Raw genomic sequence first — 57,671 nt, 5'->3', positions numbered from 1 at the left:
CACCAAGGAAAAGATTAACGCGACGATCAAGCTCATGCCGATCGACTTCGGTACCTACGAGCAGAAGATGAACACGACGACGGCGGCCAGCGAGAAGATCGATATCATCTGGACCTCCAACTGGCTGTTCAAGTTCGATACGAACCAGCAAAAGGGCGTATTCCTGCCGCTCGACGATCTGCTGAAGACGCACGGACAGAAGCTGCGCGATTCGATGCAAGATAAGTTCTGGGACGACGCCAAGCGGGACGGCAAGATCTATGCCGTGCCGAACTTCCAAGTGTCGGCCAGCCGTCCGTCGCTCGTGCTTCAGAAGCGGTTCGTGGACAAATACAACCTCGACCTCAGCACGATCAAGAAGATCGACGACATCGAGCCGTTCCTGAAGCAGATCAAGGACGGCGAGCCGGGCATCACGCCGTTCGGCACGACCAAGGGCTTCTACACGGGCCTCATGTACAACATCGACAACAAGGTCGAGGTTTACAGAGACGATACGACGCACACCGTTTTGCCGGACGTGACGGACGAACTGAAGCATAGCTACGAGCTCGCGCACTCCTGGTACACGAAGGGCTACATCATGGAGGATGCCGCGACGCTGAAGTCCGCAGCCGACGCCTACAACAAGGGAACGACGGCCGTATGGTTCGACGTGACGGGCAAGCCGGGCTCCGAGGTCGAGTTCAAGGTCTCCGACGGCGGGTACGACGTCGTGCTCGCGCCGCTGGCGCAGTCCACGTTCACGGGCGCAGCCAGCACGATGAACGCCATCAGCCGCACGTCCAAAAATCCGGAGCGCGCGATGATGTTCCTCGAACTCGTCAACACCGACAAGGAGCTGTACAACACGCTCGTTTACGGCATCGAAGGCAAGCACTACACGAAGACGACGGGCGACTACATCAAGATCAATCAGGATGCCGGCTACTTCACGAACACGGACTGGATCTTCGGCAACATCACGAACGAGTATCTGCCCGAAGGCTCTCCGGCCGATAAGATCGCGCAGACGATCAAGGTGAACGATGAAGCGTACGTATCGCCGTACACGGGCTTTGTATTCGACACAGAGCCGGTCAAGACCGAGATCGCCAACGTGAACGCGGTCAAGGAAGAGTACGGCGCTTCTCTCGGCACCGGCACGCTCGATCCGGCGAAGTACCTGCCGATCTACGAAGAGAAGCTGAAGAAGGCCGGCGTCGAAACGATCCGCGCCGAAAAGCAAAAGCAGCTGAACGAGTGGCTCGCCGCAAACGGCAAGAAGTAAGCGCCGCCTGGCGGATTGATGAACGCGCGGAAAATAGAACGGGGCTCGTCCCCGTCTATTTCTCGGCGCCTGAGAGAAACGAACGATGGGAGCGGCTCGCAGGAAGCCCGCGACAGGCATGGGCAAGTCGGGGCGAACGGCGAGGCATACTGCAAAGCATTCGATGGAACCATAATTCAATCCTTGGGAGGGTTTAGTTTGCTTAAAACGAACATCGGCAAATTCGGTTTCCGAACCACGCTCCTCGCTTCCATCTCGCTAGGCATGGCGCTCACGGCGGCCGGCTGCGGCAACGGCAACAACAATAACGACCACGCCTCTGCAAGCGCTTCCCCGTCGGGCAGCGCCAGCGCGTCTCCTTCGGCTTCCGCCAGCGCGTCTCCTTCGGCTTCCAGCGCGTCTCCGTCGGCGAGCAGCGAGCTCCCGCCCGTCGAACTGACCTGGTACTATCCGCAAAACGCGGCGAACGCCGACCTTCAGCTCGTGAACGACGCCGTCAACAAGATCACCAAGGAAAAGATAAACGCCACGGTCAAGCTGAATCCGTTCGACTTCGGCACGTACGAGCAGAAGATGAACACGATGACCGCCGCAGGCGAGAAGATGGACATCGTCTGGACGTCCAGCTGGTGGTTCAAGTTCGATCAGAATCAGCTGAAGGGCGCATTCCTGCCGCTCGACGATCTGCTGAAGACGAGCGGACAGAAGCTGTACGATTCGCTGGATAAGAAGTTCTGGGACGACGCCACGCTGCAAGGCAAGATCTATGCGGTTCCGAACTTCCAATTCTCCGCCCAGCGCGCGAGCGTCGTCATTCAGAAGCGGTTCATCGACAAGTACAAACTCGATACCAGCACGATCAAGAAGATGGAGGACCTTGAGCCGTTCCTGAAGCAGATCAAGGAAGGCGAGCCGGGCATCACGCCGTTCGGCACGTGGAAGGGCTTCTACACGGCGCTGCTGTACGGCATCGACACGAAGGTGCCGGTCTACTACGACGATCCGACGAACACCGTCCTTCCCGACGTGACGGATGAGATGAGGGCCAATTATGCCCTCGCGCATTCTTGGTATACGAAGGGCTATATCAACCAGGATGCCGCGACGCTCAAGTCCGCAGCCGACGTTTACAACAAAGGAACGACGGCCGTCTGGTTCGACTGGACGGGCAAGCCGGGCTCCGAGGTCGAGTACAAGGCCGCCGACGGCGGCAACGACGTCGTGCTCGTGCCGCTCGGCGAGCCGGTATTCACGGGCGCGGCCAGCACGCTGAACGCGATCAGCCGCACGTCCGAAAATCCGGAGCGCGCGATGATGTTCCTCGAACTCGTCAACACCGACAAGGAGCTGTATAACACGCTCGTCTACGGCATTGAAGGCAAGCACTACACGAAGACGACGGGCAACTTTATCAAGATCGACCAAAACGCGGGCTACTTCACGAATACGGACTGGATCTTCGGCAACATCACCAACGAATATCTGCCTGAAGGCTCTCCGGCCGACAAGATCGAGCAGACGATCAAGATGAACAACGAGGCGCGCGTATCCAAGTATAACGGCTTCGTCTTCAACGGCGAGGCGGTCAAGACGGAGATTGCCAACGTCAACGCGGTGAACGGCGAATATGCCGCCTCGCTGGGCAGCGGTACGCTCGATCCGGCGAAGTACCTGCCGATCTACGAGGAGAAGCTGAAGAAAGCGGGAGCCGAAAAGATCCGCGCCGAGAAGCAAAAGCAGCTGAATGAATGGCTGGCGGCGAACGGCAAGAAGTAAGCTGAACCGATAAGAAGCAATTGAAATACCGACGCGAAAATAGACTGGGGCTCGTCCCCGTCTATTTTCTGCGCGGTACGGGAGGCAACAAGGATGAAAATCGCGCTGCTGCAGGGCAAGGAACAGCGGGAAAAGGTATTCAAGCAGGAGCATCTCGACCGGCTCCGCAAACTCGGCGACGTCGTCGTCAACGAGACGGCCGGCGACCCTTCGGAGGCGCAGCTAGAGGCGCTGATCCGGGACGCCGACATCGCGGTCACGTCATGGGGCTGCGGTCCGTTAACCGCGCGCGTGCTGGACGCGGCGCCGAAGCTGCGGCTGGTGCTGCACGCCGCGGGCTCGGTGAAGCCGATCGTCACGCCCGAGCTGTGGGAGCGAGGCATCCGGGTATCCAATGCGACGGCCGCGTTGGGCCAGGGCGTGGCGGAGACGGCGCTCGGCTTCACGATCGTATCGCTGAAGGACATGTGGCGGCTCGTCCGCGAGACCCGGGACGGCGGCTGGGGCGACGGCTCGAACGTGCGCGAGGTGTACAACGTCAAGATCGGCGTCGTCGGCGCAGGCAAAGCCGGCTCTCACTATATCAAGCTGCTGCGGCAGTTCGACGTGGACATCGTGCTGTACGATCCGTTCGTCGGAGATGAGCAGGCGAAGGCGATGGGGGCGCGCAAACTCGATCTTGAAGCGCTGCTCGCGCAGAGCGACGTCATCTCGATCCATCTGCCTTCCTTGCCAGAGACGCACCATATGTTCAACCGTGAACGGCTGGCGCTTATGAAGGACGATTGCGTGATTATCAATACGGCCCGCGGTTCGGTCATCGACGAAGAGGCGCTGGCCGAGGAGCTTCGCAAGGGCCGGTTTTTCGCTTGCCTGGACGTGACCGAGCCCGAGCCGCCACGGGCGGACCATCCCTTCCGCGGACTGCCGAACGTCGCGCTCACGCCGCATATCGCCGGCGCCGTCAACAACGGGCTGCAGCGGATCGCGCAGTCCGTCGTGCTCGACGCGGAGGCGTTCATGGACGGCGAAGCGCTCGCCGGCGAAGTGCGCGCAGACCAGATGCACTTATTGGCTTGAACGAGAAGGAGGCGTAAGCGCGATGTCGAACTACGTGACCATCAGCTGTCTGGGTCCCCGGCCGCTCGCCGTGCCGGCGGACGTCTCCGACGAAGAGGCGATCTCGCGGATGATCGCCCATTGGCAGGCGCAGCTCGACCGGGTGCTCCCCGACCGGCCGGACCTGATCGTCCTGCCGGAAGCCTGCGACCGGCCGGATCCGCTCGGCTTCCCGCTTGAACGGCGCCTCTCGTATTACCGCGCGCGCCAGGATCGGATTCGCGACTTTTTCGCGGACGTCGCGAAGCGGCACGGCTGCTATATCGCCTATCCGGCGCATGTCGAAGCCGAGGACGGCATGTGGCTGAACGCGATGCAGCTGATCGACCGCGCGGGCGGCGTGACTGGCGCTTACGTCAAGAACCATCTGACGCCCGACGAGCACGTCAAGACGAACATCCTGTACGGCGGGGAAGCGCCGATCTTCGAATGCGACTTCGGGCGGGTGGCGTCCGCGATCTGCTTCGACCTTAATTTCGAGGAGCTGCTGCGTCGCTACGCTGCCGCGAAGCCGGATCTGATTATTTTCCCTTCCATGTACCACGGCGGGCTGATGCAGGGGTACTGGGCGTACGCCTGCCGGTCTTACTTCGCCGGAGCGGTCGCGGGCGCGCCCTGCACGATCGTGACGCCGCTCGGCGAGGTCGCGGCCGGCAGCACGAACTACTATTCGTTTATCACGACCCGCGTCAATCTCGACTACGTCGTGCTTCATATCGACGAGAACGACGCCAAGTTCCCCGCGATCAAGCGTAAATACGGTCCTTCGGTCGTCATCCACGATCCCGGCTACCTGGGGTGCGTGCTGTTGACGAGCGAATCGAAGGACGTTACGGCGGACGATATCGTGGCGGAGTTCGGGCTGGAGCTGATGGACGACTACTTCGCCCGGGCAGACCGGTCGAGGCGCGCGCCGGGTCGGATGGCACCTTGATAGGGAGGCATGCGATTTGAAAATCGGAATCGTCGATCTGGATACGTCCCACCCGAACGCCTGGGTGCCGATTCTGCAGCAGATGGGACACGAGGTGACGGCCGTATACGACGGCGGCACGGTGCAGGACGCGGGCGCGGCCGGCGCGTTCGCGAAGACGCACGGCATCCCGGTCGTCTGCGACCGCCTGTCGGAGATGCCTGCGCTGGTGGACGCGGCCATCGTCCACAGCGTGAATTGGGACCTGCATGTCGAGCGGGCGCGTCCGTTCGCCGAAGCGGGCAAGGCGATCCTGATCGACAAGCCGATGGCGGGCAGCGCGCGCGACATCCGGCAGCTGCTCGCGTGGGCGAGGAGCGGCGTCCGGATCGCCGGCGGCTCGTCGCTGCGCATCTGCGAGGAGGCCGAGGCTTGGCGCCGGACGCGCGATCCGGCGGATCGCGTCGTGACCGCGCTGGCCGGCTGCTCCGTGGACGACTTCAACTACGGGATCCACGCGTACGGCCTGCTGCTCGCGATCATGGGACCGGGCATTGCGAGCGTCAGGTCGGCCGGCATGCACATTCAGCATCAGGTTGAGCTCGTCTGGCGGGACGGCCGCAGGGCATTCCTCAGCGTCGGCGAGACCGCCGGTTACTTGCCCTTCTACGCAACGATCGTCTCGGAGCGGGAAGTCCGGCATATCCAGGTCGATGCGGACAGACTGTACCGATCCTTCCTTGCGGCCGCGATGCCCTATCTGGCGGGCGCAAGCACGAACGTTCCACCCTTTCCGTCTTTAGGCGAACTGCTCGAGGCGGAGCTCGCGGCGCTGGCCGCAAGACGCTCCTTGCTGGAGGGCGGGCGGACGGTCGTCCTCGACGAAGCGGCGGTCTCGTCCGAGCCTGGATACGATGGAGCGGCGTTCGCCGCTCAATACCGCATGAAAGCGAGAGGGCAGACGCGATGATCACGATCAAGAAGACGAGTCTGAATACGGCGCGCGAGCCGCTGGCGGCGCCGTTCGGCTTCAAGGGCGGGTACGTCGACGAGCTGTGGCAGTCCGTCGTCTGCCTGGAGGACGACCTAAGTAACCGGGCGACGGGACTGGGCGTCCAGAGCGTACTGTGGTCCGGCCCCGAAGTGCATGCGCGATGGGGCCACGAGCGGGGCAATGCGTTCATGCAGACGATCACCGCGCACGCGCTGGAGACGGCTGCCGGCATGTCCTTCGGGACGCCGCTCGATCTGCTGGACGGCCTGACCGGTCCGACGCTCGCCTACGCGGACAGGGCGTGGGGACGCGGCAGGCTCCGCGCCACCTTCGGGCTGAACGCGCTCGTGCCGGTGGACCATGCCGCCTGGGCGCTGCTCGCCAGGCGCCACACGGACGCCTCCTTCTACGAGATGATACCTGAAGCCTACCGCTCCGCGCTGACGGCCCGACACGACCGGCTGGCCTGCACGCCGGTCGTGTCGTATGGCATGACGGCGGCGGACGTCGAAGCGCTGCTGGACGAAGGCTACTTCGTCCTCAAAATCAAGCTCGGGTCCGATCCGGACGGCGACGGCGATCCGGACAAGATGCTCGCATGGGACATCCGGCGGCTCGAGGAGATTCACCGGATCGCGGAGCGCCGCGACTGTCCGCATACCGCGAATGGGAAAGTCGCGTATTATCTGGATATCAACGGACGCTACGCCGGCACGGAGCCCTTGCACCGGCTGATCGAGGCGGCGGAACGGACCGGCGCGCTGGACCGCGTCCTGGTCGTGGAGGAGCCGTTTCCCGAGCATGTGCATGCGAGCGTGGCGGACCTGCCCGTGCGGGTGGCCGGCGACGAGAGCGTGCACGACGAAGGGGATGCGATAGCGCGCATCCAAATGGGCTACGGCGCGCTTGCGCTCAAGCCCGTCGCCAAGACGATGAGCATGAGCCTGCGGATCGCCCGGACGGCGGCCGCCTACGGGATCCCTTGCTTTTGCGCGGACCTGACGGCGAACCCGGTCATGGTCGATTGGAACAAAAAACCTGGCCGCGCGACTCGCGCCGCTGCCCGGATTGGACATGGGGCTGATCGAATCGAACGGCGGGCAGAACTACCGGCATTGGGCGGAGATGGCGCGCCGCCATCCGCTTCCGAATGCGAGCTGGATCGGCGCGTCGTCCGGCATGTTCCGGCTCGACGAGGCGTTTTACGCGCGCAGCGGGGGCGCCCTCGATCGAAGCGATTATTACGATTTGCTGTGCAATCTGGATTAGCAATCATTTCAACCGCTGTCATAATGAAGCTTTTCATACGGTCTGTAATGGAGAAAAGTGCGGATTTTGCACTTTTCTCTTCGTTTGTATTCCTGTTAAGGTAGAGATGGAGGGATCAGCCATGACACACTACCTGCGAAAATACAGAGAACGCAAATACTTGATGCGCATCATGATCTCGATCAATCTATTGATCGTGGCGTCCATGCTGGCTTCTTTGCTTTCTGCGTACATGTATTCGAGGAAGATCAGTCTCGATTCTCAGCGCGAAGCCAACGAGAAGGTTCTCTCCCAGATCAACTACAACATTTCCTACATGAACGAGACGGTCAAAAACTTCGCGATCTCCCTCTATTACGATAACGATATGGCGCATCTGCTGTTCAGCCGTGAGCTGGACCGCTTCGAGGATACGCTGCGGATCAACAAGCTCAACAAGACGATCGCCTACAACTCGTTCGTTCATTCCATCGTTTTTTTATAACAGCAAGCGGGATACTTACTTCACGAGCGGCGACGATTCCATCTCGAATCCGAAGAGCAATCTCATGGACATTACGAAAAGCTATCTGGCCGGCACCAAGTCCATTTATAAAATGCAGCTGATGCCGATCGCCTACGCGCCGAACACGGAGCGCCCTGAAAATTCCCAGGAGATCTTTTCGTTATTTATGTACGATTCGCTCGAAGCCTACAACAAAACCGACAGCGCTCTCATCATCAATATCAAGCCGGAGTGGCTCTTCCAGAAGCTCGAGCTGATGAACGCGAGGTCCGACGATCCGTCCAACCGCATCTTCATCCTCGACCAGAACAAGGAGATCTACAGTCCCGTCGCGCCGGCGGACGAAGGACTCTCCGAGCTCAAGGACGAGATTTATAGAAGGATCGACGCCTCGAACCAAGCGGTGTCCCAATTCACCTACAAGCTGGACGGCCAGAAGCAGATCGTAAACTATATGGCGAACGCGTCGACGGACTGGGTCATCGTGGACATCGAGCCCTATACGGGCGTGCTGGCGCAGATCGAGCAGCTGAAAAAGGTGTTCATTACCGTAGCCGCGATCTCCTTTTCCTGGCGCTCCTCGCTTCCCTCTTCGTGTCCAACAAGCTGTACAATCCGGTCAACGTGCTGCTGAAGCAGACCGAGCGCGTGCCTGGCGTGGCGAAGGATCGGCCGCAGGGCAAGGACGAATTCAGCTACGTTACGGATATTTACGACCGACTGGTCGACAAACTCGCCTCGGAGCAATCCAGGCAAGCCGGCAACGAAAATATTATCTGCTCTTATCACCTTCGCAAACTCGTGACGGACAGCACCGCGATTACGGCGGAAGAGCTGCGGTCGTTCCGCGAACGGGGGTACCTCAAGACGGACCTGGAGTGGCCCTTCGTGCTCGGCGTCATTAAGGTAGACGACTACAAGAAGCTGAAAAACACCCGGGGATTGGATCTGAAGCTGCTGCAGTTCGCCGTCTCCAACATCGTGCAGGAGGTCGTCTCCGAGGTCCTCCCTGTGGACGCGGTGGATCTTCGTGAGGAGCATTTCGTGCTGCTGTTCGACATCGGCAAGCCGGACGAGGATACGTACGAGCGAATCTCGGCGTCCATGCGCAAAGCGCAAACGATCGTAAACGATCTCTATCACATTACGTTCACGGTGGCGCTTAGCGATCTCGTTCCGTCGTACGGCGAGCTGACCTATTCCTACGAACGGACGCTCGACTATTTGCAGTATCGGATGAACGTCGGCGCGAACGCGGTGATCACGCCCGATATCGTTCGGGAAAAGCAGGACAATCACGACGCGCAGATCCCGCCCGAGCTCGAACGCAAGCTGATCGAGGGGATCAAGTCGGGCCGGCAAGAGCAAGTCCATCAAGAGCTGGACCGGATTCGGGGCGTCATCTCCGGCATGAGCTCGGACGCGGTCATCCAGTCGGTCGTTCACGTCGGCATCATCATCAAGCAGACGATCCGCGAGATCAACCAGAACAAGGTATCTCCGCTGACGCTCGACCTGCGCTCCGTCGACGGGCTCGTGTTCGAAAAGGAGACGCTCGACGAGATTTTCGAAGCGTTCGTTCAGATTCTGGGCGCGATCTTCGTCGATCACAAGGCCGTCGTCGAAAACAAGGTCCAGGTCATCGTCGATACGATCAAGGACGTCATTCAGTCGAACTACGCCAATACGAATCTCAGCCTCCAGGAGATCTCGGATCTGCTCAAGATGTCGCCGGCTTACGTGGGCCGGATCTTCAAAAAAGTTCGAGACCATATCGGTGGCCGACTATATCAACGAGGTCCGTCTGCAAAACGCGGTAATCCTGCTCGAAAAAAAACAACTGGCAGGTCAACGAGATTTCGGAGAAGGTCGGGTTCAGCTCGCAAAGCTACTTCTTCAAGCTGTTCAAAAAGCGTTTCGGCACGACGCCGAAGGATTACCGGATCAAAAAAATCGATGGGAATGTAAGTGCAATATACTAAAATCCATATCGTTGAGCGCGACAAGGGGGAAAAGTGCAGATTTTGCACTTTTTTCTTTCCCGTCCTGCTACTGTATGAGGTGCGGATTGAACCGATCCGCCATCTGACAAGAGGAGGTATGGTTCTTGTACAAGAAGCAGAGATCGAAGCTTGTTTCCAGCATGGCGGCATTTATGATTGCATTATTGGCTATCGGGGTCGTGCCTGCGCCGGGCGCGCAGGCGGCAACGAATACGTACCACGTCTCGAAGACGGGCAGCGACGCGGCGGACGGCTCGTCCGCGACGCCTTTCCTGACGATCGGCCAGTGCGCGACCGTCATGCATCCGGGAGATAAGTGCCTGATCGACTCGGGGACCTATCGCGAGACGGTCAGACCGGCCGAAAGCGGGACGACCGGCCAGCCGATTACTTACGCGGCGGAGCCTGGCGCGACCGTCGTCGTCAGCGGCACCGAGGAGATCGGCGGCTGGACGCTGGATTCGGGGCATATCTATGTCGCCGACCTGCCCACGGGCATGAACAGCCTGGGCGACCAGAACCAGCTCTTCATTCGGGACGGCAGCGACGTCACGACGCTGTGGGAGGCCAGATGGCCCAATATCGACGACTACACGCTGCCCGAGCTGAAGAAACACGTAGGGATCGCGTCGGGCGGCTCGGAAACGACGCTGTCCAGCGATCAACTGACGCAAGCCGACGGGTACTGGGTCGGCGCGACGATGTGGATGCGGGGCGGCGACGCTTATGACCCGGTATCGACCAAGATCTCCGGCTTTGACGCGGCGACGCATACGCTGAGCTACCCGAAGATCATCCAAAACTTTGACTATATGTGGCCCAAGCAGGGGTCCACCTTCTATCTGTCGGGCCTCCGCAGCGAGCTGGACGCGCCGCACGAATGGTACGTCGACTCGGCTGCGCGCAAGGTGTACCTGTGGGCGCCGGACGGCGGCAAGCCGCAGAACGTCGAGATCAAGCAGCGCCTCAAGACGTTCGATCTGAGCGGGCGCTCCTATATCCATCTGGAAGGGCTGCAGACCTTCGCGGGCAGCATCCCGATGGATGGCGGCGCGAGCTACAACGTGCTCGACGGCATCACGGCCGAATATTTGTACTTCTCCACCGAGTCGCACGGCACGTCCGTCGCCCACCAGCTCACGGGCGGCATCAATATCGGCGGCAGCAACAACGAGGTTAAGAACAGCCATATCGCCTACTCGACTGGCACGCTGATCAACATCGACGGCAGCAACAACCGCATCGTGAACAATTCCATTCACGACGGCAGTTACTTCGCGGCCTACGATCCGGTGGTCAAACTGTCGACGGGCTCCCAGAACCTCATCAGTCACAACGACATGTATAATTCCGGTCGCTACATCCTCTACTGGAACAGAGGAAGCGCGGAGATTCAATACAACGACATCCACGACGGCATGTGGCTGTCCCGCGACGGCGCGCTGATCTACAGCTGGGGCGCGGACATGGGCAACAGCGAGATTCACCACAACCTGATTCACGACAGCAAGGGCACGGACATGAGCGTCGGCTTGTACTTCGACAACTACGCCTCCAATGTCGTCGCCCACCACAACGTTATCTACAACAACAACGTCGGCATTCAGCTGAATACGCCGGGCAATTATCGGCTGATCTACAACAATACGGTCGCGAACAACGACGTGAGCAGCGTCGGGTACTGGGGCTCCGCGCCTTACGACCAGGAGCTGTACGGTTCGAGGGTGTACAACAACATCTTCACGAACGCGGTATCGCTCACGGCGGATACGGCCAGCGGGTACAACACGGTATCGGCCAGCGGCGTGAACTTCGTCGATCCTGCGAATCGCAACTACCGTCTCGGCGCCGGTTCTACGGCCATCAATACGGGGGCCTTCATCGAGGGCATCACGAACGGGTACGCCGGCGCGGCGCCCGACGCGGGCGCTTACGAGTACGGCGGCGCGGACTGGACGGTGGGGCCGGACTTCAACCATCCGCCGAATCCGTCGTATACGCAGATCGTGACGCCTTATATGAACCTGGTCAAGAACAGCGGCTTCGACGGAACGCTGGACAACTGGCTCGTATGGACGCCGGCGACGACGACGCTCGAGCAAGTGTCGAGCATCGCCGGCACGACGGCCTGGAAGAAGAGAGGTTATCAAAACGTTCTGAAGCTGGGCAAGGGCGGCGGTCTCGAGCAGAAGATCACGGGCCTGAAGTCCGACACGGACTATAAGTTCGTCGCCTGGGTCTACAACGAACCGGGAGAGACGATCATCGTCGGCGTGACGCAATACGGCGGAGCCGACAAAGATGTCTCGACCAAAGAAGAGAAGTATACGCGCATTGAAGTGCCGTTCCATACGGGACCGGATATTACGAGCGCGCGCGTGCGCATCTACAAGAGCAACGCGGCGACTGGCTTCTCCTACGCGGACGATCTCGGCTTGTTCGAGACCACGCCGTTCGACTCGGGCGTGAGCGATTCGCTGCTGAAGGAAGTCAGCGTCAACCTGCCGAATCCGGTCTTCACGGCGGGCGACACGGGCACGATCCCGCTCGTCGGCACGCAGCAGAACGGCCAGGCCGCGGATCTGTCCGGCGCCGACGTTCAATTCACGTCGAGCGACAGCAGCGTCCTTCGCATCGACGGCGTGACCGGGGGCCATGCGTCCTTCACTGCGCTGGCGCCGGGACAGGTCACGGTCGAAGCGATCGCCGTCAAGGACGGCATCACGAAGGCAGCCACGAAGGTGATCACGGTGTTCCCGAACGGCCCGCTGGCGCCGATCGGCGACTGGTCGGTGCGGACCTATGGGACCAACAGCCGAGGCTTCGCCACGGTGTCCGGCACGGCCTATAACTTGATCGGCCAAGGCGACAATGTTTGGAACGCGAGCGACGACTTCATTTACTTCAGCAAGCCCGTGCATGTCAACGATCCGAATGCGACGGTCACGCTGACCGCGACGATCGATTCGCTCGGCGCCGGCGACCCGGCATCGGTCGGCCTGATGTTCCGCGCTAAGGACACCGCCGACGCCAAGCACGTGCACTTCCGCACGGACGGCACCGGCAAGGTGCTGCGCTACGTATTCCGCAACGAGGAGAGCATCCTGGACGCGCAGAAGCCCGTAGCCGAGCAGAAGTATTGGGGATCGCAAACCGGCCTGCTGCTCGACTTCCAGGGCAAGAGCATCGCTGCGCCGTTCCAGATGAAGCTGGTGAAGACGGGCAACAACGTTGAAGGGTTCTACCTGAAAGACGGCGCCTGGGTATCCATCGGCAGCACGACCGTCGAATTCGATGGCGGCGACTTCCTCGCGGGCATCGGCATGTACAGCGGCGCGGGCAAGCTGCCTGTCAAGGCGGTCATCTCGAGCCTGGACGTTCAGATCGAAGGCGACGCCCCGCCGGCGGACACGACGAAGCCGACGCTGTCGGTCCAGCTCGACAAGGCGTCCGTCTGGCCGCCGAACCACAAGATGGTCACGGTCGACGCCGCGGTGACGGCGAGCGATGAAGGATCGGGCCTGGACTCGGTCGTATTGACGTCTATCGCGAGCAATGCGCCGGCGAGCGCCGCCAATGACATTATCGCGGCTGTCGGTACGGACGCGCGATCGTTCCAGGTGCGGGCGGAAAAAGGCCGCGTATACACCGTCACCTACACGGCGACCGACAAGGCGGGCAACCAAACCGTCGCGACCGCCACGATCACCGTGCCTCACGATCAATCCGGCAAATAAACAATCGGCCGCAGAGAAGGAGTAATCCCATGACCCACCCCGACGCGCCATTCGAAACAAGGTGCCTGCATTCCCTGGAGAAGGTATTCGCGGATGAACCGCTTCGCGCCGTCCCATACATGCGCGGCTCGGCGCTCAAAGGGGAGACCTACGCCTTCCAGGTCGCTTACCGCGCGCCGAGGCTGACCAAGCGGATCGCCGTAAGCGCGGAATCCCCGCTCGGAGACCGCGTCTCCCTGAGAGCCGTCGGATTGTCGCCGGCTGAGCTGCCCAGCCAGTATGACCACGACGACTACATCCTTCGGGCGACGCCGGGTTTATATCCCGATCCGCTGTACCCGATTCAAGAGGAACGGGGCGTGACCGGTTTTCGCCATCAATGGCGGTCGGTGTGGGTCGCGGTAACGACCGATGCCGATACCCCTGCGGGCAATCATCCCGTCGTCGTCCGGTTCGCGGGCGAGGAGGGCGAGCCGCTGGGGGAGGAGCGCTTCGAGCTGGAGATCGTGGACGCGGAGCTGCCGCCGCAGACGCTCATCCACACCGAATGGTTCCATGGCGATTGCCTGGCGAATTATTACGGCGTGGAAGTGTTCGGCGAAGCGCACTGGTCGCTGATCGAGCGCTACCTGGATACGGCCGTACGTCATGGCATGAACATGGTGCTGACGCCGCTGTTCACGCCGCCGCTCGATACCGCGGTCGGCGGGGAGCGGCCGACGGTCCAGCTGGTGGACGTGACGAAGGACGGGGACTGCTACGTATTCGGGTTCGAACGTCTGGAACGTTGGATCGCCATGTGCGACCGGGTCGGCATCCGTTACTTTGAGTTTTCGCATCTGTTCACCCAGTGGGGCGCGAAGCATGCGCCAAAGATTATGGCCGACGACAACGGGACGTACCGGCGGATTTTCGGGTGGGATACGGATTCCGCAGGCGAGGCATACAGGGCTTTCCTCGGCGCATTTCTGCCGTGCCTCGTTGCTTTTCTCCGCCGTCGCGGTTTGCTGGATCGCAGCTACTTCCACATTTCCGACGAACCGCTTGCCGAGCACATGCCCTGGTATCGCAGCGCAAGCGAGCTGATGCAGTCGCATCTCGGCGAGCTGCCGATCATCGACGCGCTCACCGACTACGCTTATTACGAGCAAGGTCTCGTGCGGCGGCCGATCCCGTCCAACGATCATATCGGCCCCTTCCTGGAGCGGGGGGTTCCGGAGCTGTGGACCTACTACTGCTGCGCGCAATACAAGCAGGTGTCCAACCGGTTCTTCAATATGCCTTCGGCCCGCAACCGCGTGATCGGCATCCAGCTGTACAAGTTCCAGATCGCCGGGTTCCTGCATTGGGGCTATAACTTCTGGAATGCGCAATATTCGATCGAGGCGATCGATCCGTACCGCGTGACCGATGCCGGCTGCACGTTTCCTTCCGGCGACGCGTTCCTCGTCTATCCGGGGGCGGACGGCACGCCGGTCGAATCGATCCGCATGGAGGTGTTCTACGAAGCCCTGCAGGACTTGCGCGCGCTCCAACTGCTCGAAGGCTTCGTGGGACGCGAGCGGGTGCTCGCGATGATCGAAGACGGGTTGGAGGAGCCGCTGACGTTCATCGCATATCCTCATGACGCCGCTTGGCTGCTGGGATTAAGAGAGGCTGTCAATTCGGCGATCAAAGCCCATATCGGTTAATCGAACGCGGCGCAGGACAATCGTCCTGCGCCTTAATTTAAGAAGAGGTGGATAAAAGTGAACGTAACTACCGACAAGGCGGGCAAGTCCGGCGATCCGGTGACCGTCGTCATCGTCGGCGCGGGCAGCCGGGCCATGAACTATGCCTCGTACGCGCTTAAGCATCCGGAGGCGATGCGGGTCGTCGGCGTCGTCGAGCCCAATCCCGTCCGGCGGGCGCATACGGCCAGTCTCTACGATCTGCCGGCGGACCGGTGCTTCGCGGACGTCGACGCGTTCGTGTCCCGCCCGAAGCTGGCCGACGCCGTCATTAACGGGACCCTGGACGCGCTCCACGTGCGGACGACGCTGCCGCTTCTCCGCAAGGGCTACGACGTGCTGCTCGAAAAGCCGGTCGGCGTCTCGGAGGAAGAAGTGCTTGAGCTCTATCGCGTCGCCGAGACGCATGGCCGCAAGGTCATGATCTGCCACGTGCTGCGCTACGCCCCCCTTTTACCAGGCGCTGAACCAGATCATCCAGGCCGGCGAGATCGGCGACGTCATTCATGTCCAGACGGAGGAGAACGTCGATTATCACCATATGGCGACCGCTTTCGTGCGGGGAAAATTCGCGAGCCTGGAGCGGGACGGGTCTTCGTTTCTCATGGCCAAATGTTGCCACGATCTCGATTTGATCTCCTGGTTCAAGACCGGCGTCAAGCCCGTCCGCGTCAGCAGCTTCGGCCGGCTCTCGCAGTTCCGCGAGGACCGCGCGCCGGAAGGCGCCGGTACGCGATGCGTGGCGGATTGCCCGATCGAGGAGCGTTGCCCCTACTCCGCCAAAACGCTCTACGTGGATCGGGGCCTATGGCCGGTATACGTATGGCCCGGTTACCTGGACGGCGTGCGGCTGAGCGACGAGGAGAAGCTGGCGAGCCTGGCGGGGGACAACCGGTTCGGCCGCTGCGTATGGCGCTGCGACAACGACATCGTCGACCACCAGGTCGTCCAGTTCGAATTCGAGGACGGGAGCACGGCGGCGCACAGCCTTGTCGGGGCGACCTCCAAAGCCTGCAGGACCGTGCATATTACGGGGACTAAAGGAGAGATCTGCGGCGAGCTGGAGGAAGGCGCGTTCGTCGTCCGGCATCCCGATCCGTGGCGGGAGGACCGCGTATACGCGGAGCGCAAGGTCGAGATCGAGGTGTCCGGCGAGATGCACGGGGGCGGCGATCACCGGCTCGTCGAGGATTTCCTGCGGGTCGTCCGGGGCGATCCGGACGCCGGCTATTCGACCTCGCTGGCGCATTCGATCGTCGGGCACGTGGCGGGCTTCCGGGCGGACCTCTCCATGGCTGCCGGCCGGACGATCGAGATCGATTGGGACTGCATTCTCGTTTAAAGGAAGGCGGGGAAGGTTATATAGAAAGGAGTTTGAGCCTATCAGTTAAAAATTCGCGAAACGCTTAATGGAGGGATTGCCCGATGGCCGACCAATACGCGATGCAGGATCCGACGAAGCAATATCCGAAGGCGGGACCGGAGTATCAACAGACGCAGGAGCCGCCCGGTCTCCAAGTCGAAATGAACCCGATTCCCGACTGCGGCGAACGGACGTACCGCGGCACGGGAAGGCTCGCCGGACGCAAGGCGATCGTCACGGGGGCGGACAGCGGCATCGGCCGCGCCGTGGCGATCGCCTTCGCGCGTGAAGGCGCCGACGTCGTGCTGTCGTATTTGCCGGAGGAGGAAGCGGACGCGCAGCAGGTGCTCAAGCTGGTGGAAGAGGCCGGGCATACGGCCATTGCGCTGCCTGGCGACCAGAAAGACGAGGCTTACTGCGAGCAGTTGGTGCAGACTGCGGTCGACAAGCTCGGCGGACTTGACATCCTGGCGAACGTGGCGGGCATGCAGCAGTTCGTGCCGGACATCGCCGAGCTGACGACGGAGCAGTTCGACGCGACGTTCAAGACGAACGTGTACGGCTTGTTCTGGTTGTGCAAGGCGGCGATCAAGCATATGCAGCCTGGCAGCACGATCATCAATACGTCGTCCATTCAGGCTTACAAGCCCGCGCCGATCCTGCTCGACTACGCGACGACGAAGGGCGCGATCAACGTGTTCAGCAAGGCGCTGGCGCAGCAGGTCGCGAGCAAGGGCATCCGCGTCAACGTCGTGGCGCCCGGCCCGGTCTGGACGCCGCTCCAGGTCGCCGGCGGCCAGCCGACGGAGAAGCTGGCGAAGTTCGGCGAGACGACGCCGCTCGGCCGTCCGGGCCAGCCTGCGGAGATGGCGCCGGCGTACGTATTCCTGGCGAGCCAGGAATCCAGCTACGTGAGCGGCGAGACGCTGAACGCGAACGGCGGCACGCCGACGCCATAAGCGCAGCCGCGACAGGATCGGCTATCGCAAGCGGGACGAAGCGATGTTTGCTTCGTCCCGTTTTTGCTGTGGACGAGAGACGCTCGCCGCGCCTTTCATTTACCATCTCTCTTCCATTTCGAATATACTCAGTGGGGATGTAACCCATTTGATCTGAAATGATGCGCCATGGCATGGATGAGAGCCGTAAATCGATTGCATCGACGGAAGCCTACATCGAGACCTTCTCGCCGGACATCCAGCTGTTGCTGCAGGACGTCCGGGAGACGATCCGGTCCGCCGCGCCGGAGGCAAAGGAGAAGATCGGCTACCAGATGCCGACGTTCGATCTGCGCGGCAACCTGGTGGGGGGGCTATCGTTTACTTTTACACGATACCGAGAACATCGCCGTCATCGCGCTCATCGCCGCCAAATCCACCTTGTCGATCCCAAAGGAGGGACACCGCGTGAATTTCAACATAGAAGAAGCCGTCGCCATCCTGAGCCGCACGCCGCAGACGCTCGCCTCGCTCCTGTCCGGCCTGCCAGAAGGCTGGCTGGGCTGCAACGAAGGAGAGGGCACCTGGGACGCGGACGAAGTCGTCGGCCATCTGATCGAAGGGGAGAAGACGAACTGGATTCCGCGCCTTGCGTTTATTTTGCGCGAGGGCGAGAGCAAGCCTTTTCCCGCGTTCGACCGATATGCGCACCTGAGCGCGGGAAGCCGGACGACGGAGCGGAAGCTCGAGGAATTCGCCGAGCTCAGAGCCCGCAGTCTTGAGCGGCTTCGGGCGCTCGTCGACAACGAAGAATGGCTGGAAAAGACGGGCGCGCATCCGGCGTTCGGCAAGGTCAAAGCCAGAGAACTCGTCTCGGCATGGGTCGTGCACGACCTGACGCATCTCTCGCAGATCGTCAGGACGATGGCGCTGCGCTACAAGACGGACGTCGGCCCCTGGGTTCAATATCTCGGCATTCTCAACCGGTGAGCGAATCCCTTCGGCAAGCGACAGGCGGCCGGATTTTTCGTTGACGCTCCTCCGCCGCCATAATAGACTGGAAATAAATGATTTGTTTTTAGGGGGAAGTCGGGTTGAGTTCGAAAAAGAGAGCGCTGACGATGGCCGGCGTATTCGTGGCGGGCGTCGTTGGCGGAGCCGCGCTGATGTACAGCGATTCCGTATACGATGCGGTGAACGACGCGCTGGGCAAAGGCGCGACGCAGAACGCCATCGGCAGCGTCGGCGATACGACGTCGATTAATATTAACGGCATGGATCTGGAGACGGCGATGATGGCGGTGCAGTCGAATCGCGCGAGCGCGCTGGAGCAGCAGCTAAAGGATCAGATCGCGGCCGTTCAAGCGAAAAACGATCAAATCGCGAAGCTGAACCAGGCGTTGGCCTCGGCGAACCGGCTACTCGGCGTGTTCGGCGGCGATGCAAAAGCGGATACGCCCGTGCCGTCCAACGCCACCTCGGGCGCGATTGCCGCCGAGCTGCAAACCGCGCTCAAAAACGCGTCCTTATCGGACCCGCTTCCTTCCGCGAAGGGACAGCTTGAGGGACTCATCCAGAAGATCAAGAGCCAGATCGACGCGCTTGCCAATTCCCAGCAGATGGACATGCTCCGGCTCCAGAGCTTGTCGAACAAGCGCAACGAAGCTTTTGACACCATGTCGAATTTCATTCAAAAGATGCAGGATTCCCGCAGTTCGATCATCGGCAATATGAGATAAGCGGGCGGGCACCGCGCGGAAACGGAAGAGCGGCCATGACAAGAGAAGACATCATCGCGTTCCTGGGCGACCACGCCCTGCTGCGCGGCATACCCGCCCCAGAGCTCCGCATCGCGGCCGCTTCGATCGAGCCCGTCTCGTTCGAGGACGGCCGTTCGCTGCTCGTGGAGGGAGATACGGGGACGGATTGTTACTTTATCAAGCGGGGCTCCGTGCAGGTCTCCTCGCGCAATCTGGTGGGCAAGACGCTGCTGCTCGCCGAGCTTGGCCCCGGGGCGCTCGTCGGAGAGATCGGGCTGCTGCGCAGCGAGCGGCGGACCGCGACCGTGACCGCGATCGGCGACGTCGAGGCGCTGCGGCTGGACCGCCGGTCGTTCGAGCTGCTCGCCGAGCGCAGTCCGCTGTTCCACGAGAGCCTGCTGCTCACGGTCCGGATCCGGCTGATCCACCGCTTGCTGCGCAAAGCCTCGATCTGGGCGGACATCCCCCGACGCCGAACTCCGCGGCTTGGCGGAGATCACGGCGGTGCTTCCGATGAAGAAAGGCGACGTTCTCGTTCGGGAAGGCGAAGAAGCCGACCGCTTTTATATGGTCGTCGGGGGGCGCGTCGAAGTACGGGCGGCAGGACGGCGAAAGGCGCAGCTTAGAGCGGGCGACTTTTTCGGGGAAATCGGCTTGCTGTCCGGTACGGTCTCCGAGGCGACCGCGACGGCGGCCGAAGACGGCGAGCTGCTCGCGATGGGCAAAAACGAGTTTCAGTACATTTTGGACTACTATGCGCCCGTGCGCCGGCAGTTCATGGAAATGCTGCGCATTCGGGCGCCGCACCTGAGGCCCCAAGCGGAGAGCGCGGAAGCGCCAATCGTCGTGACCGAGTCCGCGCTGCCCAAGGCCAAGGAGCGATGGGTCGACGCGCTGCTGTGGCTCGGCGGCGGCTTCGTCCTGCTAACCGCGCTCGCCTTGGTCCTGCGCAGCGACTGGCTGAACTTCGCGACGCTGATCGTCGGCGGCTTCGTGGGTCCAGTGACGTTCGTCGCGTATATCCGGGGACATCAGCTGCTCGGCTTCAGCACGCTTCGCCTCGGCTTGATCTTCCTGTCCTCCGCGGTCGTCGCCGTCCCGCTGGCGTGGTATCTGGAGCATGTGTCGCTCTTCGGCGCAGGCCAGAGCGATTTCTCGCGGTTTAAGGTCCCGTTGACGGTATCCGTCATCGAAGAGGGAGCCAAGCTGCTCGTCTGCCTGGCGCTGATCCGGACGAAGCAGATGCGTTTCCTGATGGACGCGGTCGTCTTCGGCGCGGCGGCCGGCATGGGGTTCGCGGCGATCGAGAGCGTGATCTACGGCTGGTCCCATCTCGGCGAAGCCTCGTCGATGGGCATGCTGTCCGTGCTCTGGATCCGGGCGCTGCTGTCGCCCTTCGGACACGGCACCTGGACGGCGATCGCCGCGGCCGGCATCTGGATCGCGGCCGCGGCGCGGGCTACCGCTGCCGGGGCGGATGCGAGGCGGCGAATCCAGCCTTGGAATGCGGCGTTTCTGCTCGCCGCCGTCGTCGCCCTGCACGCGCTGTGGGATCTTCGGTTCGAAGGCGGCCTGGCGAAGGTCGGGATGATGGCCGCGGTCGGGGGCGCCGGAATAGGACTGCTATACTTGCTGGTCCGTACGGGCCGCAGAGAAGAATACCGCGCCTTCTCCGCGCTGAATCCGTACGTCCAGGAGGCTGTGCGGCACGTCGACACTGCCCGGGAAGCGTCGGGCGAGCTTCGCTGCGACGGCTGCGGCACCGTCTCCCCCGCGGGAGACGCGCTACTGCGCCCGTTGCGGACGCGCGCTGAGGGCCAAGTCCTGAATGAAACGCGCCGGCCGCGGAGCAAATCGTCCGATTTCGCCACGCACCCGCGCATCAAACGTGTAACCCTGTAACCCCCCAAGTACAAGCCTTAAAAAAATAGAGTAACGTCTTAGGCCGCTCTTACGTATTCCCGATATAAGGAACGACGCGGCATTGCCGCCGCGCTGTCGGCAGCAGCCGTTTATATGGATATTTTGTTTACAACCCTCGAATCCTAGCATTATATGGTACTATTTAATTATATGAACTGAGCGTCCGATCGATCGCATATTCATAGCATAGCGGCAGAGCGGGCGGACCGGATATCCATACATCGAGGGGAAGGGGCAACTAGCGTTGGCCGGAAAGAATTATTTGAAAATGCTTGGGGTCGTGGTCGGCGCGGCTATCGTGAATATCCTCGCGCTATCGCCCGCCTTCGCCGGCGTGACGATCGGCGGCAGCGCGTTCGAGACGGCGCTGGGGGTGACGCTGCTCATCGCAAGCGTCATCGCGATCGTTTACGGCAGCTACAACTGGCTTTACAAGACGCCGATCGTGCTGACGACCAAGCCGATCAAGACCCGCGAGGACTATGCGAGCGCGCTCGCGCCATACGGCAAAGTCCGGGTGCTCGCGGAGGATATCGCGCTGGCGCTCGAGCAGATGGACCGCATGGACAAGAAAAAAGCGACGCTGTTCAAGGTGCTCCATCAGCGGTTCGATCCCGCCGAGATGAGCTTCTCCAAGTTTTCCGGCGTGGCCGAAGAAGTAGAGAATCTATTCTACTTGAATATAAAGAGCGTGCTTAACCGGCTCGGCGTGTTCGACGAAGCCGAATACGAGCGGGTGATGACGCGCAGGTCGGCGCGCTACTCGCCGAAGCTGCTCCAGGAGAAAACCGATTTTTACAACGAATATATGTCCTACATCAAGCACGCGATCGGCACCAACGAGGAGATGCTCCTGCAGCTCGACAAGCTGCTGCTGGAGATCTCGCGCCTGGACAGCATCGAGCCGGGCGACATCGAGCGGATGCCGGCCATGGTGGAGATCGACTCGCTGATCAAGCAAACCAAGTACTATAAACAGTAAGGGGTGCAAGCGCATTGAGGAGCGGCAAAAAGTTTTTATGGGTAACCGGCATTATTCTGATCGTCGTATTCGCAATCGTGTATATCGGAGTCAACGTGTCCACGAATTGGGGCAAATCCGACAAGCAAGTGGCGACGGAGGATGCGGGCAAGCGGCTGACCAAGCTCTACAACAACATCGACGTCACCACGGAGACGCCGGCTAAGGGACAGATCGACCTGGATCCGGTCGACGTCGCCGCCTCGCTGCCGGATATCGCCAAGTTCCCGATCGCCGTGGACAGCACGACCGCGGACTTTGCTGAGATTTTCTCCTCCACGGAGAAGTCCGGCACGGGCAACGACGGATGGCTGACGGACGTAGCGAACGATTTTAACAAGGCGAAGATCAGCGTGAACGGCAAGACGGTCTCGGTCAAGCTGCGCAATATCGCTTCGGGTACGGCGGCGGACTATATCCGCTCCGGCAAGTACGTGCCGGATGCTTACACGCCGTCGAACGAGCTGTGGGGCGAGATGGTCAAGGCATCGGGCGTCAAGACGCAGCTCGTGACCAAGCGCCTCGTCGGCAACGTGCCGGGCATCGTCATTTCCAAGGCGAAAAACGACGCGCTCGTCCAAAAATACGGCTCGGTAACCGTCAAGACGGTCACCGACGCGATCGCGGCCGGCGAGTTCGCCATGGGTTACACGGATCCTTTCGCCAGCTCGACGGGCCTCAACTTCCTCGTCGCCGCGCTGAAGACGTTCGACGGCTCGAACCTGCTCAGCGACAAGGCGGTCAAGGGCTTCGAAAGCTTCCAGGCGAACGTGCCGTTCATCGCGTCCACGACGCTGCAGATGCGCGATGCCGCCAAGTCGGGCGCGCTAGACGGTTTCGTGCTGGAGTATCAGACGTACGTCAATGCGGCGGACCTGAAGGGCGGCTACGTGTTCACGCCGTTCGGCGCCCGGCATGACAGCCCGCTGTACGCGCTCGGCAACATCTCCGCGACGAAGCTTGAGATCGTCAAGAAATTCGCCGAGTTCGCGGCGCAGGCCAAGTACCAGGATGCCGCCAAGAGCAAGGGCTTTAACGAGCTGGAGGATTACAAGCCGACGGTCGGCGCCGTCGACGGCAGTACGCTGATCGCCGCGCAGAAGGTGTGGAAGGAAAAGAAAAATGGCGCCAAGCCGATCGCCGCGGTATTCGTCGCCGACGTCTCCGGCAGCATGGACGGCGAACCGCTGAACCGGCTCAAAGAGTCGCTGCTTAAGGGGCAGAAGTACCTCGGCCGCGACAACAGCATCGGGCTCGTCTCGTACTCCAGCGCCGTCACGATCAACCTGCCGATCGGCAAGTACGATACGAACCAGCAGTCGATGTTCGTCGGCGCGGTGGACGGCCTGCAGGCGGGAGGCAGCACGGCTACGTTCGACGGCGTCGTCGTCGCGATTAAGCTGCTGCAGGACTACATGGCCTCTGACCCGAACGTCAAGCCGCTGATCTTCGTCCTGAGCGACGGCGAGACCAACGTCGGCCTCAAGCTCAAGGAAGTCCAGAGCCTGATCGCAAGCTACAAGATCCCGATCTACACGGTCGGCTATAACGCGGACATCAAGGCGCTGCAAAACATATCGAGCATCAACGAAGCCGCCAGCATCAACGCGGACACGGACGACGTCGTCTACAAGCTAGGCAACCTGTTTAACGTTCAAATGTAAAGCTCAAGACATAGGAGAGGTGGACGCGAAATGTCATTTTCGATGGAAGTCCCAAGCCAGGAAGAGATTAAGGTCGCGATCGAGGAAGAGGTCAAGCCCGTCCCCGAGGAAGTCGCCAAGCTCAAGGAGCTGGCGGATAACAACGTGAACGCGATCATGTCGCTCGACCTCGAATCGCTCGACAATCGCAAAGGCATTCTGCAGTCGATCGATACGTTCGGCATGAACACGATGCGGTCTTCTTCCGAGAAAAACCAGCTGCTGCAAATTACGGTAGGAAACCTGTCGAAGACGGGAGACGACGGCGGCCAGGTCGCCAAGGGGCTCTCGGAGCTGAACATTCAGCTTAAGGATCTCGACCCGAGCGCGGTCGACTTCGCCAAGCACGGCCTGCTCGGCAAGCTGTTCAATCCGCTGCGCGCCTACTTCGCGCGGTACGAAAAGGCGGACACCGTCATCGCCGACATCATCGTCTCCCTCGACAAGGGCAAGACGACGCTGAAGAACGACAACACGACGCTCGAGATCGAGCAGCAGACGCTGCGCGACCTGACCAAGAAGCTGCAAAAGGAGATCGAGCTCGGCACGCTCATGGATTCGTCGATCGAGCAGCAGGTCGAAGCGGCTAAGGTACGGGGCGAGGATCCCGAGAAAATCCGTTTTATCACCGAAGAGGTCATGTTTCCGCTTCGCCAGCGCCTGATGGACCTGCAGCAGATGCAGGTCGTCAATCAGCAGGGCATCATGGCGATCGAGGTCGTCGTGCGTAACAACAAGGAGCTCATCCGCGGCGTCGACCGCGCCAAGAACGTCACGGTGTCCGCGCTTAAGATCGCCGTCACCGTCGCGAGCGCCCTCTACAACCAGAAGATCGTGCTGAAAAAAATCGAGCTGCTCAACCAGACGACGAACGAGCTGATCGCCGGCACGTCCCGCATGCTCAAAGACCAGGGGGGCGGCGATTCACAAGCAGGCCCTCGAGGCGAACATCTCGGTCGATACGATGAAGCAAGCGTTCACCGACGTACTGTCCGCGCTCGATTCGATCAGCGCCTTCAAGCAGGAAGCGCTGCCGAAAATGCGCGAGACGATCAACCAGTTCCGCGAGCTGGCGGATACCGGGGAAAAGCAAATCCAGCGCCTCGAACGGGGCAACAAGCTGGGCCTCTAAGCATCGTCCGCTGTTTGGGTTAAGATGTTGCATGCTTTGAGTCTAGCGCCATCCCTTATCATTTTATAAGTTCGGCCCGGCACGTCTGATTCCCAGACAGCCGGGCTTATTCATTTGCGCGGTTTTCGGGTATCGCATGTGCGAGTGGGCGGGGTGAGGCGGACTGAGGTGGAGAAGGCATGGGATTAGCGAAATCGCACATTTTTTGTGCGGTTCCCGCGTAGTGCCAGGCAAGCGCGAGGGGAAGGAGACGCTTCTCGGCGCCATAACGCTTGAACTTCCGTTACCCTCTGCTATGATGTAGCTAGTCCAATTGGAAACGGAGTCATTCGCTTGCGGAAATCGTTGCTTATCCTAATCGGCGTTCTATGCGCGGTTCTGTTGTACTTTACGGTCCGGTCGGCGGACCGGGTATTCCGTTCCGACGGGCAGCTTCCGCAGACGCGAGCGGAGCAGGAGCCCCGCTATCGCCTCGTCCTCATCACGCAAGAGCTGGATACGCCATTCTGGAACCAGGTCGCCGCGGGCGCGAAGGCTGAGGCGAAAGCGAGCGGCGCCAGCATCGAGGTATGGGGCAGCTACAACAAAGACCAGGACGACTTCCTGAAGAAGCTCGAGATCGCCATCGACTCCAAGGTGGACGGGATCATCTTGCAAGGGCTGGATACGGAAGCGTTTAAAAATTTGACGAAGGTCAAGGCTGCCTTTTACGGCATTCCCGTCATCACGGTGGGCAGCGATGTGCCGATGGCCGAGAGCCTCCGGAGAACGTATGTCGGCTCCGATCAGTTCGCGGCCGGGCAGATGATCGCCAGGCAGCTGATCGCGGACATGGGGAAGTCGGGCACCGTCATCTTGATGGGCGACGACCGGCAGGAGTATTATCAGCGGCAGCGCATTCAGGGCATCGACGACGTGCTCAAAAAATATCCCGGCGTGAAGACGGCCTATGCGAAAACCGAGGAGACGCGCGAGCAGGTCATCGCCGCGACGCAGGACATGATGAACAAGCTGCCCGACGTCGACGCCTTCGTCGCCGTGAACGCCAACATCGCGGACGCGATGATTCAGGAGATCGGCAGACGCTCGCAGGTAGGGCCGTACGACATTTACACGTTCGACGACAGCTCGGACAGCCTGGACCTGCTTAAGACGGGCAAACTCGACGGCGTACTCGAGCAGTCCCCGGACAAGATGGGAAGGATGAGCGTGAACCTGATGGTCAAATGGCTGAGCGGAGAGGTCATGCCGCTCAATACCGACGGCTACCCGACCGACATCCGGATGCTCAAGCTCAAGGAGGCGCCATGACGAGCATTCAGCGCAAGATCTGGACGCTCGCCGCCATCGTCTTGTTCATCATGGTCGCGATCTGGATGACGCTGACCTACTACAACCAGAAGACGCAGGAGCAGTACAACGATATTTTGCAGCGATACTTGCGCATGAACGAGGTGACGACGGCGAGCCAGCAGACGATCACCGCGCTCAACAATTACAGGCTCGAGCCGACGGCGGCCAACCTCGGCCTGCTCGACCGAAGCAAGGAGGAGCTGCGCAGAGCCAGGCTCGGCGTCATCAATCTTCGGAACGCGGACAACGACTTCGCGATTACCAACTACATGAACCTGATCGACAGTCTGCTCGAGACGATGGACCGTTCGCTGCTCTTTCAATCCGAAAAGGAGTCCGAGGATTCGGCGAACGCCTTTCTCGAAGCGACGCGCATCTCCAAGTACATCTCCGAGATGACGCTCACCCTGATCGACACCGAGCTGAAGACGTACGACCAGTTTTACCGCGGCATCATCGAGCAATCGGCCGAGCTTAAGAAGCTGGGCGTCTGGCTGCTGCTCACGATCACGCTGCTTATGCTGCTGTTTACGTACGGATTTTCCCTGAGCATCACGCGTCCGATCCAGAAGCTCACGCAGGCGGCCAAGGAGCTGTCGCGCGGGCGGTTCGACCTGAAGGTCGAAGTCAAGTCTAATGACGAGATCTCTTTCCTGGCCAAAATGTTCGAACGCATGCGCGTCAATATCAACAACCTGATCTCGGAAATTCAGCAAAAAGCGCAGCTCGAGCGCGAGCTTCAGCAGAACAAGCTCCTCCTGCAGGAGAGCCAGCTGCGCAGCCTGCAGAGCCAGATTAATCCGCACTTTCTGTTCAACACGCTCGATACGCTGTCCAAGAAGGCATACCTGGAGGGCTCCGAAGAGACGAGCGACCTGCTCGCGAGCGTGGCGGGCCTCCTGAGATACAATCTGAAGCGGCTTGACCGCTCCGTCACGCTGTACGACGAGGTCAACGTGCTGCGCCAGTACATGGAGATCCAAAAGGCCCGGTTCACCGACCGGCTTCGGTTCGAGGCGGACATCGACGAGTCGTGCCTGCACGTGCAGATTCCGGGTCTCACGCTGCAGCCGATCGTGGAGAACGCCGTCATCCATGCGGTCGAGCCGAGCGAGGAGGGCGGCACGATCCGCTTCCGGGTGGCGGACGGCGAGGAGCGGGTGAGGATCGAGATCGCCGACGACGGACCGGGCATGTCCGAGGACAAGATCAGGCAGATTCTCGAGGAGCGTGCCGTGGAGACGGAGGGTCATTCGACCGGGATCGGCTTCAGCAATGTCGTCAGACGGCTCCGCCTCTTTTACGGCACCGACGACGTCATGGAGATCGCGAGCGGCCCCGGGGGCACGACGGTCGTCCTTCAAATACCGAAAACAAGGAGGTTCGATAGCGATGACTAGGCTCTTGATCGTGGACGACGAGCAGATCGAGCGGGACGGATTGCAGGCGATTCTGCGAAAAGGCTTCCCCGAGCTGGACATCGCGCAGGCGAAAAACGGAAAGATCGCCGTGGAAATGGCCGCGGAGCTGCAACCCGACCTCATCCTGATGGACATTAAAATGCCCGGCATGAACGGCCTGGAAGCGATCGAGATCATCGCCGAGGCCCAGCCGGGCGTCAAGTTCGTTATGGTCACGGCATACGACACGTTCGATTACGCGCGGTCGGCCATCAAGCTCGGGGTCAAAGACTACCTGCTCAAGCCGAGCAAGGCCAGCGAGATCGTGGCGACGGTGGGCAAGGTGCTGAGCCAGATCGAGGAGGAGCGCAGGTCGGCCGAGACGAGCAAGCGGCAGGAGGCTGCGCTGCGCAAAGTGCTGCCGGTGATCGAAGCCGATATCGTCACGCAGCTGCTGTTCGACCATGTGCACGAGGTGCATCTGGACGAATTGGTCGGCCTGCTCGGCGAGCGCGCGGGCGGCGAGCCGTTCGCAATGTCCGTGCTGCTGCCGGCGGGCGCGGAGGGGCTGTACGCCGCGATCCGGGAAAAAGCGAGACAGGCGGGCGGCGGCTGGGTCGGCGCGATGTACGGGCGGCATATCCCGGTCATCGCGTTCAGGGAACCGGCGCGCTCGTACCGCTCGCAGGCGCTCGCCCTGGCGCGCGACCTGCTGTCTGTCGCGGACGCGGGGATGCGGGGCGTTGCATCGTCCGGCGCGGACCTGTCGGACTCGGGCTTGACGGGCGCGTTGGCGGCCGCGAGTCTGCCGGGTTCGGGCAGCTCGTTCGTCGGCATCGGCGGCGTATGCGATTCGTTGGACCAAATCCGGCAATCCTATCAGGAGGCGCTCATCGCGTCTTCGGATCCGACGCTGCCGGTCAAGTATCGATTTTACGCGGATACGCCCGCGCTCGGGATGGCCCGGGAAGGGCTGTCGGCGAAGCAGTGGGAGCGCCAGTTCTTCGATCGCATCCGTCTCGGGCAATGGGAGCAGATCGAAGCGGACGTCCAGGAGCTGCTCCGGCGGAGCGAGAGCGAAGGCGCGGACCTGCTGCTCGGACAGCAGCGCGCGCTGGAGCTGCTCTGGCTCGCTTCGCGCGTGCTGCTGGAGATGGGCGTGGAGACGGAGTCGCCGCTGTTTTCGGTGCAGGCCCGCGAGTATCGGCAGCTGCGCGCCGAGACCGCCCTGCTGCTCGCGCGGATGCGGCAGGCGTTCGAGACGCACCAGGAGCGGGTCAAGCCGGATGCGATCCAGCAGATCAAGCAGTACGTCTACGAGCATTCCCACGAGGACATCTCGCTCGAGGCGATCGGCAAGCGGGTCGGACTCAGTCCCTTTTATATCAGCAAGCTATTCAAGGAGCAGCTCGGCGTGAATTACATCGATTTCCTGACCGAATGCCGCATCGACAAGGCCAAGAAGCTGATGGGCGATCCCGAGCGCAGCCTGAAGGAGATCACGTTCGAGGTCGGCTACCACGATCCGAACTATTTCAGCAAGGTGTTCAAAAAAATGTGCGACGTCTCGCCCACCGAATACCGCAAAACGCTGCTTGGAAAAAGGGGATCGTAAAGATGGTGCAGTCGTGGATACGCGTCAGGCGAGGGATGAGGCCGCTGCTTCTGATGGCGCTGGCGCTGACGCTGGCATGCTTGGCGGCAGGCTGCGACGGCGGCGGACGGTCGGGCACCGAGCCCGCGGCTTCCGCTTCGCAAGGAGCGGGAGGCGGCGGGGGCGTCGCGCCTTCGGGCCATAGCGGGCCGATCAAGATCGGCTTCGCGATGGACACGCTGCTCGAGGAGCGCTGGCTGCGCGACCGCGATCTGTTCAAGGCGGCCGCGGAGGCGCTCGGCGCCGAGGTCGTCATCGAGGCGGCGAACGGGGACGACGCCAAGCAGATCTCGCAGGCCGAGACGATGATCGGCGAAGGCGTCGACATCCTCGTCATCGTGCCCCACAACGCGGCGGCGACGGCGGCGATCGTCAAGCGCGCCCATTCCTCGGGCATCAAGGTGCTCGCCTACGATCGGCTGGTCAACAACGCCGATATCGATCTTTACGTTTCCTTCGACAATGAGAAGGTCGGCGAGCTCCAGGCCGAGGCGATTCTAAAGCAAGTGCCGCGCGGCAAGTACGTCTATATCGGCGGGGCCGATACGGACAACAACGCGCATATGTTCAAGCAAGGCGTGTTCAACGTCATCCAGCCGAAAATCGACAGCGGCGACATCAGGGTCGTGTACGACCAGTGGAGCAAGGACTGGCTGCCGGCGAATGCGCTGGCCAACATGCGGGCGGCGCTCGACGCGAACGGCGACCGGATCGACGCGGTCATCGCGGCCAACGACGCGACCGCGGGCGGCGTCGTCCAGGCGCTGGCCGAGCGTGGGCTCGCCGGAAGGATCCCGATCGCGGGCCAGGACGCGGATCTCGCGGCCGCGCAGCGGATCGTCGAAGGGACGCAGACGATGACCGTCTACAAGCCGATCAAGCTGCTCGCCGAGAAGGCGGCGGAGCTCGCCTTCAAGCTCGCGCGGGGAGAAGACCCGGGCGCCGACCGGAAGGTCAACAACGGCAAGATCGAGGTGCCTTCCGTGCTGCTCTCGCCGATCGCCGTCGACAAGTTCAACATCGACGAGACGATCATCGCGGAGGGCTTCCATACGCGGGAGGAAGTGTACAAGAACGTGAAGCAGTAGGAACGCCGGCGGTTTCGGCGGAAGATGGCGAATTGTGCGAGAAAGCGTCAGGGACGATGTCCTGGCGCTTTTTCTCATGTTGCAAGCGGGAGAAGAAGCGGAGTGTTAGTGTCAGCGCGAACGCGGGTAGCGACGTGGCCCGCATAGCGCAAAATTGCGCTATGTCGCGGACGCAAGTTAGCGCCGGCACGAACGCGGGTAGCGACGTGGCCCGCATAGCGCAAAATTGCGCTATGTCGCGGACGCAAGTTTCGCGTCGGCACGAACGCGGGTAGCGACGTGGCCCGCATAGCGCAAAATTGCGCTATGTCGCGGACGCAAGTTGGCGCCGGCGCGAACGCGGGGAGCGACGTGGCCCACATAGCGCAAAATTGCGCTATGCCGCGCACGTAAGTTGGTGCCGGCGCGCACGCGGCTAGCGACGTGGCCCGCATAGCGCAAAATTGCGCTATGCCGCGGACGCAAGTTAGCGTCGGCACGAACGCGGGTAGCGATGTGGCCCGCATAGCGCAAAATAGCGCTATGCCACGGACGCAAGTTGGTGTCGGCGCGAACGCGGGTAGCGACGTGGCCCGCATAGCGCAAAATTGCGCTATGCCACGGACGCAAGTTGGCGTCGGCGCGAACGCGGCTAGCGACGTGGCCTGCATAGCGCAAAATTGCGCTATGCCGCGGACGCAAGTTAGCGTCGGCACGAACGCGGGGAGCGACATAGCCCGCATAGCGCAAAATTGCGCTATGCCGCGGACGCAAGTTGGCGCCGGCGCGAACGCGGGGAGCGACATAGCCCGCATAGCGCAAAATTGCGCTATGCCACGGACGCAAGTTAGCGTCGGCACGAACGCGGGTAGCGACGTAGCCCGCATAGCGCAAAATTGCGCTATGCCGCGCACGTAAGTTAGCGCCGGCGCGCACGCGGGTAGCGACGTGGCCTGCATAGCGCAAAATTGCGCTATGCCACGGACGCAAGTTGGTGTCGGCGCGATCGCGGCTAGCGACGTGGCCCGCATAGCGCAAAATTGCGCTATGCCACGGACGCAAGTTAGCGCCGGCACGAACGCGGGTAGCGACATGGCCTGCATACCGCAAAATTGCGCTATGCCGCGGACGCAAGTTAGCGTCGGCACGAACGCGGGTAGCGACGTAGTCCGCATAGCGCAAAATTGCGCTATGCCGCGCACGTAAGTTGGTGCCGGCGCGCACGCGGGTAGCGACGTGGCCCGCATAGAGCAAAATTGCGCTATGCCGCGGACGCAAGTTTCGCGGACGCAAGTTGGTGTCGGCGCGAACGCGGATAGCGACGTAGCCCGCATAGCGCAAAATTGCGCTATGCCGCGCACGTAAGTTGGTGCCGGCGCGCACGCGGGGAGCGACATGGCCTGCATAGCGCAAAATTGCGCTATGCCGCGGACGCAAGTTAGCGTCGGCACAAACGCGGGTAGCGACGTGGCCCACATAGCGCAAAATTGCGCTATGCCGCGCACGTAAGTTGGTGCCGGCGCGCACGCGGGTAGCGACATAGCCCGCATAGCGCAAAATTGCGCTATGCCGCGGACGCAAGTTAGCGTCGGCACGAACGCGGATAGCGACGTAGCCCGCATAGCGCAAAATTGCGCTATGCCGCGGACGCAAGTTAGCGTCGGCACGAACGCGGGTAGCGATGTGACCCGCATAGCGCAAAATTGCGCTATGTCGCGGACGCAAGTTAGCGCCGGCGCGCACGCGGGTAGCGACGTGGCCCACATAGCGCAAAATTGCGCTATGCCGCGCACGTAAGTTGGTGCCGGCGCGCACGCGGGTAGCGACATAGCCCGCATAGCGCAAAAATGCGCTATGACGCGGACGCAAGTTGGCGTCGGCACGAACGCGGATAGCGACGTAGCTCGCATAGCGCAAAAATGCGCTATGCCGCGCACATAAGTAAGCGTCGGCACGAACGCGGGCGGCGACATGGCCCGCATAGCGCAAAATTGCGCTATGCCGCGGATGCGAGTTAGTTTTCCTGCGCCTTAATCACCTGCTCGACCCCGAGCAGAATCAGGTTCAAGCCGAACTCGAACGACCGGTCGGTCCCCATCAGCTCGAACATTCCGCTTTTGAACAGCCTCCGGAACAGTCCCGCATCCTCCTCGCTCATGGCGTCCAGCAGACCAATCATCCCGCCTTTATGGAATTCTCCCTGGTCGTTCATCATCGCGGCCACGTTGCGCTGATGCTGATAGTCGTCCAGCACGAAGTAGTGAACGTAATTCACGAGCGCAAGCACCGTCTGTATTTTCTGCTCCTGCGCAAGCGGCGTCGCTTCCAGGCAGAGCAGCATGCGGTTGGTAAGCCGGATGATGTCCGGCTCGTGCGGGAGCGTCAGCATCATCAGCTGCGTGGAGCAGGGGTACCGGCGGTGCACGTTTCGTATCGTAGTCGCAATGCCCGCGAGCTGCGCCTTCCAGTCCCCTTCAGAACGATACTCCTCCAGGATGATTCGCGATACTTGGTTGGCCAAGCGCTGATAGAGATCCAACTTGCTCTTGAAGTACCAGTACAGCGAGGGCGCCTGGATTCCCAGCCGATCGGCCAATCGTCTCATGCTGAATTTTTCGATGCCGTCCTCTCCCAGAAGCGCCCACGAGGCTTCCAGAATTTTGTCTTCCGATATTTGCGGCTGCTGCTTTTTCATCGATATTCCGCCCTTTGTCTAACGGTGTAAGATTATTCTTTACAGGTTCATAAACCCATGATATCATCTAACACTGTAAGGTTCAATCTAACGGTGTTAGACTGATGCTTGCTGAGTTAGACGGTTGCCCGAAAGTTAGACGAGCGCCTGCTAACTTAGACGGCTGTCTATGTTAGACCAAAGCCTGATAAAACCAAAGAAAGCGGTGACCCGCATGGAATCTGCAAACCTCCATTACTTTGAAAAAGCGCCGATCGCCAAAGCCGTAGCCCACTTCGCCCTGCCGATGATGCTAGGCACTTCAATGGCCGTCATTTACTCCATCTTAAATGCCTATTTCCTTGGTACGCTTAACGATACCGCCATCCTATCCGCGCTCGCGCTCACGCTGCCGTTGTTCGCGATCATTATGGCACTGGGCAACCTGATCGGCATCGGCAGCGGCGCCTTCATCTCCCGCCTGCTGGGAGAGAAAAAATACGAGGACGTCAAGCATGTGTCTTCGTTCGCCTTTTACAGCAGTCTGGTCCTAGGACTTATCGTGATGGCCGTCGGTCTGCCGTTGATTGACCCGATCGTTCACGGACTGGGAGCGACGGCCGATTCGTTCGGATTCACGAAGGACTATGTCACGATTATGCTCATCGGTTCGCCGTTCGTCGTGTTGTTTTTCACGCTGGAAAATATCGTGCGCTCGGAGGGTTCGGCCATCACGTCGATGGTCGGTATGATCCTCAGCGTCGCCGTCAACATCGCGCTCGATGCGCTCGCCGTCTTCGTCTTGCACTGGGGCGTCATCGGCGTCGCGTCGGCGACGGTCGTATCTAATCTGGTCGCTGGCGTCTACTTCGCTTTCCATATGGGCTACAAGAGTTCATTTCTAACCGTCTCGGCAAAATGGTTCAAGGTGAGCAAGGATATCCTGAGCAATGTGTTCAAAATCGGCGTCCCCGTCTTCGTGATGAGCGTATTCCTGGGGGCCATGTCGCTGATCTTTAACCACTACCTGGTCGAATACGGAGAGCAAGCCATCGCGGGCTACGGCATTTCGTCTCGCTTGCTGCAATTTCCCGAGTTTATTCTGATGGGCTTGTGCGAGGGCGTCGTGCCGCTGATCGCCTTTTCTTTTACGGCCAACAAGCTGCGCATGAAGCATACGATCTCCTTTACGATCAAGACGATCGTGGGGCTGGCCGTCGTATTCGGCGTCGTCGTCTATCTCGTATCCGACCATCTGATCGGCTGGTTTACGAACGACCCGCAGTTGATCGAAATGGGCAGCTACATTTTGCACGTGACGTTTCTCTCCTTGTTCATAACGGGCATGACCTCGCTGTTCACGGGGATTTTTCAAGCGACCGCGCAGGGGACCGCCGCGTTTGTGATGTCCGTCGTTCAAGGGGCAACGTTGATTCCCGTGCTTTTTATCGCCAATCGCATGAACGGCTTCCACGGCGTCGTCTGGTCGCTCGTCATCGCGGATGCCGTAGCGTTCCTGGTCGGAGCGATCTTGCTGTACGCGCTGCGGAACAAATTGCAGCCGGATCTTGAGCAATTGGCGCAATAAAACAAAACAAGGCAGTCGCGCAATCGTTAACCGCACCTTCGGGATGCGGTTTTTTGTCATTTCCGGCCAGGATAAAATTTTGCAGGCGGTCGCAAAAGAGTGCTATCGATAAGCGCTTTCACGCGTCTTGTCCGGTGCTATAGTTGGTCTTGTCAGAAAAACCGAAGAGATCGAAAGGGGTTACAACAAATGAAAAAAGGATTCAAATCGATCGCGCTATTGCTGGTCGTCATGATGTTCGCGGCGGTCGCCGCAGCTTGCGGCAAGGATGGAGCGAGCAGCAAGGTGAGCGTGGGTATCGTGCTCCCGACGAAGGACGAACCGAGATGGGTGCAGGACGAGCAACGCTTTAAGGATGCGCTGTCCGGCACGAAATATACGACGGATATTCTGTTCAGCCAAGGCTCCTCCGCCAAGGAAAAGGAAAACGTCGAGACGCTGATCAACAAAGGCATTCAAGTCCTCATCATCTGTCCGCAAGACGGCGACGCAGCGGCGGCAGCCGTAGAAGAAGCCAAAAAAGAAGGCATCAAGGTCATCTCCTACGACCGTCTGATCACGAACACCGATGCGGTCGACTACTACGTCACCTTCGACAGCGTGGCGGTCGGCGCGGCGCAAGCGCAATACCTGGTCGATCACGCCAAGGGTCAAGGCGAGCCGCTGTACCTGTACGCCGGCGCCGCTACCGACAACAACGCGTTCCTGTTCTTCCAAGGCGCATGGCAGACGCTGCAGCCGAAGATCGCGGACGGCACGTTCAAGATCGCGAACTCGAGCGAAGCGGTCGCGCTGAAGGATACGAAGGACCTGACCCGCGAGCAAATGAGCAAGATCATCGGCCAAGTCACCACGAACTGGGACGCCAACGAAGCCAAGAACAAAGCGCAAACGCACCTGACCTCGGCAGCCGCCGACATGAAGGGCGACGTCGCCATCCTGGCGCCGAACGACGGCACGGCTCGCTCCATCGCCGACGTATTCGGTTCCGACAAGGCGATCACGAGCTACGTCGTTACCGGTCAAGACGCCGAGAAGGCATCCATCCAATACGTGATCGACGGCAAGCAATCCATGACGGTGTTCAAGGACGTCCGCACGCTGGTCAAGGACGCGATGGGCATGGCGGTCGATATCCTGAGACGGCAAGACGCCCGAGACGACCGGCTCTTACAACAACGGCAAGGTGGACGTGAAGGCGAAGCAAACGGACGTCATCGTCGTCGACAAGGGCAACGTCAAGGAAAAACTCATCGATTCGGACTACTACAAAGCGGGCGACTTCACGGGACTGTAATCCCAGCCGGCACATAGCAGAAGCGCGGGATCGTGATAGATGCGTCTATCGCGATTCCGCCATTATCGAACGTCGCTGCGCCTAAGGAGTGAAGAGAATGAGCGACTATATTCTAGAGATGAAGAGCATCACCAAGGAATTCCCGGGCGTCAAGGCGCTCACGGACGTCAGCTTCAAGGTCGAGCGGGGAGAGATCCACTGCCTCATCGGGGAAAACGGCGCGGGCAAGTCCACGCTGATGAAGGTGTTGAGCGGCGTTTATCCGCATGGCACGTATTCGGGCGACATCGTATTCGACGGCAAGGTGCAAGCCTTCTCGAAGATCAGCGACAGCGTCAAGACCGGCATCGCCATCATTTATCAGGAGCTTGCGCTGTTCCCGGATCTCACCGTCTACGAGAACATTTTTGCGGGCAACGAAGTGAAGCGAGGCGCCGTCGTCAACTGGAACCGCACGATCGTCGAAGCCAAGCGCATGCTCAAAAAGGTGAAGTTGAACGTCAATCCCGAGACCCTGATCAAAGACTTGGGCGTTGGCAAGCAGCAGCTCGTCGAGATCGCCAAGGCGCTCAGCAAGGAAGTGAAGCTGCTCATCCTGGACGAACCGACGGCCGCTCTGAACGAGAACGACAGCGAGAACCTGCTCGAACTGCTTCGCGAATTGAAGGATCAAGGCATTACCTGCATCATGATTTCCCACAAGCTCAAAGAAGTCATCTCCATCGCCGACAAGGCCACCGTCATCCGGGACGGACGCACGATCTGCACGCTCGACGCCGCCAAGGGCGAGATCACGGAAGGCGTCATCATCAAAAACATGGTCGGGCGCGAGATCGAGGACATCTATCCCAAGCGCGCGAACAAGAAGTTCGGCGACACGATCCTCGAGGTCCGGGATTGGACCGCCTACGACGCTCCTTCGGGCAGAAACGTCGTCAAGAACGCCAACGTGCACGTTAAAAAAGGAGAAATCGTCGGGATCGCCGGCTTGATGGGCTCGGGGCGGACGGAGCTGGCACTCAGCATCTTCGGCAATCCGAAGTCTTATAAACTGCAAGGCGAGCTGCTCGTGGAGGGCAAGCGCCGTTCGTTCAAGCATACGAGCGACGCGATCGAAGCGGGCATCGCCTATGTCACGGAAGACCGCAAGGGAGACGGCCTATTTCTGCTCCAGGACATCAAGAGCAACGTCTCCGCCGCGAATCTGAACGGCATCGCCAAAGGCGGCATCATCAACCAGAACGAAGAGGTCAAGGTAGCCAACGAATACAAGCGGTCGATGAACGTGAAGGCGCCGTCCGTCGAGCAGATCGTCGGCAACTTAAGCGGGGGCAACCAGCAGAAGGTATCGCTCGGCAAGTGGCTGTTCGTCGGTCCGAAGCTGCTGATTCTCGACGAGCCGACCCGCGGCATCGACGTCGGCGCCAAGTTCGAGATTTACACGATCATGAACAAGCTGATCGCCGAAGGCATGAGCATCATCATGATCTCCTCGGAGCTCGGCGAGGTGCTCGGCATGAGCGACCGCGTCTACGTCATGGCCGAAGGCAAGATCAAGGGCGAACTGCCGATCGAACGGGCCAGCCAGGAAAAAATCATGGAGCTCGCCACGCAATAGGAGGTATCATCGATGAATTTCTTTAACGAAGCCAAGTCGCTCATCAAAGTCAACATTCGCGAATACGGCATGTACATCGCGCTGTTCGTGATCATGCTTACGTTCTCCATCATGACGGACGGCCTGTTCATGTCCTCGCGCAACATCAGCAACTTGCTCGACATGACCGGCTATACCGCCGTGCTGGCCGTCGGCATGACGCTCGTCATCGTCATCCGGCACATCGACCTGTCGGTCGGCTTCGCCGCGGGCTTCATGGGCGCGATCTCCGCGATAATGCTGTCGGACTGGGGCGTGCCCGTCTATATCACGATTCCCGTCATCCTCGTGCTCGGCATCGCGATCGGCATGTTCAACGGCGTGCTGGTCGCCTCGGTCGGCATCCCGGCATTCGTGTCGTCGCTGGCGGCGATGCTCATCTTCCGCGGCGCGCTGCTTATGGTCACGGAGAAATCCGGTACGATTATCGTTAAAAACGAGCACTTCAACGCGCTCGGCAACGGCTTTATTCCGTCCCTGGGCGAAGTCGGCGGCCTCAGCGTGCTGTCGCTGATCCTGGGGCTCGTCGTCATCGCGCTCTACATTTACTTTGAATTCGCGAACCGCCGCAACAAGCTGAAGTACGAGTTCGATGTCGTCTCGGGCGGCATCTTCGCGGTCAAGCTCGTATTCGTATCGGCCATCATCGCGTATATCACCTGGATTATCGCCGGCTACAACGGCTTCTCCTGGACCGTCGTCATCATGCTGGCCGTCGTCGTGATCTACCACTTCCTGACGACGAAGACCGTGCTTGGCCGTCATATCTATGCAGTCGGCAGCAACCCGGAGGCCGCGCACCTCAGCGGCATCAGCGTCAAGAAGATCACGTACATCGTCTTCGGCTCGATGGGCATGCTCTCCGCGCTGTCCGGCATCCTGTTTACCGCGCGTCTCCAGTCCGCGACCACGACGGCCGGCACGTTGTTCGAGCTCGACGCGATCGCGGCCGCCTACGTTGGCGGCGTATCCGCTGCAGGCGGCGTCGGCAAAGTCACCGGCTCGATCATCGGCGCCATCGTCATGACTTCGCTCACGAGCGGCATGAACCTGCTCGGCGTCGGCATCTCGTACCAGTACATGATCCGCGGCGGCGTCCTGGCCGCGGCCGTCATCTTCGACGTGCTGACACGCAAGAAAAGAGCTTAATTTTGCAGGAGCCGTCCTGTTCCGCCACGAGATTCGTGGGGGACTGGGGCGGCTTTTTGCTGTGCGGCGGCGCGCTAATCAGGCCGAGCCGCCGCCCCGTTAACCGGATTTTCCGGCTAATTCGGCCTCGCCCCCCCATGCGAGCCGCCGAATTAACCGGATTTTCCGGCTAATTCGGCCTCGCCCCCCATGCGAGCCGCCCCGTTAACCGGATTTTCCGGCTAATTCGGCCTCGCCCCCCCATGCAAGCCGCCGAATTAACCGGTTTTTCCGGCTAACTCGGCCTCGCCCCCCCATGCGAGCCGCCGAATTAACCGGTTTTTCCGGCTAATTAGGCCTCGCCCCCCCATGTGCACTGCTACTCTAAAGCAGGCGATACCGCCGGGCAGTAATCCCACATATTGACATGGTAAATAGATTAGACGATAATAAAATTAGATTGTTGTCTAATCAATCGCGAAGGCTATTTATTAAGCTTTAATCCCTCGGCAAATTACCGGCAAAAAAGAGGAGAGATGCCATGCAACTCGACAAAGTCGTCGCCTACCACAAGGCGCTGGCGGATCCGACGCGGCTGCGGATGCTGATTTTGCTGGCCGGCGGAGAGATGAGCGGGCTGGAGTTGGCGGAGCGGTTGTATCTGACGCCGGCTACGATCACGCATCATGCGGCGAAGCTGCGCGAGGCGAGTCTCATTCACGAGCGGAGGGAGAAAAATTCGATTTTTTTCTCGCTCAACGACTACTTTCTTCAAAACAACGCGAGCGCGGCCGTAGCGCTCATCTACAAAAAAAGCGAAGGAGAAAAGAACGACGTGGAGATCGAGCGGGATGCGCGCCTTAAAGAGACCGTCGTCAAAAACTTTTTCACGTCGGAAGGCAGGCTGAAGCACTTGCCCGCGCAGCTGAAAAAGAAGCTGATCGTGCTGGCGCATCTCGCATCCAAACTGGAGGCGGGGCGGCTGTACGAAGAGAAGGAGATCAACGCGTTCATCAGCGGTTACCACGAAGATTACGCGACGATCCGCAGAGAGTTCATCATGCACCAATTCATGTTTCGGGAAAACGAGGTTTATGAGCTGAATCCGCCGGAGATGTGGGCTAAGACGCAAGCGTGACAATAGATGTCTAAGTTGATCCAAAAAAGGTAAAAGATGCCGGAAAAACCAAACGGGACAAAGCGGAGGATCTCCTGCTTCGTCCCGTTGGCTTATATCAACTCGCCTGCCCGCCACTCGCCACGCATCCTACCGCAGCAGCTCCCGCGCCAGCAACCGAAACACATGGAGGCGCGAAGCCATGCCATGCGGCGTGCTGTTGATCATCACTTCGTCGAAGCCGTACAGCTCCTGGTCCCGGCGGAGCAGATCCGCGACCTCGGCGGGCGTGCCGACGAGATGGAGCTTGCGGTTCTCCCGAATGGCGGCGAGGTCCGACTCGGACAACGGATAGTCGCGCGCTTCCTCCGGCGTCATCACCTGCTGCAGGGAGCCGCGCATGAGCGACAGCCGCATCAGGTCGGCCGGCTTCGCGATGTATTCGGCTTCCTCGCGGGTCTCGGCGACGGTGGCCGAGTAGGTCACGAGGATGAGCGGCTTCGGCATGAAGTAGGACGGCTCGAAGTTATCCCTGTAGGCGTCGAAAATCTCCCGCGTCATCTGCCCGTTGAAAAATTGCGCGAACGAATAGCCGACGCCTAGGCGCCCGGCCCGGACGGCGCTGTTGCCCGTAGAGCCGAGCAGCCACGCTTCCGGCAGCGGCACGTCGTACGGGGAGGCGAGCAGGCCCTCGTACAGCGGGTCCTTCGGCGCGCGATCCGCGATCAGCTGCATCGTCGTCTGCAGCTTGTCGTACAGTTCGCCGGGCAGATGCGCCCGTCCCTCGGCGAGCGCGCGGGTCGAGTAGTGGTCGCCGCCCGGCGCGCGGCCGACGCCGAAGTCGATTCGCCCCGGGGAAAAGGCGCTGAGGGTCTTGAATACTTCGGCCAGCTTAAGCGGCGAATAGTGCATCATCATAACGCCGCCGGTGCCGATGCGGATACGCTTCGTCAGCGCCGCGAGACGCGCGGCGATAACCTCGGGCGCCGTGCTGGCGAAGTTGCGGGTATTGTGATGCTCCGCCATCCACATCCGATGATAGCCGAGCTCGTCCGCGAGTACGGCGATTTCCTCTGCGTTTCGGAGCGCATTCGGCGCATTGCCGCCTTTTACGATCGGCGCTTGGTCCAGAATTCCAATCTTCATGCAGGCACGACTTCCTTTCCCGATTCCAACCTCGTACGATTCTAACGCTATCTTTACCCTAGCACATCTTCGCCCATGAAAAAAAGCGCCCGTAGGCGCCTTCTCGATACTGCCGTGTCCCGCCCGATCGTCCGCGGTTGCGGTCAGGCTTCAGGTCATGTCTATGATCAGGCTGCACCATCAGTCGCCATGCCCGGGCGCGTGATTCCGCATTACTCTTTGATCAGCGAAAGCGCCGTATCCGCTTTAAGCATGTCGTGCTCGACCTGCTTGTCCACGTTATAGGGATGATACATTTCGTTCTCGATCATGTAAGCCGCGATCTTGCGGTGCGTCTCGATCGCCGTGTCCAGCTGCGCCTTCAGAATCTTATGAACCTTGGGCGTAGCCGTCTCCGTTAGCGCGACGGCATAGCTGCGCACCGCGGCCTTCGCCGACAACAGCATGTCGGTCGCGATCGCCAGATCGTCCAGCGGCGCCGTCGCCTTGAGCAGCTCTTCCTTTTTCATCGTCGTCATTGCCATCTCGATCACCTCTTATTGTAGGATGGATTTCAATTCTTCGATCGCCTTGGACGAATTTACCAGATCCTGCTCGATCAACGCCTTCAGCTTCTCGTCCTGTACGAACTCGACCATCGCCCTCGCTTTGGTCGCGCAAGACGTTTTTAGCGTCAGGATCTCGTGAACCTCTAGCTTTTCGTGCAGCGCCAGTTCCTTTGCCATCTCGATCGCTCCTTCCTGATTGGGTGCCAACATCAACATACCCCAACTCCGTTTCGGGATAAACAAGCCCGGCGCGGATGGAAGCTTGAAGTTAGTGGTTAAGTCCCGATAAAACGCCTTTAGGAGAACGGGCCGCCCCAGGGCGACGCCGTCCGGCGCATCCGGGTCTTGCTAGGCGCAGCCGAGTTATCCTCGGGCAAGGACGTTACCGAATCGTTCATGCTCGACACCGAGGATTTCCAAAATGGCATCCTGTCTCTGCGGGCGGAGCTCGACACGGTTTACGACAGGAAGGAAAGTTCGGAGATCGGGCTTGCCCATTCGGAATTGAACCGTTCAAGAGAGACATGAAGCCCCGCGCCGCGGGGCTATTCCGTCATCGTTCGGGGGGATAGCGACGGCCGCGCGCATGCGCCGTTCCTTTGACTGTGGTATATTGAATCATAAATAGCGGAGGAGGCGCCGGCATGCTACCGATTCAAATCGTGGAAATACAGAACAGGATCGATTCGCTCAAGGATCAGGACCTGTACATACACTTGGAATTGACGACGGGCGCTTACGCGGCCCACAACGATAGCAGCAAGCATCCCGCGGCTAACTTCATCACGAACGCCCTGGTTCGCTACGGCATCGGTTCGATCTCCGGCAACGGACCGTATCGAGTCGGATTGAAAATGGAAAAGGGCTGGATCTACGCAGAGGGACTGACGCATTACGACGAGACCGACGCGGAGCGCCTGATCATGGCCGGACACGACAGCTCGGGCAAGCTGGTCGTCGCCCTGCAGCTCAGCCGCGAACCCTTTTAACCTAACGACCGGGAAAGGAAGATATCCATGGAACAACGTATTCTAGTCGTGCTGCCGCATCCGGACGACGAATGCTTCGGCATCTCGGGCACGCTGGCCAAGCACATCGCGGCGGGCGCCCAGGTCACATACGCTTGCCTGACGTTGGGCGAGCGCGCGCGCAATATGGGCAATCCGCCTTTTGCCAACCGCATCACGCTTCCGCAGATCCGCAAGGGCGAGCTCGAGCAGTCCTGCAAGGCCATCGGCATCCAGGATCTTCGCCTGCTCGGCTTTCATGACAAAACGCTCGAATTCGAGGATCAGGACCTGCTGGACCTGAAAATCGGCGAGCTGCTCGCGGAGCTCGATCCGACGCTCGTCATCACCTTTTTCCCGGGCTTCGCGGTCCATCCGGACCACGACGCGACCGGCGCGGCGGTCGTCCGCACGATCGGCAAGCTGGATCCGTCCGCCCGTCCGCCCGTGCACTGCCTCGCTTTTTCGCACAATCACCGAGAGTCGATCGGCGATCCCGATGTCTTCGTGGACGTCAGCGGTTTCTTGAAGCAGAAGATCGCGTCGATCCTGTCGCATCGCTCGCAGTTTTACGTCCCGCAGCTGTTCGAGAAAAATCCGCACAAAAACCGCGAGGTGCAGGAGCGATTCGGCACCGAACGCTTCTGGACGTACAAGTTCGCATAAAGAAGGATGTTCGCCTTCGGGCGCGCGGCCCCGGTAAGCTGCTGGTACCTGGCAAGACAACCAGCAGCTAATCCGGGAACCTCTATACCCACCTCGAGCGCCAACTATTGGTCTACGTGCACACTTAGGCAGGTTACTCCACGCGGTCTCGCCAATTATTGATCTACGTGCATACTTCAAGCGCCGGCCCTCGCCCCTATCGCCTTCTTCAAGCAGAATTTTGTTCTACCAGACTGTCTGATTCCCTCATTTTGTTCTATCCTCCTCATCATTTTGTTGCTGACGCGCGCGGCGGCCTGCATGATACGATTAGCCTGTCGCCTGACGTTCGGCGGTCGTTCATGCAAGCGCTTCACCGGCGCCCGCTGCCGAAGCGGGCGCTCCGCAAGCTGCGGTTCATTCCAAGCGATGGAGAGGAGAAGGTGAATGATGAATTGGAAAAAGCAACTGAAAACGTGGATCGCGGGGCTCGCGCTGGTCTCGCTGCTGCCCGCGGGCACGGGGAGCGCGGCGGCGACGCTGACGCAGGTGCCGTACGCGATGGATTCGAGCAACCAGGCTGGCTGGTGGAGTCCGCTCGAGACGTACGGCACCGGACTGGAGTACGCCTACATGGCGTACAACGCGCCGGGCAGCACCGCGGGTACCCACAAAGTATACATCGCTAGGCGCGACGGGGCGGGGGCGTGGTCGAACATTCCCGTCATGGACGGCGCTGCCGTGGCCGAGTACGCCGACGACAACGGCCACAACCAGCCGTCGATCGCGCGGGACGGCAGCGGACGCTTCCACGTGTTCGCCTCCATGCACGATTCGGCTTGGCATTACTTCCGGTCGGATACGGTCGGCGGCGCGCCGCAGAATCATTCGGCGGACATGCCGGACCAGACGATGAAGGTCACGTACCCGGTCGTGACGACGGCGCCGAACGGCGACCTGTACCTGCTCGTCCGGTCCAGCCAGGATACCGCCGGCAAGCGCACCGGCGTGCTGCTGCGCTGGGACAACGCGGCTTCGACGTGGAGTCAGATCGCGGTCGTCGCCTCTACGCTGAATCGCTCGGTATACCCGGACGACCTGGCGTTCGACGCGAACGGCGACCTGCATATCCTGTTCGAATGGGCGTACTTTGCGGCCAGCCCGCTTCGCCACCAGCTGTCTTACCTTAAATACAGCCCGTCTACGAACACGTTCTCCAAAGCCGACGGTACGCCCGTATCGGTGCCCGTATCGACGGCGACGGCCGACGTCGTGCAGCCGATGGCGCCGACCGAAGTTTACGTGCAGAGCGGCAGCGATCCCGGCGGCCCCGGCGTGCAGAGCGCCAAGCTGACCGTCGATTCGGCGAACAAGCCGGTCATCGCTTACCGGTATCGCGAGGAGGGAAGCACGACGTTCTCGGTCAAGCAGGCGACCCGCGGCGCGACCGGCTGGAATCTGCAGACCGTCTACGACGCCGCCGAGACGACGGCCGCCATCGACGTCACGTGGACGGGCACGCAGTCGCGCGTCTACTACGTGACGGCCGCCGGGACGGATCGCGCCTTCATGGCTGCGCAGTCGGGCACAGGCTGGAGCCAGGCATCGCTCGCGCCGGGCATTCCGATCCAGCGCCTCGCGGTCGAGCGGAACGCGAACGGCGCCGATATCCTGTACCTCGTGGATATCGCCAATCTCAAGTTGTATTACGGACGCAATTAAATAGAGGCGAACGGGAGCGGCGGACGCGCGCACAACGTCCGTCCGCTCTCTTTTTTGCCATCCGTTGACAACAAAAAGAAAGAGCGATTATAGTTAGTGCACCAATGCAACTCGGGAGAGAAGCCTTATGAACGTGTTCCGAACGCTCCGCACGCGCAAGTTCCTGCAGCGAATCCTCCTCAGCTTCATGCTCGTCGTCGTCACCCTGGCGGTGACCGCTTACATGCTCAACGTCAACGCCCGCGGCAAGGTGCTCAGCCTGCAGAACGACGCCGACCGCAAGCTGCTCACGCAGATCAACTACAATATCGAGAACATGAACGGCATCGTCAAGGACATGGCCGTGTCCCTGTTCAACGACGACGAGCTGATCGCGCTGAAGGCGGGGGCCGATTACCGGCAGAGCATCCTGAAGATCGACCGGCTCGATCGCACGGTCGCCGAATCGCCCTACTTGCATGCCGTGGCGTTTTACAACCCGAGCCAGAAGCGCTTTTTCTCCTCGCTTAATCATGGCATGGACAACAGCCGGCTGTACGAGGTTTTAGACGGCTATTTGAAGCAGCATCCGGACGTTCCGAAGCTGCAGCTGATGCCGCTCGATCTGGACGGCGGCGGCAGCGGGATCGACGTTTTCGCCTGTTTTTTGTACGACGGCCCCTCGCTCGGCTCGGTCAACGGGAGCGTGCTGATCCTGACCGTGAAGCCGGACTGGCTGCTGGACAACGTGAAGGCGCTGAACAAGCTCGCGGACCGGGAGAAGGATCTGCTCCTCGTGACCGACGGGGACGGCAATGTCCTCATGTCGAGCGAGCCGCTGTCCGCGGCCCAGATGGCGCTCAAGGACAAGGTGATGCCGCGGATCGCGGCGTCGTCCAGCACGCTCGAAGACTTCGTCTACCGGCACGCAGGGAAGAAGTACAAGGTCGCCTATCTCGGAAAAGGGATGAACAACTGGCGCATCCTGAGCCTGCGCGACTACGATTCGGTACTGGGGAACGTGAACCGGATGAAGTGGACGGAGATCGGGGTCATGCTGTCGGTCGTCCTGTTCGCCGTGCTGCTGTCGGTGTTTTTCTCCCTGCGGCTGTACCGTCCGGTCGGACGCCTGCTCAGCCTGATTCCCGAGGACCCGCGCGGTCACGCGCAGGCCAAGGACGAGCTGACGCTGATCGCCGCCAACTACATGGGCATGGTCGACAAGCTGAAAGGACTGGAGCGGGAGGAGGCGTCCAAGCGGAACATCGCGAAGGTGTACCATCTGCGAAGCCTGCTCGGCGGAAGCGATGCCGTATCCGAAGCCGAGTTCAGGCAGAACAGGGAGCAATACGGCATCGACATCGCGTCGTCCGGCGCGCTTAGGCTCGCGGTCGTCCGTCTCGACAGGCGGGAGACGCTCGTCGCGGCATCGGGCGAAGGCTCCGAATCTCTGTTTACCTTTGCCATCGCGAATATCGGCGAAGAGCTGCTTCGCCGCGACTACGGGTGCGAGTACGCGGATATAAAGGACGGCCATCTCGTCTTTATCGTCAGCGGCAAAGGCGAAGGCGGCTTGGAGGCTCTGGGCGAGCGGTTCCGCGAGCTGCAAGGGACGATCCTGTCTTACTACCGCGTCTCGTTCACGGTCGCTTTGAGCCGCACGTTCGATCATTATCGGGACATCTCGCGTCAATATGCCCTGACGCTTCGGCAGTCCGATTACCGGATGATCCTCGGGCACGGGGCGGTCATCGAGCCGGAGGACATCGAAGCCAACGAGCGCAACGAGCAGTTCCGGATTCCCGGCGAGCTGGACAAGCAGCTGATCGAAGGGCTCAAGAGCGGCGACCTGGCGCAGACGACGGAAGCGATCGAGAGCTGGCAGCGGGCGATCGGCGCGTTCAGCTTCGAAAATATGTTTTCAGCGCTGCTGCAGATGGGGATGACGATCAGCAATACGCTCGGCGAGATCAACCAGTTCAACCTGAACCCGGTATCCGTCGACCTCCACGCGGTCAATCGGCGCCTGGTCGGCACCGAGACGCTGGACGAGGCGCGGGACGTGCTGCTCGCCGTGGCGCGGGAGATGTTCGAGCAGCGGCAGAGCGGCAAGGAGGACAAAAGCCGGCTGATCGCCGACACGATCGCGGAGATCGTGGACAAGCATTTCGTCGACCCGGACTTGAACGTCCAGAAAATCGCCGACATGCTCAAGATGAACCCGGTTTATCTAGGCCAGGTGTACAAAGCGCAATCCGGCGAGACGGTGGTCGACCGGATCAACAGCGCGCGACTGACCCAAGCGAGGCTGCTGCTCGAGCAACAGGACCTGACGGTATCGGAGATCATGGAGCGGGTCGGCTTCGGCAACGAGAGTTATTTTTACCGGCTGTTCAAGCGCAGGTACAGCGTCACGCCCAAGGAATACAGGCTGAAGTCCGCCATCGAACGAAATACGTGAGAAATTGCCCGTCCGTACGCCGGCACGGGCTTTTTTGCTGCTCGCATGGTGGAAGAAGTACCGACTGAGACTACTTTCGACGCGCCGACCGAGACTACATTCGGCGCGCCGGTTGGGTGGATGGACGAGGAAGTGCCAACTGAGACTACATTCGGCGCGCCGGTTGGGTGGATGGACGAGGAAGTGCCAACTGAGACTACATTCGGCGCGCCGGTCGGGCGGGAGTGCGAAGAAGTGCCGACTGAGACTACTTTAGACGCGCCGGTCGCGCGGATTGACGAATTGCTTCATCAGGTTAGCCGGAATATCCGGCTGGCTTGTTTGTCGTGAAGCCGGTCGCGCCACCGGACCTGTACGGCACTGTACAGCGCCTGTACAGCCCGCGAGCCGCGCCGTTACAGCATTCTGGCATACGTACAGCCGGCGTTTACAGGAATCCTGCATATGTACAGTACCGTCCCCGAAGCCCCCCTGCGCTATCGTTAGACCTGCAAGCCGGAGCAACAAGGGCAGCGAGAGAAGCACGGGAAGCAAGGGAAGGAGCATTCGTCATGCCGAACAAAGCATCAGTCGCCCTGAGCGACCAGAGCCGTCCAAGCGCATTAGCCGGTGCGGAATCTCCGCCGGTCGGCATCGCCAACAAGCCGAAGCGCCAGTCTTTCTTAAGAAGAGAGCTCAAACATTTTAAAAACAACCGGGAGCTGTTCCTGCTGTCGCTGCCCGGACTCATCTACAAATTGATTTTCGCGTATCTGCCGATGATCGGGCTCATCATCGCCTTCAAAAATTATCGTTACGATCTCGGGATGTTCGGGAGCAAGTGGGTCGGCCTGGACAATTTCCGATTCCTGTTCACGACGGATACTGCCTGGCGGATTACGCGCAACACCGTGCTGTACAACGCCGGCTACATGCTGATCACGACGCTCGGGGCCTTGTTCCTCGCGGTGCTCATGAACGAGCTGAAGGCGAAGTATACGAAGTTTTACCAGACGGCGCTGTTCCTGCCCCACTTCTTGTCCTGGGTGCTCGTGGGCTACATCGCCTACGCGTTCCTGAATCATTCGGACGGCTTCATCAACCGGATGCTGATCTCCCTCAGGGTTCAATCCTGTCAGCTGGTATCAGGATTCAGGCCCGTGGCCGGTCATTCTGATCGTCGTGCATCTGTGGAAAGCGATCGGCTTCACGACGCTGATCTACTTCGCGGGCATCATAGGCATCAGCGGCGATTACTACGAGGCTGCCCGGATCGACGGGGCGACCAAATCGCAGATGGCGCTGAAAATCACCGTGCCGCTGCTCACGCCGCTCATCATCATCATGCTCATTCTGTCGATCGGCGGCATGTTCCGCGGCGACTTCGGGCTGCATTACTTCATTCCGAACAACTCGGGTTTCCTGTTCTCCTCGACGGACGTCATCGACACTTACGTCTACCGGGCGCTCCGTGAGGTCGGGAACGTGAGCATGTCGGCCGCGGTCGGCTTCTATCAATCCGTCGTCGGCCTGGTCCTGGTGCTCGCCGCGAACGGCATCGTACGCAAAATCAACCCGGATCACTCGATGTGGTAAGGAGGAATCGCAGATGCAGCAAGCAAGTCCGATCCCGCGCACGTTTATCCACCTGTTCTTCGTCATTCTCTCCGTCTTGATGATTCTGCCGTTCCTGCTCGTCGTTGCCGTGTCCCTCACGGACGAACAGGCGCTGACGCAGCACGGTTATCAATTTTGGCCGAGCGTCTTCAGTCTCAATGCCTACCGGTACATGCTCGACTCCCCGGTCATTCTGTTCCGGGCTTACGAGGTGACGCTGATCGTGACGGTCGTCGGCACGATCGTCAGCCTGCTCATTACCGCGATGACCGCCTACGTCGTCTCCCGCCCGGATTACCGGTACAACCGAATGACCACGTTCTACGTTTTTTTCACGATGCTGTTCAGCGGAGGACTCGTTCCTTCTTACATTTTGGTCACGCAGTATTTGCACCTGAAGGACAGTCTGCTGGCGCTCATCCTGCCCGTTCTGCTGTCGCCGTTCAACATCATGGTGATGAAAGGATTCCTGTCGAAGCTGCCGTTCGAGGTGATCGAGTCGGCCAAAATCGACGGGGCGCGGGAGTTCAAGATTTTCTTCCGCATCATTCTGCCGCTGTCGACGCCGGCGCTGGCGACGATGGGACTGCTCATCGCATTCGCCTACTGGAACGAATGGTTCAACGCCATGCTGTACATCGACGATCCGAACAAGGTGCCGCTGCAGCTGCTGCTGGTGAGGACGCTGAACAGCATCGAATTCATCACGGCCAACTCGGACTTCGCCCAGCAGCTGGGCATCGATCTGTCGCATTTCCCGAACAACTCCGCGCGAATGGCGATCGCCGTTCTGGCGGGCGGGCCGATGCTTATCGTGTTTCCGTTTTTCCAGCGTTTTTTCGTCAAAGGACTTACGGTTGGCTCCCTCAAGGGTTAACATATTTGAACCAGAGCAAAAAACTAGGAGGTCACAGGAATGCTGAAAAGAAAAATCGGCTCTACGGCGGCGCTTGCGCTGCTCACCGCTACCGCGCTGGCGGCTTGCGGCAACGACAACAATAACGGGGGCAACGCCGCCGCTTCGCCAAGCGCGAGCGGATCGTCCCCGGCCGCGTCCAGCGCGGCGGCCACGGCTTCGAGCGGTTCCGAGCTCAAGCCGGTCGAGCTGACGTGGTACTATCCGCTGAACCAGATGCAGCCGGACCAGCAGAAGGTCGAAGACGCGGTCAACAAGATCGTCAAAGAGAAAATCAACGCGACCGTCAAACTGAAACCGGTTGCACTGGGCGACTACGTGCAAAAGATGAACACCGTGCTCGCCGCCAGCGAGACGTTCGACATCATGTGGACCGGCTACCTGATCAAGCCGGAGGAGCTCGTCCGCAAAGGCGCGCTGCAGCCGCTCGACGATCTCATCGAGCAATACGCGCCGGCGCTTAAAGCGGATATGCCGCAGTACATGTGGGACGGCCTCACGGTCGACGGCAAGATCTACGGCGTCGCCAACCAGCAGATCAACGGCTCGCGCTACGGCTTCATCATCCAGAAGCGCTTCGCCGACAAGTACCAGCTCGACACCGCCTCTATCAAGAAGATGGAAGATATCGAGCCGTTCCTCGAGAAGATCAAGCAGGGCGAGCCGGACATCATTCCGTTCAACGGCTACTACAACACCGTGCTGCACGACGCGACGTACTGGGGCGTGCCGGGGCTTGACGATCACTTCTTCATCAAGTCGGGCGACCCGACCTACAAGCTGTACCGCTATCCTGAGGAAGAGCTGAACACGTTCAGACTGGCAAGCAAGTGGTACAAAGCCGGTTACATTTACAAAGACGCAGCTACGGCCAAGATGACGGATTACCAGGCGAAAGGCCAGATCGCCGTCGATTTCCAAAACGTCCTCAAGCCGGGCGTCGAAGCCGAAGTCAAAGGCCGCAACGGCGGCAACGACGTGATCGTCGTGCCGATCAGCGACTGGTTCACGAACGGCTACTCCGCGACGACGAACCTGTCGATCAGCCGCACGTCGAAAAATCCGGAGCGCGCGATGATGCTTATCAACCTGATGAACAGCGACGCCGAGCTCTACAACCTGATCAGCAACGGCATCGAGGGCGAGCACTATACGAAGAGCGCGGAAGGCTTCATCACGCCGACGGCGGATTCCAAGTACCGTCCGAACATGGACTTCATTTTCGGCAACGTGTTCAACAGCTACCTGAAGGAAGGCCAGCCGAAGGACGTGTGGGAGCAAACGAAGAAGATCAACGAAACGGCCGAGCTGAACCCGGTCGGCGGCTTCAAGTTCAACTCCGAGCCCGTTGTCACCGAGATCGCCAACTTGAACGCGGTATGGGGCGAGTACAAGAAAGGCATCCAGACCGGCACGCTCGACTTCGACAAGACGTGGCCGGGGCTGTACGAGAAGCTGAAGGAAGCCGGCGAAGAGAAGTACGTCGCAGAGGTTACCAAGCAATTCGAAGAATACCTGAAAACATCGGGTCTCAAAAAATAATCGAAAAATAATCGCATAAGCGGTCCGCGGCAACGAGAAAGGCGCCGAAGTCGGGCGCGGTGTTCCAGACTCATACGTTAAGGAGAGATGGAAACGCATGCACATGAAAAGACGGATGACGGCTTGGCTCGCAGGCTTGATGGTATTGTTCTGCGCTTTTCCGATGATGCAAGTATCCGCTGCGACCGACGAGGCGCCCGAAGCCGGTGCCGTTCTGTACGTCGCGACGAACGGCAGCGACGCCAACGCCGGCACGATCGCCGCGCCCTTCAAGACGCTGGAGAAGGCGCGCGACGCCATCCGCGGCATGAAGGAGAATGGCGGCCTGCCGGACGGCGGCGTCACCGTTTATTTGAGAGAAGGGCTGTACGAGCGGACGTCGAGCTTCGAGCTCGGTGCGGACGACTCGGGCGAAGCCGGCAAGACGATCACGTACATGGCGTATCCCGGAGAGACGGTCCGTCTCTCCGGCGGACGCGATATCCCGAAGAGCGGGTTCGCGCCGGTGACCGACAGCGCCGTGCTGAATCGGATCATCAGCCAGGACGCGAGATCGAAGGTGCTGCAGATCGACCTCGCGGCGCTCGGTATTACCGACTACGGGGTGATGAGCCGCCACGGCTACTATCTGGCCAACGACCTGAGCCAGGTGCCGCCGATGGAGCTGTACGTGAACGGTCAGGGCATGACGCTCGCCCGCTGGCCGAACGAAGGCACGGTCCAGATGGGGGACATCATCGACCCAGGCCCGACGCGCAAGGATGCGGACCTGCAGCAGCGAGGCGGCACGTTCACGTATACGTACGACCGGCCGCAGTATTGGACGCAGGCGGACGATATCTGGCTGGACGGCATTTTCGGCTACAGCTGGGAATGGTCGTACAACAAGATCGCCGCGATCGACACGGCGAACAAGACGATCACGCTGCGTTACGGCGAGATGAGCGGCTTGTACAAGAACTGGTACCCGGACTTCCACTTTGCGCAGAACTTGCTCGAGGAGATCGACGTGCCGGGCGAGTACTACATCGACCGCGGCGCCGGCAAGCTTTACTTTTTGCCGAATGCCGAGTTTAAGACCGCGAATCCCGAGATCACGGTGACGATGCTGAAGACGCCGATGATTAATTCGATCGACGCTTCTTATATCGACTTCAAGGAGCTTATTCTCGAAAACGGGCGGGACTCGGCGGCCGTCATCGTAGGCGGCAGCCATGTGCGCATCGTGAACAGCGAGATCCGCAACTTCACGAACAGCGGCGTGCTGATCAATACGCAGAGCCGGTTTTTCTACAACATCTTCGACGGCGCGCCGGGCACCGATCTCGGTATCGTGGGGTCCCATATCCACCATATCGGCGGTACCGCGGTCACGCTGAGCGGCGGCAACAAGACGACGCTCGCGCCGGGCAACAACTACGTCGAGAACTCGCATATCCACGATTTCGCCTATTATCACAAGGCGTACAATCCCGGCGTCATCCTGTCGGGCGTCGGCAACCGGATGTCGCACAACGAGCTGCACGACGCGCCGCACCCCGGCGTGCTCGTTTTCGGCAACGACCATCTGATCGAGTACAACGAGATCTACGACGTGTGCAAAAGCTTTTCCGATCTTGGCGCGATCTACATGAACGCGGGCGAGACGCCGCAGCAGCGGGGGACCGTCATCCGGCGCAACTATTTCCACGACATCGGCACGAGCAAAGCCGGCGTCGAGGGCATTTATCCGGACAACTTCACGATGGGGCTCAAGATCGAGGAGAACGTCTTCTACAAGATGGGCAACTCCGCCATCAAGAACAACGGCGGCGCGCATATTCTCTCGCGCAACAACATTTTCGTCGACGCGAAGGTGCCATACGACTACGCGGATATCTATCTGGGCGACAAACCGGACGGACAGATCGCGAAGAACTACATGCCGAAGTGGCAGGCGCTGTTCGCCGCGAACAACAACTTCGTCGGCACGCCGTACCTGACCAAGTATCCGGAGCTCGCCGCCTTCTTTGACGAAAATCGCTATTACCCGGATACCAATACGTTCCAGGGCAACATTGTCTACAATCCGACGGTGACCCGGAGCGTGACGACCAACGTGTACGGGGCTTACGACAAGTTCAACCTGGTCCAGTACGCGAACAACTGGGTGACGACGACCGATCCCGGCTTCGTCAACCTGGCGGGCGGGGACCTGACGCTTGCGGCCAACGCCCCGGCCTACACGCAGATTCCGGGCTTCCCGCAGATTCCGTTCGGCGACATCGGCACGTCAGGAACGCCAGGAACGACCGCGGGACCGCACGAGTTTCCGGTGACCGGCGTCGCGGTGTACAACGATGCGATCACCGTCGATCGCTTCAAGTCGGTGAAGCTGCAGACGGCGGTCGTGCCGTGGAATGCCAGCAATCCGGGGCTCACTTTCGCCTCGGCCGATCCGTCGGTCGCCACGGTCAGCGCGGCGGGCGTCGTCACGGGGCAGTCGGTCGGCGATACGACGGTGACTGTCGCCTCGGCCGTCGATCCAAGCCTGACGGCTGCCGTATCCGTTCACGTCGAAGCCGGCGACGGCGTCATGGACCGGACGGACTTCGAGTCCGGGTCGGGTCTGTGGCCGCAAGATGTGAACCGCTCGATTGTTAAGGTCGACGACAATCACTGGTATAAACTGCTGAACAATGCGTCGACGCTCATCAACAAGGATTTTACCGACTACGAGCTGACCTTCAAGCTCAAAACGCCGGAGGTCATGCCGGCCTACGCGACGCTGTACATCTTCGACAAGCAGGTAGGCAGCGGCTCGACGCGGATCGGCTACAAGGTGCGGGAGGACGGCACGTCATCCTGGATTCTGTACAACTCGGCTTGGGCCGTGCTCAAGGAAGTGAAGCTGCCCGGCCAGGATCTGCTGCCGAATACGACGTACGACATCAAGGCGCTCGTCAAGGGTTCGGACTACAGCGTCTACGTGAACGGCGCTTTCCGGATGAAGGGCTCGGATCCGGGGCACAACGCGACCGGCAAGGTCGGCTTCTACGTCAACAACGTGACGAACATGATGTTCGACGACATCCAGTTCAAGGCGTCGACGACCGACGTGTCCGGCGTGATCCCGACGGAAAATCCGGTGCGCATCACCGCCGGAGAGACGAAGCAGCTTGCCGTATCCTTCGATCCGGTCGATGCGGCGAATAAGGGCTTGACCTGGACGTCGGGCGATCCGTCGGTCGCGGCCGTAGACGCCAGCGGCATCGTTACCGCCGTGAGCGAGGGCGAAGCGACGATCACGGCGACCTCGGTCGAAAACGCGAATGCGAAGGCGACCGTTCAGGTCATCGTCTCGAACGTCATGCACTTTACGAACTTCGAGTCGGGCGGCAACGGCTGGCCCGTCGATCCGAACCGCAGCATCTATCTGGACGCGAGCGGGAACCGCTGGTACAAGATTTTGAACGGCGCGACAGGGATATTGGATAAGACGTTCTCGGATTACATGCTCGAGTTCAAGCTCCGGACGCCGCCGACGCTGCCAACGGGCGGGGGCACGCTGTACATCTTCGACCGGCAGGACGCGACGGCATCGACCCGCATCGGCTACAAGATGAAGGCGGACGGCACGTCGGATTGGGTGCTGTACAACGGCAGCTGGGCCGTGCTGAAAACGGCGCCTCAGACCGGATGGGATCTGGCGGCCGATACGACTTACGACGTGAAAGTCCTTGCGGAGGGCGGACATCTCAAGGTGTACGTAAACGGGGCGCTCCGGCTGGACGGCACCGATCCGGGCTATCGCCCGTCGGGCAAGGTCGGCTTCTACGCCAGCGGGTTCGGCTACCTGCTGTTCGACGACGTCCGCTTCTCGGTGTTGCCGCAGGAGCCGGCGCCGGCATTGTCGACGCCGCTCGCGGTGGCGCCCGGCAGCGCGCCGGGCTCGACCAAGGTGACCGCTGTAGCTTCGGATGCGGCGAACAGCCTGCACTTGGTCGTCTCGGCGGCGCCGCTCGCGACGCCGAAGCTGGGCAGCGCGACGCTGCCGGGCGGGGCGGTTCCGCTTGCGAGCGGAACCGCGCTGGAGCTGCCCGCGGCAGCGGCGGGCGCTTACGTCGGCGTCTACGAGACGGCGACGGCGACGGGCAAGATCGCGCGATTCGGCGCGCGGCAGCTCGCCGCCGCCGACATCGCGCCGTATCCGGCGGCCGCGCTCAGCGTGACGGCCGCGCCGGGCACGGCCGCGGGCACGACGCGGCTGGCCGTGGGCGATGTGCCGGCGGGCCATGCGCTGAAGGCGGCCGTGCATGCGTCGGCGGCGGAGCTGCCGGCGGCGCCGGATCTGGGCGGCGAGGCGCCGGAAGGCGCGGCCGACTATGCGGCGGGCAGCGATCTCGCCGCCGCCGAGGGCAACGCGGTCGCCGTCTACGAGCTGGACGACGCAGGCAAGGTCGCGGCGTACGGCACGGTGACGCTGACCGCGGAGCAGATCAAGGGCGAATTGCCTGCCGAGGGGCCGGGTCTGCCCGGCAAACCGGCGCTGTCGAGCGACAACGGGTACGACACGGGCTTGCTCGACGGCGACTACAAGATCACGATGAATCTCTGGTACGGCGAGAACGGCACCGTCTACAAGCTGTACGAGAACGACGCGCTCATCGATACGCAGTCGCTCGCCAGCGCATCGCCGGCCGCGCAATCCGCGGTCACGACGATCTCGGGACGGACCGATGGCACGTATCGCTACCGCGCCGAGCTCATCAACGCGAAGGGCAAGACGACGAGCGAGACGCTCACCGTCACCGTCAAGGACGCGAAGCCGGGCAAGCCGGTGCTGTCCGCGAACAACTGGGACGGCGACGGCAGCTACGACGTGTCGATGAACATGTGGTGGGGCACGAACGGCGGGACGTACCGGCTTTATGAGAACGGCGAGCTGATCGATACGCAGCAGTTGATCGCCGGCACGCCGTCCGCGCAGTCGGCCAAGACTTCGGTCTCCGGTCGGGCGCCGGGCAGCTACGAATACCGAGCGGAGCTTGCGAACGCGGCGGGCACGACGACAAGCGAGACGTTGGTCGTGCAGGTGACGAAGTAACGATTTAAAAAAGAGACCGCTCCTTTGCGACGCGGCTGCGACAAGCGGCCGTTGACGAAGGGGGGCGGTTTCTTTTGTGCGTTCCGACCGCGGACCCAAGAGTCGCTATTCGTGCATTTTCGGCGCTTTCGCGAAGGTTAGCGGACCGGAGAGCCGTTAACACGGCATCGGCGACTTAAAAACGACCCGTTTGTCTGTTTAACGGCTCCTGAGTCCGCAACAACGTGCGAAGGGCCTCATTCAGCGAAAATAGCGTCCCTCGGTCCACGAACAAAGCGGCGAGAAGAAGGCAGGATGTCTTAAAGTCAAGACCGTGCGCGTGAACCTGCTATTCGCGCATCCTGCGGCGGGCGATGTCCTGCGCTTCCCCCCGCCATGTCCGCGATACGGCGCATCTCTTCGTTGGCCTGCTCGGCATAGGCCGCCGCAAGCGGCGGGACCCCGAGGGCGCCGAAGTTGATCTCCGCGGTCAGGAGGGCCGATCGCGCCGCGGCCTCCAGCAGAATCGAGGCGATCGCCAGGTCGGACAAGACGTTTTTGTTGGCGCCTTCGGCAATCCGGAGCGTATACGTCAAGCCTTCCCGGCATTGTGCCATGAGCCGGAGGGGCACCGCGGTCGCCTGGACTGCGGCGTCGCGCAGCGCCGCCCGACGCTGCGCTTTTTCGTCTTCCGTCGCCTTCGGCAGCCGCAGCGCGCTCAAGTATTGGCCGAAAGACGCGATGTCCGCGTGCATCAGCGTCTCGCATTCGGCGCTCAGGCGGGTCATCTCGGCGAGCGTCTCTTCGATCTGCGGCCGAATCGCCGTGAACTTGTCGCCTTGCGACAGCCGGCCGACCATCGACGTCATCGCGGCCCCCAGCGCGGCGACTACCGCGGCTACGCTGCCGCCGCCGGGCGTCGGGTCCGCGCTGCCCGCTTGCCCGATGAAGCT

General features: G+C 60.7%; 42 protein-coding genes and 4 pseudogenes (2 of these 46 cut by a window edge). 40 read left to right on the top strand and 6 right to left on the bottom strand.

Annotation, left to right across the window (positions count from 1 at the left end; genetic code table 11):
* The 26 genes and pseudogenes from OMP38_RS15580 to xylF all read left to right on the top strand — a co-directional run.
* A protein-coding gene (locus OMP38_RS15580; RefSeq protein ID WP_277565952.1) for an ABC transporter substrate-binding protein crosses the window boundary here: on the top strand, positions 1 to 1,270 show its 3' portion. The gene continues 296 nt to the left of window position 1, outside the view; only the last 1,270 of its 1,566 coding nucleotides appear in the window; its start codon lies beyond the left edge, outside the window; its stop codon occupies positions 1,268 to 1,270.
* Between the two features lie 198 nt (positions 1,271 to 1,468).
* Entirely contained in the window at positions 1,469 to 3,046 is a 1,578-nt protein-coding gene (locus OMP38_RS15575; RefSeq protein WP_277565951.1) for an ABC transporter substrate-binding protein, read from the top strand.
* Positions 3,047 to 3,139: 93 nt separating this feature from the next.
* Positions 3,140 to 4,126 (top strand): hydroxyacid dehydrogenase, encoded by a 987-nt coding sequence (locus tag OMP38_RS15570; protein ID WP_277565950.1) that lies wholly within the window; start codon positions 3,140 to 3,142, stop codon positions 4,124 to 4,126.
* A gap of 22 nt (positions 4,127 to 4,148) precedes the next feature.
* The gene (locus tag OMP38_RS15565) at positions 4,149 to 5,099 is read left to right on the top strand and encodes a carbon-nitrogen hydrolase family protein (RefSeq protein ID WP_277565949.1); all 951 of its coding nucleotides are present in this window, start codon (positions 4,149 to 4,151) and stop codon (positions 5,097 to 5,099) included.
* Between the two features lie 16 nt (positions 5,100 to 5,115).
* Positions 5,116 to 6,048 carry a Gfo/Idh/MocA family oxidoreductase gene (locus OMP38_RS15560; protein ID WP_277565948.1) on the top strand — a complete coding sequence of 311 codons (933 nt, stop codon included), beginning with the start codon at positions 5,116 to 5,118 and terminating at the stop codon, positions 6,046 to 6,048.
* The gene (locus tag OMP38_RS15555; protein ID WP_277565947.1) at positions 6,045 to 7,445 is read left to right on the top strand and encodes an enolase C-terminal domain-like protein; all 1,401 of its coding nucleotides are present in this window, start codon (positions 6,045 to 6,047) and stop codon (positions 7,443 to 7,445) included. Before OMP38_RS15560 ends, OMP38_RS15555 begins: the two co-directional genes overlap by 4 nt.
* A gap of 17 nt (positions 7,446 to 7,462) precedes the next feature.
* Positions 7,463 to 7,825: a hypothetical protein gene (locus OMP38_RS15550; protein WP_277565946.1), complete on the top strand. Its 363-nt coding sequence runs from the start codon at positions 7,463 to 7,465 to the stop codon at positions 7,823 to 7,825.
* Between the two features lie 64 nt (positions 7,826 to 7,889).
* Positions 7,890 to 8,480, top strand: coding sequence for a cache domain-containing protein (locus tag OMP38_RS15545; protein ID WP_277565945.1), 591 nt, complete (start codon positions 7,890 to 7,892; stop codon positions 8,478 to 8,480).
* 1,222 nt (positions 8,481 to 9,702) lie between these two features.
* A complete protein-coding gene (locus tag OMP38_RS35900; protein ID WP_420869697.1) occupies positions 9,703 to 9,828 on the top strand; it encodes a helix-turn-helix domain-containing protein in 126 nt (41 codons plus the stop codon).
* Positions 9,829 to 9,953: 125 nt separating this feature from the next.
* On the top strand, positions 9,954 to 13,586 hold the full coding sequence (locus OMP38_RS15535; protein ID WP_277565943.1) for a right-handed parallel beta-helix repeat-containing protein: 3,633 nt from the start codon (positions 9,954 to 9,956) through the stop codon (positions 13,584 to 13,586).
* 29 nt (positions 13,587 to 13,615) lie between these two features.
* Positions 13,616 to 15,277: a DUF4091 domain-containing protein gene (locus OMP38_RS15530; RefSeq protein ID WP_277565942.1), complete on the top strand. Its 1,662-nt coding sequence runs from the start codon at positions 13,616 to 13,618 to the stop codon at positions 15,275 to 15,277.
* 135 nt (positions 15,278 to 15,412) lie between these two features.
* Positions 15,413 to 15,682, top strand: a pseudogene (locus tag OMP38_RS15525) (Gfo/Idh/MocA family oxidoreductase); the annotation flags it as partial.
* A 97-nt stretch (positions 15,683 to 15,779) separates the two neighbouring features.
* Positions 15,780 to 16,658, top strand: coding sequence for a Gfo/Idh/MocA family protein (locus OMP38_RS15520; RefSeq protein ID WP_338130574.1), 879 nt, complete (start codon positions 15,780 to 15,782; stop codon positions 16,656 to 16,658).
* 83 nt (positions 16,659 to 16,741) lie between these two features.
* On the top strand, positions 16,742 to 17,638 hold the full coding sequence (locus OMP38_RS15515) for an SDR family oxidoreductase (protein ID WP_420869658.1): 897 nt from the start codon (positions 16,742 to 16,744) through the stop codon (positions 17,636 to 17,638).
* A 248-nt stretch (positions 17,639 to 17,886) separates the two neighbouring features.
* Positions 17,887 to 17,985: pseudogene (locus OMP38_RS35895) on the top strand (hypothetical protein); the annotation flags it as partial.
* Between the two features lie 100 nt (positions 17,986 to 18,085).
* On the top strand, positions 18,086 to 18,607 hold the full coding sequence (locus tag OMP38_RS15505; RefSeq protein ID WP_277565941.1) for a DinB family protein: 522 nt from the start codon (positions 18,086 to 18,088) through the stop codon (positions 18,605 to 18,607).
* A gap of 104 nt (positions 18,608 to 18,711) precedes the next feature.
* The gene (locus OMP38_RS15500; protein WP_277565940.1) at positions 18,712 to 19,356 is read left to right on the top strand and encodes a hypothetical protein; all 645 of its coding nucleotides are present in this window, start codon (positions 18,712 to 18,714) and stop codon (positions 19,354 to 19,356) included.
* Between the two features lie 35 nt (positions 19,357 to 19,391).
* The gene (locus tag OMP38_RS15495; protein ID WP_277565939.1) at positions 19,392 to 20,003 is read left to right on the top strand and encodes a cyclic nucleotide-binding domain-containing protein; all 612 of its coding nucleotides are present in this window, start codon (positions 19,392 to 19,394) and stop codon (positions 20,001 to 20,003) included.
* A complete protein-coding gene (locus OMP38_RS15490) occupies positions 19,891 to 21,279 on the top strand; it encodes a PrsW family glutamic-type intramembrane protease (protein WP_277565938.1) in 1,389 nt (462 codons plus the stop codon). Before OMP38_RS15495 ends, OMP38_RS15490 begins: the two co-directional genes overlap by 113 nt.
* A gap of 265 nt (positions 21,280 to 21,544) precedes the next feature.
* Positions 21,545 to 22,282, top strand: a complete 738-nt coding sequence (locus tag OMP38_RS15485) for a hypothetical protein (RefSeq protein ID WP_277565937.1) — start codon at positions 21,545 to 21,547, stop codon at positions 22,280 to 22,282.
* Between the two features lie 14 nt (positions 22,283 to 22,296).
* The gene (locus OMP38_RS15480) at positions 22,297 to 23,985 is read left to right on the top strand and encodes a vWA domain-containing protein (protein WP_277565936.1); all 1,689 of its coding nucleotides are present in this window, start codon (positions 22,297 to 22,299) and stop codon (positions 23,983 to 23,985) included.
* Between the two features lie 30 nt (positions 23,986 to 24,015).
* A pseudogene (locus tag OMP38_RS15475) lies at positions 24,016 to 25,156 on the top strand (toxic anion resistance protein).
* Positions 25,157 to 25,489: 333 nt separating this feature from the next.
* Positions 25,490 to 26,467: a sugar ABC transporter substrate-binding protein gene (locus OMP38_RS15470; protein ID WP_277565935.1), complete on the top strand. Its 978-nt coding sequence runs from the start codon at positions 25,490 to 25,492 to the stop codon at positions 26,465 to 26,467.
* Positions 26,464 to 27,909, top strand: coding sequence for a sensor histidine kinase (locus tag OMP38_RS15465; RefSeq protein WP_277565934.1), 1,446 nt, complete (start codon positions 26,464 to 26,466; stop codon positions 27,907 to 27,909). The genes OMP38_RS15470 and OMP38_RS15465 overlap by 4 nt, the downstream gene beginning before the upstream one ends.
* Positions 27,902 to 29,524, top strand: a complete 1,623-nt coding sequence (locus tag OMP38_RS15460) for a response regulator (protein WP_277565933.1) — start codon at positions 27,902 to 27,904, stop codon at positions 29,522 to 29,524. The genes OMP38_RS15465 and OMP38_RS15460 overlap by 8 nt, the downstream gene beginning before the upstream one ends.
* Positions 29,525 to 29,526: 2 nt before the next feature.
* Positions 29,527 to 30,651 (top strand): D-xylose ABC transporter substrate-binding protein, encoded by a 1,125-nt coding sequence (xylF, locus tag OMP38_RS15455; RefSeq protein WP_277565932.1) that lies wholly within the window; start codon positions 29,527 to 29,529, stop codon positions 30,649 to 30,651.
* 1,993 nt (positions 30,652 to 32,644) lie between these two features.
* On the opposite strand, the gene OMP38_RS15450 is transcribed toward xylF, so the two are convergent.
* Positions 32,645 to 33,325, bottom strand: coding sequence for a TetR/AcrR family transcriptional regulator (locus OMP38_RS15450; RefSeq protein WP_277565931.1), 681 nt, complete (start codon positions 33,323 to 33,325; stop codon positions 32,645 to 32,647).
* Positions 33,326 to 33,539: 214 nt separating this feature from the next.
* On the opposite strand from OMP38_RS15450, the gene OMP38_RS15445 reads away from it, so the two are divergent.
* The 5 genes and pseudogenes from OMP38_RS15445 to OMP38_RS15425 all read left to right on the top strand — a co-directional run bounded on the left by OMP38_RS15445 (position 33,540) and on the right by OMP38_RS15425 (position 40,112).
* The gene (locus OMP38_RS15445) at positions 33,540 to 34,892 is read left to right on the top strand and encodes an MATE family efflux transporter (protein ID WP_277565930.1); all 1,353 of its coding nucleotides are present in this window, start codon (positions 33,540 to 33,542) and stop codon (positions 34,890 to 34,892) included.
* Positions 34,893 to 35,081: 189 nt separating this feature from the next.
* A pseudogene (locus OMP38_RS15440) lies at positions 35,082 to 36,189 on the top strand (sugar ABC transporter substrate-binding protein).
* A 97-nt stretch (positions 36,190 to 36,286) separates the two neighbouring features.
* Positions 36,287 to 37,807 carry an ATP-binding cassette domain-containing protein gene (locus OMP38_RS15435; protein WP_277565929.1) on the top strand — a complete coding sequence of 507 codons (1,521 nt, stop codon included), beginning with the start codon at positions 36,287 to 36,289 and terminating at the stop codon, positions 37,805 to 37,807.
* Between the two features lie 12 nt (positions 37,808 to 37,819).
* Positions 37,820 to 38,995 carry a sugar ABC transporter permease gene (locus OMP38_RS15430; protein WP_277565928.1) on the top strand — a complete coding sequence of 392 codons (1,176 nt, stop codon included), beginning with the start codon at positions 37,820 to 37,822 and terminating at the stop codon, positions 38,993 to 38,995.
* A gap of 520 nt (positions 38,996 to 39,515) precedes the next feature.
* The gene (locus OMP38_RS15425; protein WP_277565927.1) at positions 39,516 to 40,112 is read left to right on the top strand and encodes a DUF2087 domain-containing protein; all 597 of its coding nucleotides are present in this window, start codon (positions 39,516 to 39,518) and stop codon (positions 40,110 to 40,112) included.
* Positions 40,113 to 40,241: 129 nt separating this feature from the next.
* Here OMP38_RS15425 and OMP38_RS15420 read toward each other — a convergent pair whose 3' ends face one another.
* The 3 genes from OMP38_RS15420 to OMP38_RS15410 form a co-directional block, all read right to left on the bottom strand.
* Positions 40,242 to 41,237, bottom strand: a complete 996-nt coding sequence (locus OMP38_RS15420; RefSeq protein WP_277565926.1) for an LLM class flavin-dependent oxidoreductase — start codon at positions 41,235 to 41,237, stop codon at positions 40,242 to 40,244.
* A 212-nt stretch (positions 41,238 to 41,449) separates the two neighbouring features.
* Positions 41,450 to 41,761 (bottom strand): spore coat protein, encoded by a 312-nt coding sequence (locus OMP38_RS15415; protein WP_420869657.1) that lies wholly within the window; start codon positions 41,759 to 41,761, stop codon positions 41,450 to 41,452.
* Between the two features lie 12 nt (positions 41,762 to 41,773).
* Entirely contained in the window at positions 41,774 to 41,962 is a 189-nt protein-coding gene (locus tag OMP38_RS15410; RefSeq protein ID WP_277565925.1) for a spore coat protein, read from the bottom strand.
* Between the two features lie 168 nt (positions 41,963 to 42,130).
* On the opposite strand from OMP38_RS15410, the gene OMP38_RS15405 reads away from it, so the two are divergent.
* The 5 genes from OMP38_RS15405 (at position 42,131) to OMP38_RS15385 (ending at position 47,599) form a co-directional block, all read left to right on the top strand.
* The gene (locus OMP38_RS15405; RefSeq protein WP_277565924.1) at positions 42,131 to 42,313 is read left to right on the top strand and encodes a hypothetical protein; all 183 of its coding nucleotides are present in this window, start codon (positions 42,131 to 42,133) and stop codon (positions 42,311 to 42,313) included.
* 116 nt (positions 42,314 to 42,429) lie between these two features.
* Positions 42,430 to 42,774 (top strand): YojF family protein, encoded by a 345-nt coding sequence (locus tag OMP38_RS15400; RefSeq protein WP_277565923.1) that lies wholly within the window; start codon positions 42,430 to 42,432, stop codon positions 42,772 to 42,774.
* Positions 42,775 to 42,801: 27 nt separating this feature from the next.
* Positions 42,802 to 43,458: a bacillithiol biosynthesis deacetylase BshB2 gene (gene bshB2 / locus OMP38_RS15395; RefSeq protein ID WP_277565922.1), complete on the top strand. Its 657-nt coding sequence runs from the start codon at positions 42,802 to 42,804 to the stop codon at positions 43,456 to 43,458.
* Between the two features lie 426 nt (positions 43,459 to 43,884).
* The gene (locus tag OMP38_RS15390) at positions 43,885 to 45,159 is read left to right on the top strand and encodes a BNR-4 repeat-containing protein (RefSeq protein ID WP_277565921.1); all 1,275 of its coding nucleotides are present in this window, start codon (positions 43,885 to 43,887) and stop codon (positions 45,157 to 45,159) included.
* A 127-nt stretch (positions 45,160 to 45,286) separates the two neighbouring features.
* Positions 45,287 to 47,599 (top strand): AraC family transcriptional regulator, encoded by a 2,313-nt coding sequence (locus OMP38_RS15385; RefSeq protein ID WP_277565920.1) that lies wholly within the window; start codon positions 45,287 to 45,289, stop codon positions 47,597 to 47,599.
* Between the two features lie 662 nt (positions 47,600 to 48,261).
* On the opposite strand, the gene OMP38_RS34720 is transcribed toward OMP38_RS15385, so the two are convergent.
* Positions 48,262 to 48,663, bottom strand: coding sequence for a hypothetical protein (locus OMP38_RS34720; RefSeq protein WP_338130520.1), 402 nt, complete (start codon positions 48,661 to 48,663; stop codon positions 48,262 to 48,264).
* A gap of 97 nt (positions 48,664 to 48,760) precedes the next feature.
* On the opposite strand from OMP38_RS34720, the gene OMP38_RS34715 reads away from it, so the two are divergent.
* The 4 genes from OMP38_RS34715 (at position 48,761) to OMP38_RS15365 (ending at position 56,739) form a co-directional block, all read left to right on the top strand.
* On the top strand, positions 48,761 to 49,174 hold the full coding sequence (locus tag OMP38_RS34715) for an ABC transporter permease subunit (protein ID WP_338130519.1): 414 nt from the start codon (positions 48,761 to 48,763) through the stop codon (positions 49,172 to 49,174).
* Between the two features lie 13 nt (positions 49,175 to 49,187).
* Positions 49,188 to 50,072: a carbohydrate ABC transporter permease gene (locus OMP38_RS15375; RefSeq protein ID WP_277565919.1), complete on the top strand. Its 885-nt coding sequence runs from the start codon at positions 49,188 to 49,190 to the stop codon at positions 50,070 to 50,072.
* Positions 50,073 to 50,111: 39 nt separating this feature from the next.
* Entirely contained in the window at positions 50,112 to 51,653 is a 1,542-nt protein-coding gene (locus tag OMP38_RS15370) for an ABC transporter substrate-binding protein (protein WP_277565918.1), read from the top strand.
* 103 nt (positions 51,654 to 51,756) lie between these two features.
* A complete protein-coding gene (locus OMP38_RS15365; RefSeq protein WP_338130573.1) occupies positions 51,757 to 56,739 on the top strand; it encodes an Ig-like domain-containing protein in 4,983 nt (1,660 codons plus the stop codon).
* A 305-nt stretch (positions 56,740 to 57,044) separates the two neighbouring features.
* On the opposite strand, the gene OMP38_RS15355 is transcribed toward OMP38_RS15365, so the two are convergent.
* On the bottom strand, positions 57,045 to 57,671 hold the 3' portion of the coding sequence (locus OMP38_RS15355) for a cyclodeaminase/cyclohydrolase family protein (RefSeq protein ID WP_277565917.1). It continues 33 nt past the right edge of the window; 627 of the gene's 660 nt are visible here — the last part of the coding sequence; the start codon falls outside the window, past its right edge — the gene reads right to left on this strand; it ends in the stop codon at positions 57,045 to 57,047.

This window comes from Cohnella ginsengisoli, assembly GCF_029525555.1.
Taxonomy (GTDB): Bacteria; Bacillota; Bacilli; order Paenibacillales; family Paenibacillaceae; genus Cohnella; species Cohnella ginsengisoli.
This window is presented reverse-complemented; position numbering and strand designations above follow the sequence as displayed.

Excerpts from the sequence above, each read along its gene's own strand:
- OMP38_RS15490 (WP_277565938.1), top strand. The coding sequence starts at position 19,891 with ATGAAGAAAGGCGACGTTCTCGTTCGGGAAGGCGAAGAAGCCGACCGC.
- OMP38_RS15555 (WP_277565947.1), top strand. The coding sequence starts at position 6,045 with ATGATCACGATCAAGAAGACGAGTCTGAATACGGCGCGCGAGCCGCTG.
- OMP38_RS15495 (WP_277565939.1), top strand. The coding sequence starts at position 19,392 with ATGACAAGAGAAGACATCATCGCGTTCCTGGGCGACCACGCCCTGCTG.
- OMP38_RS34720 (WP_338130520.1), bottom strand. The coding sequence starts at position 48,663 with ATGATTCAGGAACGCGTAGGCGATGTAGCCCACGAGCACCCAGGACAA.
- OMP38_RS15435 (WP_277565929.1), top strand. The coding sequence starts at position 36,287 with ATGAGCGACTATATTCTAGAGATGAAGAGCATCACCAAGGAATTCCCG.
- OMP38_RS15375 (WP_277565919.1), top strand. The coding sequence starts at position 49,188 with ATGCAGCAAGCAAGTCCGATCCCGCGCACGTTTATCCACCTGTTCTTC.
- bshB2 (WP_277565922.1), top strand. The coding sequence starts at position 42,802 with ATGGAACAACGTATTCTAGTCGTGCTGCCGCATCCGGACGACGAATGC.
- OMP38_RS15445 (WP_277565930.1), top strand. The coding sequence starts at position 33,540 with ATGGAATCTGCAAACCTCCATTACTTTGAAAAAGCGCCGATCGCCAAA.
- OMP38_RS15420 (WP_277565926.1), bottom strand. The coding sequence starts at position 41,237 with ATGAAGATTGGAATTCTGGACCAAGCGCCGATCGTAAAAGGCGGCAAT.
- OMP38_RS15365 (WP_338130573.1), top strand. The coding sequence starts at position 51,757 with ATGAAAAGACGGATGACGGCTTGGCTCGCAGGCTTGATGGTATTGTTC.
- OMP38_RS15450 (WP_277565931.1), bottom strand. The coding sequence starts at position 33,325 with ATGAAAAAGCAGCAGCCGCAAATATCGGAAGACAAAATTCTGGAAGCC.
- OMP38_RS15565 (WP_277565949.1), top strand. The coding sequence starts at position 4,149 with ATGTCGAACTACGTGACCATCAGCTGTCTGGGTCCCCGGCCGCTCGCC.
- OMP38_RS15410 (WP_277565925.1), bottom strand. The coding sequence starts at position 41,962 with ATGGCAAAGGAACTGGCGCTGCACGAAAAGCTAGAGGTTCACGAGATC.
- xylF (WP_277565932.1), top strand. The coding sequence starts at position 29,527 with ATGGTGCAGTCGTGGATACGCGTCAGGCGAGGGATGAGGCCGCTGCTT.
- OMP38_RS15400 (WP_277565923.1), top strand. The coding sequence starts at position 42,430 with ATGCTACCGATTCAAATCGTGGAAATACAGAACAGGATCGATTCGCTC.
- OMP38_RS15460 (WP_277565933.1), top strand. The coding sequence starts at position 27,902 with ATGACTAGGCTCTTGATCGTGGACGACGAGCAGATCGAGCGGGACGGA.
- OMP38_RS15465 (WP_277565934.1), top strand. The coding sequence starts at position 26,464 with ATGACGAGCATTCAGCGCAAGATCTGGACGCTCGCCGCCATCGTCTTG.
- OMP38_RS15550 (WP_277565946.1), top strand. The coding sequence starts at position 7,463 with ATGACACACTACCTGCGAAAATACAGAGAACGCAAATACTTGATGCGC.
- OMP38_RS15385 (WP_277565920.1), top strand. The coding sequence starts at position 45,287 with ATGAACGTGTTCCGAACGCTCCGCACGCGCAAGTTCCTGCAGCGAATC.
- OMP38_RS15425 (WP_277565927.1), top strand. The coding sequence starts at position 39,516 with ATGCAACTCGACAAAGTCGTCGCCTACCACAAGGCGCTGGCGGATCCG.
- OMP38_RS15530 (WP_277565942.1), top strand. The coding sequence starts at position 13,616 with ATGACCCACCCCGACGCGCCATTCGAAACAAGGTGCCTGCATTCCCTG.
- OMP38_RS15390 (WP_277565921.1), top strand. The coding sequence starts at position 43,885 with ATGATGAATTGGAAAAAGCAACTGAAAACGTGGATCGCGGGGCTCGCG.
- OMP38_RS15545 (WP_277565945.1), top strand. The coding sequence starts at position 7,890 with ATGGACATTACGAAAAGCTATCTGGCCGGCACCAAGTCCATTTATAAA.
- OMP38_RS15515 (WP_420869658.1), top strand. The coding sequence starts at position 16,742 with ATGGCCGACCAATACGCGATGCAGGATCCGACGAAGCAATATCCGAAG.
- OMP38_RS15415 (WP_420869657.1), bottom strand. The coding sequence starts at position 41,761 with ATGGCAATGACGACGATGAAAAAGGAAGAGCTGCTCAAGGCGACGGCG.
- OMP38_RS15570 (WP_277565950.1), top strand. The coding sequence starts at position 3,140 with ATGAAAATCGCGCTGCTGCAGGGCAAGGAACAGCGGGAAAAGGTATTC.
- OMP38_RS15430 (WP_277565928.1), top strand. The coding sequence starts at position 37,820 with ATGAATTTCTTTAACGAAGCCAAGTCGCTCATCAAAGTCAACATTCGC.
- OMP38_RS15370 (WP_277565918.1), top strand. The coding sequence starts at position 50,112 with ATGCTGAAAAGAAAAATCGGCTCTACGGCGGCGCTTGCGCTGCTCACC.